The sequence below is a fragment of the Brevundimonas sp. UBA4553 genome (assembly GCF_002387245.1).
GTDB lineage: Bacteria > Pseudomonadota > Alphaproteobacteria > Caulobacterales > Caulobacteraceae > Brevundimonas.
The window spans coordinates 502-58,172 of record NZ_DGLD01000008.1; the positions used below are offsets into that span (position 1 = coordinate 502).

A 57,671-nucleotide genomic window follows, 5' to 3' on the forward strand; every position below is an offset into this window, starting at 1 on the left:
CTTGGCGATGGCGATTTCGCCCTCGCGGCTCAGCAGTTCGACCGAACCCATCTCGCGCAGATACATCCGCACGGGGTCGTCGGTGCGGTCATAGGCGGCCTTGGCCGGCGCCTCGGCCACCGAGGTCTCGGCGGCGGCGGCCACGTCGGTGCCGGTCGCTTCCACCGCGTCGTCTTCCGCCTCGACGACATTGACGCCCATTTCCGACAGCATGGCCAGGGTGTCTTCAATGGCGTCCGGGGTCACTTCCTCGGACGGAAGGACCTTGTTCAGTTCCTCCATCGTGACGTAGCCACGCGCCTTGGCCTGCTTGATGAACTTCTTGACGCCGGCGTCCGTCAGATCGAGCAGGGGCCCGTCGGTATTGGCTTCGGTGTCCTGCGTCTCGGTCTGCGCACTCATTCAGTCTGTCTCCACGACCGCAGGAGGGTGATCAGTCCCCTGCGGCGAAAATACAACGCCCGACAACTTCGTTGGTTACGAAGAAGCCGCGTCTTCCCAAATCGTTCCGGTCTTGATGGCCCGTCGCAATGCATCGCGCTCGGCCTTCACCAGCGTGAAAGCCGAGGTGTCGAACGCCTTGTGGGCCTCCGACTTCGCTGACGCCAGCGCCTGCTCCAACGCCGCTACGCGGGTCAGAGCTTCAAACGCCTGCGACCACCGGATCCTCGCCTCGCCGAGGGGCTTGTCTGCAGCCAGGAATGGCGCGCCGGACTTTGCCGCCGCCTTCTCGACCTCGTGCATCAAGGCATCATGACCCGAGTGGGCCAGATGGCGTCGGATCGCCGCAGAGTCAAGGCTCTGACCGGAAAACCTTAGCCGCACCAGTTCCTGGGCCAGGCCGTCGAGCGCCGGATCGCCGAACCCGTGTCGGGCGATGGCCTCCAGATGGTCGTCCATCCGCTCCGGATCATCGACCGCGCCGTGGGCCAGGGCCGCCGCCACCGGCTCGATGGAGCGGAACAGGGCCTGCATGGCCTGCGCCCCCTCGGCCGTCTGACCCAGCTTGGGCGGGGGACCACGCCAGCGCCCGCCGGATCCGCCCGGACCGGGCCGCCCGCCCTGCTGGAAAGCCTGCTGCGGCTGGCGGGGGAACAGGGCGTCGAACCGCTCGAACAGGTCGCGCCGATATTGCTCGGCCAGATCCTTGTCCTGGATCGCGGACGCCGCCTGACGCAGCCGCCCTTTCAGTCCGGCCTTGCGCTCGGGCGTGTCGAGCGGCTCGGCCTCGGCCTCCCGTCGGAACAGAACCTCGATAAAGGGGCGGGTCTCGCTGATCGCATGGCGCAGGGCCGGCGCCCCCTTGTCGCGCAGGATGTCGTCCGGGTCCTGCCCGGCCTCCAGCAGGGCGAAGCGGAACGACCGCCCCGACTTCAGCAGCGGCAGGGACCGCTCGATCGAGCGATAGGCCGCCCGCAGCCCCGCCGCGTCGCCGTCGAAGCACAGCACCGGCTCGGCCGACACCCGCCACAGCCGCTCCATCTGCTCTTCCGTCAGGGCCGTGCCCATGGGGGCGACCGCCGGCAGGCCCGCGCGCTGGCAGGCGATGACGTCCATATAGCCTTCGACGACGATGATCCCCTGCTCGCCCCGGCTTTCGGCCCCCAGGATGCGGCGCGCCTCGGGCAGGCCGTAGAGGGTGGCGCCCTTGTGAAACAGCGGGCTCTCCGGCCCGTTCAGATACTTGGCCCGGTCGTCGGGATTCATGGCCCGCCCGCCGAAGCTGACGATCCGCCCGCGCGCGTCCAGGATGGGGAACATCAGCCGGTCGCGGAACCGGTCATAGGGCTGGCCGCCGCTTTCGGGCGCGATCAGCATCCCCGCCTCGACCAGATCGCCGGGCTTGGCCCCCCGCTGGATCAGGGCGTTCTTCAGCCCTTCGCGGTCGTTGGGCGCATAGCCCAGCCCGAAACGCTCCCACTGGTCCTCGGGCAGGCCGCGCTTTTCCAGATATTCGCGCGCCGCCTTGCCGACCGAGCGGCGCAGATTGGCGGCGAACCATTTCTGGGCCAGGTCCATCCAGTCGGTCAGACCCTGCTTCTTGGCCTCACGCTCGGCAGACTGGGGGTCCTCGGCGGGCAGTTGCATCCCCGCCTCCCCCGCCAGCCGCTGCACCGCCTCGACGAAGCTGAGGCGTTCGGTCTCCTGCAGGAAGCTGATGACGTCGCCGTGCTTGCCGGACGAGAAGTCGTGGAAGAAGCCCTTGTCGTCGTTGACGAAGAAGCTGGGCGACCGCTCCTTCGAGAAGGGGCTGAGACCGACATACTCGCGGCCCTGCCGCTTGAGCTTCACCGTCCGCCCGATCACGTCGGACGGGCGAAGGCGGGCCTTCAGTTCTTCAAGGAAACGATCGTCGAAACGCACGTCTTCAGACACTCCGGCGCGGCGATCAGGGGAAGCACCGCCACGACCTCAAACATGATGATCCCCGGCGGTCTTTTCCACAGCCTGTGAAGATCGAGGAGAAGTGCGTCGTGGCCGAGCGCCAGCCTATTTCCACGCCTCGCCGGTCCGGCCCAGGGCCTCGCCCAGATCATAGACCGCCTGCATCGAGGCCTGGTTGAACTCCAGGCTGTTGGCGCCGTCATAGTCCTCGGGGATGGCGGCGACATGGAACTCCAGCCCGTTGCGGCTGGCGAAGGCGCGATTGGCGGCGATGGTGGCGCGCAACTGGCCGCCCAGCACCGCGTCCAGACTGCGGGTCAGGACAGGAATGCCGGCGTCGCGCGTCACGGCGAAACGCGGCGCGTCCTTGCCGTTGACCACGACATAAAGGCGGGCGCCCTGGAACACGCCGGCGACATCGTCCCAGTTCCACATGATTTGCGGCAGGGCCACGAAGGGGTTCATCACCCCGCCGTCGACGTGCATCTCCTCCAGCACCGTTCCCTGCCCCTGCGAACGGATCATCACCGGCGGAAAGGCGCCCGGAATGCTGGCCGAGGCGATCAGGACGTCGCGGAACAGGGCCAGGGCCTCTGGTCCGCCGCGCTCGGCGATGGCGCCCATGTTCCAGATGACGCCGCGCTGGGCGTCCAGGTCGGTGGTGGCGACCAGCAGCAGCCGCCCCTTGGCGTGCTCGGCGGCGACCTCGGCCAGCATGGCCTCGTCCACGTGGCTTTCGACCAGTTGACGCAGCGGCCCGCCGCTGAACACGCCCGATCCGAACAACGCCCGCACGCCCCGGCTCTTCAACAGGCCCGTCGCCTGCCCTCCGACATAGGCCTCCTTCAACCGCGCGTCCCAGCGCGGCCCCAGGAAGACGAAGGGCGCGGCCAGGGCGCCGGTCGACACCCCGGTCACGACCTCGAAGTCGGGTCTGCGACCGCTGGCGGTCCAGCCGTTGATCAGGCCGGCGGAGAAGGCGCCATTGGCCCCACCGCCGGACAGAGCGATCAGGTCGAAGTGGCCGTCCGGCCCCTTGGGCACGCCTTCGCCCAACTGCTGTTCGATCTTCTGCGCCGCCGCCTCGTCCTCGATGGAGAAGCGCACGTTGGGAAAGCCGACGGGCGACGCCGCCTCGCGCTCGCTCAGGCCGAAGTCGCTGCGCGCGCCGCTGGCGCAGGCCGACAACAGCAGGCCGGCGCTCAGGACCGCCGTGATGGTGCGCATCAGACCGAGACCCATACTCATCCTCCAGAGACGCCGCGCATATAGAACGAAGACAGGCTGATGCGAATGCTCTTGGCCGATGTCACGTTAAGTTCTTCTTAACCATAATGGCGGCTTTGCGTCATTAAATGCCTGATTAAAAACGATATTATTCCTGATACCGACGAAACTATCCACAGACTTGTGGATTGTTCAACGGTCGTTGCAGAAGCGACGAGGCCTACGACGCCGCCGCGGTCGCGATCCGACGTCGTGCAACCGATCAAGAGCCCCCATGTTCATCGCCATCGCCCGTCCGGCGGTGGAGCCCCAAGGCCCCGACGCCGTCGCCGTCCCCGGCTCCCCCGCCATTCCGTTCCTGACGCCCCGCGCTCTGCACGCGCGCCTGCTGGACAACGCCGCCGCCCGAAGACGACGTGGTCAGGAGCGACGGTCGGCCTGCCGCTCCGACGACGCCGCCTACTGGATTTCCGCCGCGCCCATGGCGGTGCGCAAGGCGTGCGAACTGCGCCGGCATTCGACCTTTGTCGAACTCCCCTGACCCTTTCGCAACCGCAGGAATTACAGAAAAATTCAGAGATTGGGCCCACAAGGATCAGACGATCTTCCCTGAGCTTTTCCATGCCTGACACCGACACTCTTCACGCCGCCTTCCTTCGTCCGCTCCTGGAGGTGATGGCCGAGAGGTTGGGCGGCGCCGTCATCCTGCACGCAGCCCCCAGCGGCGAGGTCCTGATGGTGACCGGCGGCGTTCCGGGTCTGGACATCGGCGACCCCATCGGCGCCCGCCCCGAAAACTACGCCGACCGTTTCCAGGTCTTCGCCCAGGATGGATCCCCTGCTCGGCTGCAGGACCTGCCGGTGGTGCGCGCGATGCAGTCGGGAAAGGCGATCACCGACGAGGTCTGGCTGCTGGGCGGCGTGGCCGGTCCGGTGCCCGTCTTCGTGGATTCCTATCCGCTGAAGAACGGCGAGGGCGCCGTCATCGGCGTAGTCGCCGCCGCCACCGATCCGAAGCGCTGGAGCACCCGCGCCGAACGGCTGAAACAGTCGATCTCGATCCGCGACGGCTTCACCCAGGTCTGATCGGAACCGCGCCCTAGCGCAGGTCGGGCAGGCGCCGGTCGATCGAGGCCGCGGTCTTGCGCCGCCAGCGGGTCCAGGCGCCCGCCCCGCTGGCCACGCGATCCGGAAGCGCCTGGCTCCACCGCGCGCGCATCGCCTCGACCAGTTCGGGGCGGCGGTCATACTGGTGCACGACAGGGCTGACGCTACCGTCAGGATTGACGATCAGGCCGTCCTTCAGGCTCACGCCCTCCGACGCCATGCCGATGGTGGCGACGCGGCGGTAGTTGTCCTGCACCTGCGCCGGGATCAGGCCGTATCCCACGGCCAGAGCCAGCGACGCCTGATCCACGCCGAAGCCGCCCCCGACCGCCGAGCGAGGAATGGCGCCCAGGGTCAGGATCAGACGGCAGAGACGCGCCGCCTCGTCGGCTGGTCCGACGATGGTGCCGGCGCAGATACAGGGCTGGTCGTCCAGCCGATCCGCCAGCGCTTCGCCGGCCAGCGCCCGGAGGTGCTTCACCTGAAAGGCGTGGTCCGCCAGCCGACCCGTTTCATACTCGACGAAGACCTCCAGCCCGGTCGGCGCCGGAACGAAGGGGTCGGCCTGGAACACCACGTCGCGCACGTCCGTCATCAGCACATGGCGCAAACCCGGGCGCGCTGCGATGTAGCGCTCATAGGCGGAAAAGCGCGCCACCACGGGCTGGGGCGTCCAGGCGTCCGCGGCCGGAACCACGACCGCCTCCACGTCATGGGCGGCCAGAAAGGCCAGCAGAGCCTTGTCGTCGTGCACGAAGAGGACGACCGCCCCGGCGTAGACCGCCCGCAACGAGCGGACGAAGGCCTCGACATGCTCGACGCCATAGCCCGTCGCATAGCCCAGGACGACGTCCTTGTCGGGGGCCGAGGATCGCTCGTCGCGCCTTGCCGGGCGCAAGACCGCGCCCAGCCAGGTCAGATAGCGCGAGCGGGCGATGTCAGGCGCCCTTCATCGATTCAGCGAAGCGGTTGAACAGATAGAGGCTGTCCGTCGGCCCCGGCGAGGCCTCCGGGTGGTGCTGGACGCTGAAGATCGGCTTGTCCTTGACCGCGATGCCGCAGTTGGTGCCGTCGAACAGGCTGACGTGGGTCTCGACCACGGCGTCGGGCAGGCTGTCGCGGTCCACGGTGAAGCCGTGGTTCATCGACACGATCTCGACCTTGCCGGTCGTCAGATCCTTGACCGGATGGTTGGCGCCGTGGTGGCCCTGCTCCATCTTGACCGTCTGGGCGCCGAGCGCGATGGCCAGCATCTGGTGACCCAGGCAGATGCCCATCAGCGGCTTGCCGCTGGCGACCAGCTTTTTGATCTCGGGCACCGCGTATTCGCCCGTCGCGGCCGGATCGCCCGGACCGTTCGACAGGACCACGCCGTCGGGATTGCGGGCCAGGATGTCCTCGGCCGAGGTCGTGGCCGGAACCACGGTGATCTTGGCGCCGGTCGAGGCCAGGGCGCGCAGGATGTTGCGCTTCACGCCATAGTCGACGACCACGACTGTCTTGTCGGTCGCCTCGACGCGCGGATAGCCGGCGGGCCATTCCCAGACGCCCTCGTTCCAGTCGAAGGCCTGCAGGGTCGAGGCGTCCTTGGCCAGGTCCAGGCCGACCAGTCCGGTCCAGGCCTTGGCCTGCGCCACCAGGGCCTCCAGGTCGAACTGGCCGTCCGGGTGGTGGGCGATGACGGCGTGGGGCGCGCCCTTGTCGCGAATGATCTTGGTCAGGGCGCGGGTGTCCACGCCCGACAGGCCGACCACGCCGCGACGCTTCATCCAGGCGTCGAGATCGCCACCCGCGCCTTCGGTCGCGCGCCAGTTGGCCGGATCGGTCGGAACGTCACGGAAGATGGCGCCGCGGGCGGAGGTGCCCGACCCGTCGCCGATCTGTTCCACGTCCTCGACGTTCACGCCGACATTGCCGACGTGCGGGAAGGTGAAGGCCAGGATCTGGCTCATGTAGGAGGGGTCGGTCAGGATTTCCTGATAGCCCGTCATGGCGGTGTTGAAGACCACCTCGCCGAGGGCCGTTCCGACGGCGCCGACGCCGACGCCTTGCAGGATGGTGCCGTCAGCGAGCGCGAGGACGCCGGTGGCGCCGGACAGAATCTGGGTCGTCATGGCGCAGGCTCCTAACAATGAATACGGGCGGACAAACGGCGGCGTGACTAAAGAGATGCAGGGGCCGGGTCAACACGCCCCGCCATTATACTTTCTGGCTTCGTCTCACCCAGACCCAGGCCAGACTGGTCAGGGCGAAGAATCCGACGCTGGGCAGGATATAGCCGCCCGCCGCCGCCGCCACGGCAAAGGCCGAAAACACCACCCCGACCACGGCCAGCGCGCGCCAGCCGGTCTTCCGGGTCAGCTTCCACAGCGTCATCGAACACAGGGCGTAGAGACAGAGCGTCAGCACCGAGGTCACGCCGATCAGGACGCCGAACTGCTGGCCCAGGGTCGGCTGGGCGCTGGCGATCACCATGGCGCTCATGACGACGCAGTTGAGGATGGGGTTGCTCAGCGGCGTCTTGCCCTTCTGCGCCCCGCCGAACCAGCGCGGCATCCAGCCGGCCTCGGCGGCGCCGCGCGAGGTTTCACCCGCCAGCATGGTCCAGCCGGCGATGGTGCCCAGCACCTTGATGACGGCGCAGGCCGCGACGAGCCCTGCCACGGACGAGCCCATGACCCGCGCCACCAGATCGGCATAGGGGCTGGTCGAATGCACCAGGACATCGGCCGGAATGACGCCGAAGACGGCGATGCTGGCCGCGACATAGACGATGAAGGCCAGCGCCACGCCGCCCAGCGAGGCGCGCCCCACGTCCACCGACGGGTTCTTCACCAGGCTGGACAGGGCTGCGGCGCTCTCGACGCCCAGGAAGGCCCAGAAGATGATGGCCAGCGACGCCGGCACCGTCTTCAGCAGGGGCTGGTCGCCCGGGCTCCATGAGGCCGCAAAGGTGTCGCCGCTGAAGGCCATGGCTCCGGCGATGATGGCCAGGACGATGGGGATTAGGCCGAGGCCCAGGGTGATGGCGCCGAACCGCGCCGCCGTCCGCGCGCCGCTGGCGTAGGCCGCCGAGGTCAGCCAGATCAGGGCCAGATTGCTGACCGCCGCCCACAGCGGCTCCTTCAGCGCCGGGATGAAGAAGGCCAGATAGCCGGTCCCCGCCACGGCGAGCGCCACATTCCCGGCCAGACAGGCGGCCCAGTAGGCGAGGCCCGTCTGATAGCCGATGAAACGACCCATGCCGCGCCGGGTGAAGTCCGACAGACCGTCGGCGTCCGGCTGCATCCGCCCCAGACCGCCGAACACGAGGGCCAGGGTCACGGCGCCCAGACCGCAGATCAGCCAGCCGATGATGCTGGAACTGCCCGTCGGCGCCAGGGTCGCGGGCAACAGGTAGACGCCCGAACCGATCATGTTGCCGGCCACCACCAGGGCGGCGAGCGCCCATCCGATACGGTGCGGCGGGTCAGGCAGGATTTCCGTCTGGGTCATCTTCGCCGCATAGACCGAAATGTCGCACCCGTCGCGTGATATCGCGCCGGGCCTGGGATAGAGAGCCGCCAGCACACTGGAGCCTCCCCATGACCATCACCACGGTCGGCCTCGATGCCGACGACACCCTCTGGCACAACGAGACCATCTTCCGCCTCAGCCAGAAGCGGTTCGTGGATCTGCTGGCCGATCACGCCGAAGAGCCTGTCATGATGGGCCGTCTGGCCGAGGTCGAGCGGCGCAACCTTCGCCTCTACGGCTACGGCGTGAAGGGCTTCACCCTGTCGATGCTGGAGACGGCGATGGAGCTGTGCGACGGCGCCGCCCCGCCGCACATCGTGCGCGAGATTCTGGCCGCCGGTCGCGAAATGCTGGCCCACCCGGTCGAGACCCTGCCCGGCGTCGACGAGGTTCTGGCCGAACTGTCCGAGAAATACCGTCTGGTGCTGATCACCAAGGGCGACCTGATGGACCAGGAGCGCAAGCTGGCCGCGTCAGGCCTTGGCGAGCTGTTCGCCGCCGTCGAGATCGTGTCGGAAAAGGAGCGCTCGACCTACGACCGCATCTTCGCCCGCCATGGCACCGGCGCGGCCGAAGCCGTGATGGCCGGCAATTCGATGAAGTCCGATGTCCTGCCCGCGCTCGAGGCCGGCGCCTTCGCCTGCCACATCCCTTACGAGATCACCTGGGCCCACGAACTGGCCGACGCCCCCGAAAAACACCCGCGCTACGTCTCGCTGAGCCGCATCGGCGAACTGCCGGACTGGATCGCCGCTATCGACCGAGAACAATAAATATCGACAGTCCTCGAACGAAAATCGGCGTTTCATGGCATACAGGTCAACGAACAACGGTACTTCACAATATGGCATGAAGATCGTCTGAAATGTGTCTTGATTGCACCACAAGCAAAACAAGACGTCACCTCGACCACACTTAGGCCAAACCTAGGCAAGTTTAGCCCCATTTCGGTCACATCTTGAGGAATGTGTGACCGCTTCCGGCTTTTTTGTGTCAGGTGTATTAAAGTAATGAGAGCAATCCTCCTCGGTTCCACGGTGCTGGCGAGCGCAATCGCGCTTACGGCGCCCGCCATGGCCCAGTCGGTCGATGCCGCGCAGCCCGCTTCCCAGAACGACGTGGCCACCGAAGTGGGCGAGATCGTGGTCACCGGTTCGCGTATTCGCCGCGACCCGACCAACGCCCCGACCCCGCTGATTCAGGTGACTCAGGAGCAGATCCTGTCCACCGGTCAAACCAGCGTCATCGACTATCTGGCCACCATCCCGGCCCTGCAAAACTCGACGGTGCCCTCGGATACTACGGGCTCCAGCCTGAACGCTGGCGGCTTGTCGCTGCCGAACCTGCGTTCGCTGGGCGCGGGTCGCACCCTGACGCTCGTCGACGGCCGCCGTCACGTCAGCTCCTCGGGCGGCGACCTGTCCGTCGACGTCGACACCATCCCGCGCCTGCTGATCCAGAACGTCGAAATCATCACCGGCGGCGCCTCGTCGGTCTACGGCGCCGACGCCGTTTCGGGTGTGCTGAACTTCATCCTCAAGAAGGACTTCGAAGGTCTGGAGATCGACGCCAACTACGGCCAGATCAACGACAACGGCGAAGCCACCCGCCGCGTTTCCGCCCTGATCGGCAAGAACTTCTTCGACGACCGTCTGAACGTCTATGCTCACGCCGAGTATGAGAAGATCGACAACGTCGACTCGATGGACATCGACTGGATCCGTCGCGGCCCGATCCGCGTGGCTATCGACGCTGACCCCACCACCGCGCCTTATGACGGCCAGCTCGACGCCGGCGTCTTCTACGGCGTGAACCGCCTCGACATCCTGCCCTGGGGTCAAACCACCCTGGCCAACCTGCTGCAGCCCAGCGCCCTGTCCAACCCGAACATTCCGTATCAGAACTGCCTGCCCGGCGGCAGCTTCTCCTATGCCGCCAACTGCTTCGGCATCAACCCGGGCAAGACCTTCGTCTATGACGGCGCCACGGGTCGTCCGGCCAACTTCGGCCAGCGCGTCGGCAACGTCGGCCACAACCGCCCCTACAACATCGGCGGCGACGGCATGCCGCTGGGTGAAGTCGCGGGCTTCAGCCGCGTCCCGGCTTCGGAATCGCAGCGTTATCAGGTCGGCGGCAACTTCCAGATCACCGATGCGATCTCGTTCAACGCTTCGGCCAAGTACATCACCGAAGAAACCTTCATGCGCGGCCAACCGACGTTCTTCGACGTCGATCTGGACAACGACTCGTACGGCGCCAACTCGACCGCTTCGATCTGGGGTACCTCGGCCTTCGATCTGCGCTGGGCGGACAACGCCTTCCTGCCGCAGAACGTGAAGGATGCGATCGCCGCCAACCGCATCGACATCTATGCGCCGCCGACCGCCGCCAACGCCGGTCAGCTGACGGGAACCCAGGCTCTGCCAATCGCCCGTCACTCCTTCTTCGGCCCTCAACGTTCGCAGGCCAACACTCGCGACGTCCAGCGCTACACCGCCGGCTTCCAAGGCGATCACGGTCCCGTCAGCTTCATGAAGTCGCTGTCGTGGGATCTGGGTTATGTCTACGGCAAGGCCGAGATCGAAAACATCGAACGCGGCGTCGACACCCAGCGCATGTCGCTGGCGGCTGACGCTGTGGTCGATACGGCTGGCATTCTGGGTTCGGCCGGCGCTATCGTTTGCCGCGCCAGCCTGCTGAATGCTCAAGGCCTGCCGGTCGCAGACAAGCACCGCGGCGGCGACCTGCGCGACACGCAATATGGTCGCGACTCGATCGCCCAGTGCACCCCGCTGAACATCTTCGGCGCGGGCAACCAGTCGGCAGAAGCTCTGGAATACGTCGACGCCTCGGTCCGCGTCGAGGAAATGAACGAACAGCACCAGGCCATCGCCTCGGTCTCGACCGAGCTGTGGGACTTCTGGGGCGCAGGCAACCTGGGCTTCGCCTTCGGCGGCGAATGGCGCAAGGAAACCACCTCGGCCATCGGCCGCAGCACGACCGCTGGCGACCGCCTGCTGTTCCTCAACACCGGCGCCGACTTCCCGGAAATCAGCTACGAGTCCAAGGAACTGTTCACGGAAGTCTCCGTGCCGCTGTTCCGCGATAGCTTCCTGGGCGAGTATGCAGAACTCAGCGGTTCGTACCGTTGGGCGGACTACTCGACCGTTGGAAACGTCGACGTCTATGGCGTGAACCTGGTCTATCGTCCGATTGCGGACATCACCTTCAAGACCAGCTTCAACACCTCGGTCCGCGTGCCGAACCTGGGTGAAAACTATTCGCCGCTCGGCCAGACGTACGCCAATAACTTCGTTGATCCCTGCGCCACGTCGAGCATCGCCGGCGTCGACGATCAGGAAAAGAAGAATAACCGCATCAAGAACTGCACCACCCTGGCCGCTCAACAGGGTCTGACGTTCGACTTCGCGGGGGCTACGGCCACCAACACCGATGACTTCGTGCCCAACTACACCTCGGGCATCGCGGGTTCCTCGGGCGGCAACCCCAACCTGGAACCGGAAGAGTCGGAATCCTTCACCTTCTCGACCGTCCTGAAGCCGCGCTTCGTGCCCGGCCTGACCATGACGCTGGACTACTTCGACATTCGTATCGATCGCGTCATCGCCTCGGTTTCGGCTGCCGGCATCGCCGCGAACTGCGTCGACGGTGCAGAGCTGAACATGGACGCCTGCAACTCGATCTTCCGCACCAATCCGAGCATCCCGTTCGGCGTTGGCGCTCCGGCTAGCAGCTCCGTCGGCGCATTTATCGAGCGTTCGTTCAACTACGCCGCACTGGAAACGCGCGGCCTCGACTTCGGCGCTCGCTACTCGTGGGATACCGCTGACTGGGGTCGCAACTGGGGTTCGTTCGACTGGAACCTGAACGGTTCCTGGCTGATCGAACAGAAGCAGTACCTGAACGAAGCCGATCCGAGCGACTATGACGAACTGTCGGCCGGCATCAGCGGCACCAACATCTACCCGCGCGTTCGCCTGGCTTCCTCGGTGACTTGGCGTCCGAACGACATCTGGAGCCTGAACTGGACCGCCGACTGGCAGTCGAGCGTCAACATCACCCGCGCGCGTGACTACGTTAACAACGCAGACGCCCGTCTGCCGGACCAACTGAAAACCGGCGACTTCACCCGTCACGACCTCACGGCACGCTACAACGTCCGTGACGACCTGACCGTGCGTGCTGGTGTTGTGAACCTGTTCGACGCCGAGCAGCGCGACATCCTCGGCACGACGATCTACTCGAACTACGACCCCTATGGTCGTCGCTTCTTCGTCGGCCTGAACTACCGCCCCTGGTAAGTTCAGTCTGAAAAGAGGTTGAAGGGCGGCCCGCCAGGGCCGCCCTTTTTCTTTGCGTCCTGCAAGGCTTTCCGGGTCTTGCCAGCGGGGGTCCGCCTCTCTAAACGGGCCGCTTAACCGACAACCTGAACGGATCGGTCGCGGGCCTCCCCCTGCGTCCGGTTTCTTCGCGCGCGTGGAGCCCGGCGCTGACCAGTCATGAGGAAAAGGATGCTATGGTGCGCGCTGCTCTGGCCGAGCAGGGCGACAGCGGGATCACCCCGCGCCATACGCTGTTCTATTTCTATGGCGAGGGCGATCACGGCGACCTCAACGAGGTGGCCCGCCGCGCAGGGTTCCTGACACGGGGCCAGGACGACATGACCGTCCTGGAGACGACCATAGCGGTCGACGAGGCGTCGTTTTCGCCTGTGTCGGCCATGATGCAATCCTGGGCCGCGGCCTTCCAGCTCGACTACGACGGCTGGGAGTGTGCGGTCGTGACGAACTGAGTAGATGCAGATGGCTCGCCAGTTACCCCCCATCCCCAATAAACGCCGACTAGAAATAGCAATCACGTTCGAGCTATACGCGACACTTGCCAATCAGTACGAACAATTCGTCGAACCTGGTCAGCTAGCCTCAGCTTTAGAAGGTTTCCAACCGGGGTTACTATCACGCCTCGCTACCGCATCATCTGTACATGGATATTATTCCATCGATGAGAATGATGATTTCTGGATTACGACGTCTGGCATTGAACTCATCACTTCATATGCCGAGTCAGAAAACAAAGATATCCAAGCCTATATGCAAGAAGGCATCACATGGGTGATGAAGCCGGACCCGTCCGACACGGGGGCAAATGTGACCACCACCGAAGAAGATGCCGGTTGGGAGCCCCTACCCATTGACCGTGGCCATGATGATTACGTCGCTATGATATCTGCCGCAGAAGCGGCGCTCAAACAGATCGAAGGCAGCAACGGATACGCAGCCTCTGATCCTGAAGAGCGAAATGGTGTCGTGGGCTCAATTAAGAGCGCCCTTCAAACGATCTCCGACGGGCAACCCAGTCGCACTTACATTAGAGCAGCACTGGTCGCTCCACTTCAGTTTGTAGCCAAGAAATTCGCAGAAGCCATCGTCGGGCAATTTGCAAAAAGTGCGGCTATCGCAGTTCTAAAATGGTTGGCCAATTTCCATGCCTAAACGTACAGACATCCAGTCCATCCTGATCATCGGCGCCGGCCCGATCGTCATCGGCCAGGCGTGTGAGTTCGACTATTCCGGAGTTCAGGCCTGCAAGGCGCTGAAGGCCGAGGGCTACCGGGTCATCCTGGTCAACTCGAACCCCGCCACCATCATGACCGACCCGGAGGTGGCCGACGCCACCTATATCGAGCCGATCACTCCGGACATCGTCGAGAAGATCATCGCCAAGGAGCGTCCCGACGCCCTCCTGCCGACCATGGGCGGCCAGACCGCCCTGAACACGGCCCTGGCCCTGAACGCCTCGGGCGCCCTGGCCAAGTACGGCGTCGAGATGATCGGCGCCAAGGCCGAGGTCATCGACAAGGCCGAGGACCGTCAGAAGTTCCGCGACGCCATGGACAAGCTGGGTCTGGAAAGCCCCCGCTCGCGCGCCATCCATCATATTGAAGAAGCCGACGACGCCCTGGCCTTCGTCGGCCTGCCCGCCATCATCCGTCCCAGCTTCACCCTGGCCGGCACCGGCGGCGGCATCGCCTACAATATCGAGGAGTTCCACGAGATCGTGGAGCGCGGCCTCGACCTTTCGCCGACCACCGAAGTCCTGATCGAAGAGTCCGTGCTGGGCTGGAAGGAATACGAGATGGAGGTCGTCCGCGACACGGCGGACAACTGCATCATCATCTGCTCGATCGAGAACGTGGACCCCATGGGCGTCCACACCGGCGACAGCATCACCGTCGCCCCGGCCCTGACGCTGACGGATAAAGAATACCAGCTGATGCGCACCGGCTCGATCAACGTCCTGCGCGAGATCGGCGTCGAGACCGGCGGCTCCAACGTCCAGTGGGCGATCAACCCGGCTGACGGCCGCATGGTCGTCATCGAGATGAACCCGCGCGTGTCGCGCTCGTCGGCCCTGGCGTCCAAGGCCACCGGCTTCCCCATCGCCAAGGTCGCGGCCCGTCTGGCTGTCGGCTACACCCTGGACGAGCTTCAGAACGACATCACCCAGGTCACGCCCGCCTCGTTCGAGCCGAGCATCGACTACGTCGTCACCAAGATCCCGCGCTTCGCCTTCGAGAAGTATCCGGGGTCGGAGCCCCACCTGACCACGGCCATGAAGTCCGTCGGCGAGGTCATGGCCATCGGCCGTACCTTCCAGGAATCCATGCAGAAGGCCCTGCGCGGTCTGGAAACCGGCCTGAACGGCTTTGACGAGATCGAGATCGAGGGCGTCGCCGACGCTGCGGACGACGCCAGCGCCCGCGCCGCCGTCATCCGGGCCCTGGGCCAACCGACGCCGGACCGCATCCGCGTCATCGCCCAGGCCTTCCGCCACGGCCTGACGGTCGAGGACGTCCACGCCGCCTGCTCCTACGAGCCCTGGTTCCTGCGCCAGATCGCCGACCTGATCCGCACCGAGGGCCACGTCCGCGTCCAGGGCCTGCCCACCAGCGACATCGACTTCCGCAAGCTCAAGGCCAAGGGCTTCTCCGACGCCCGCCTGGCGGCCCTGACCGGCAAACGCGAGGCCGACGTCCGCGCCGCGCGTCGCCACCTGAACGTCCGCCCGGTGTTCAAGCGCATCGACACCTGCGCCGCCGAGTTCGCCTCGGCCACCGCCTATATGTATTCGACCTACGAGACCGGCGCCCTGGGCCAGATCCCCGAGTGCGAGGCCGAGCCGTCGGACCGGAAGAAGGCCATCATCCTCGGCGGCGGCCCCAACCGCATCGGTCAGGGCATCGAGTTCGACTACTGCTGCTGCCACGCAGCCTTCGCCTTCGCCGACATCGGCGTCGAGTCGATCATGGTCAACTGCAACCCCGAAACCGTCTCGACCGACTACGACACCTCGGACCGCCTCTATTTCGAGCCCCTGACGGGCGAGGACGTGCTGGAGCTGATCGACGTCGAGCGCTCCAGGGGCGACCTGATCGGCGTCGTCGTCCAGTTCGGCGGCCAGACCCCGCTGAAGCTGGCCCACGCCCTGCAAGAGGACGGCGTGCCGATCCTGGGCACCAGCGTCGACAGCATCGACCTGGCCGAGGACCGCGAGCGCTTCCAGCAGATGCTGCAGGCCATCGGCCTGCAACAGCCGCCCAACGGTCTGGCCCGCAGCGCCGAGGAAGCCGCGCAGAAGGCTGAGGAGGTCGGCTATCCCGTCGTCCTGCGCCCCTCCTACGTTCTGGGCGGCCGCGGCATGATGATCGTCCACGACCGCGAGCAGCTGGACCGCTACGTCCATGAGGCCATGCGCGTCTCGGGCGACGATCCGGTCCTGATCGACCACTATCTGAACCGCGCCACGGAAGTGGACGTGGACGCCCTGTGCGACGACGAAGACGTCTTCGTCGCCGGCGTGCTGGAACACATCGAGGAAGCCGGCGTCCACTCGGGCGACAGCGCCTGCTCCATGCCGCCCTTCTCGCTGCGTCCTGAGATCGTGGCCGAGCTGAAGCGTCAGACCACCGCCATGGCCAAGGCCCTGAAGGTGCGGGGCCTGATGAACGTGCAGTTCGCCATCGAGGAACCGCACAGCGAAAACCCGCGCATCTTCGTGCTGGAAGTGAACCCGCGCGCTTCGCGGACCGCCCCCTTCGTGGCCAAGACCATCGGCCAGCCGATCGCCGCCATCGCCGCCAAGGTCATGGCCGGCGAGAAGCTCGCCTCCTTCGGTCTGGTCGACAAGGAATTGGAGCATATCGCGGTCAAGGAAGCCGTCTTCCCGTTCGCGCGCTTCGCGGGCGTCGACACCATCCTGGGCCCGGAAATGCGTTCGACCGGCGAGGTCATGGGCCTGGACTGGAAGCGTGACGGCGAGGCCGACCTGGCCCCCGCCTTCGCCCGCGCCTTCGCCAAGTCGCAGATCGGCGGCGGCACCGTCCTGCCGACCGAGGGCTGCGCCTTCGTCTCGGTCAAGGACGCCGACAAGCCCTTCATCCTGGAGGCGGTGAAGTCGCTGCTGACGCAGGGCTTCGCGGTCGTCGCCACCTCGGGCACCCACGACTACCTGAAGTCGGAGGGCGTCGAGGTCGGTCTGGTCAAGAAGGTGCTGGAGGGTCGCCCCAACATCGTCGACGCCATGAAGAACGGCGAGATCCAGTTGGTCTTCAACACCACGGACGGCAAGCAGGCCCTGGCCGACAGCTTCTCCATCCGCCGCACGGCCCTGATGATGAAGATGCCCTACTACACCACCGCCGCCGGTTCTCTGGCCGCGGCGCAAGGGATCGCCGCCATCCGCGCCGGCGAACTGGATGTCCGCCCGGTGCAGTCCTACAACTGAGCCTCGATCCAGTCCTGAGATCAGCCCCCGGCGTTCCGACGCCGGGGGTTTTTTCGTGGACGCCCGGCAACGCTTTGTCAGGTCTTGTGGCCGCACGATGCCCGATCAACGTCGAGCGCCACCATGCCCCAGTCGACCATCGACCTGACCCTGCTGCTCCTCCTGGCCGGAAACCTGATCGCCTTCGGCCTGTTCTGGGCCGACAAGAAGGCGGCGGAGAACGGCGACTGGCGCATCTCAGAGAGCACGCTGCTGTTGGCCGTCCTCTTTGGCGGTCTGGGGGCCTGGATGGGTCAGCACATCCTCCGCCACAAGACGCGCAAGGAGCCGTTCCGTTCTCGCCTGGGCTTTCGCCTGTGCCTCTATGTCATGCCCCTGCTGGCCGCCGCGGCCTATGTCATCTGGAAGGCGCTGCTGGCCTGATCCCCTTGTCGGTTCGAGGGAAAGGCATAAGCTCCCCACAGGGATCAGGGGGACATCATGAAACGAGCGACGATCACGGCTGCGCTGGCGTTGGTTCTGGCGGCGGGCGCCGCGCCGGGCTTCGCGCAGGACGCGGCGCTGAAGGCGGCGGTCAAGGCGGACTATGACGCCAATCTCGGCGCCCTGTTCGACCATTTCCACCGCAACCCGGAACTGTCGGGCATGGAGGTCCAGACCGCCGCCCGCATGGCGCAGGAACTGCGCGCCCTCGGCTATGAGGTCACGACCGGCGTCGGCGGCACGGGCGTGGTGGCGGTGCTCAGGAACGGGGCCGGACCCACCGTCATGATCCGCGCAGACATGGACGGCCTGCCCCTGCTGGAGGCCTCGGGCCTGGCCAACGCCTCGACCGCACGTCAGATCGACAGCGACGGAACTGAAAAGCCGGTCATGCACGCCTGTGGCCACGACGTGCACATCACCGCCCTGGTCGGCACGGCGCGCCAGATGGCGGCGCGCAAGGCCAACTGGTCCGGGACCCTGGTCCTGATCGCCCAGCCGGCCGAGGAGCGCATCTTCGGCGCCCGCGCCATGATCGACGACGGCCTCTACTCCCGCTTCCCGAAGCCTGACTACGCCGTGGCCTTCCACGTCTCGGCCGACACCCCGACGGGCAAGATCGAGGCGCCGCTGGGCATCGTCTATTCCAGCTCCGACAGCGTGGACATCACCGTGCACGGCGTCGGCACGCACGGCGCCTCGCCGCACAAGGGGGTGGACCCGGTGCTGGTGGCTTCGCAGATCGTGGTGTCCCTGCAGTCCCTGCGCAGCCGCGAGATCGACCCCTTGCAGGGCGCCGTCGTCACCGTCGGCGCCATCCATGGCGGCATCAAGCACAACATCATCTCTGACCGCGTCGATATGCAGCTGACGGTGCGTTCCGACGACCTCGAGGTCCGGACCCGGCTGCTGGACGGCATCGACCGCATCGCCCGCCACACCGCCCTGGCTCTGGGCGTGCCCGAAGACAAGCTGCCGACCGTGACCCGTTCGACGGTCGAGAGCACGCCGCCGACCATCAACGACGCCGCCACCGCCGCCCGGGTCCGCGCCGCCCTGACCGCCGGCCTCGGCGAAGGCGTCCTGATCGACAAGGCGCGCTCGGGCATGGGCGCCGAGGACTTCGCCCATTTCGTCACCCCCGAGCACGGGGTGAAGGGCGTCTACTTCAGCGTCGGCGGCACCCCCGCCGATCAGGTGGACGCCGCCCCCGGCCACCACTCGCCCCTGTTCCGCATCACGCCGGAACCCGCCGTGACATTGGGCGTCGAGGGTTCGGTCCTGGCCGCCGAAGCGCTGATGCCCCGCACCTGACCCGGCTGAACCCTCGGGCGGCTGGTCCGTTCAGCCTCCAGTCGCCCCTGGTTTCCCGGAGTCACCCCATGCGCCTGCCCCGCCTCGCCACTCTTCTCGGCGGCCTGCTCCTGTCGCGGCGCGGACGGGGCTTCGCTGGCCGCCATGCGGGCAAGCTGGCGTTGGCGACCCTGGCCTTTGAACTGTGGCAGAAGCATCAGGCCAGCCGCCCCGGCGCGACCCAGCATTCCAGGGTGCGCGCCAAATCCGGCCCCGGCCGTCGCTGGAGCGGGCGCTCGCGCCGCTGATCGACGCGTCGCCCTCTGGACGTCCCCTAGGTCAAGCGCCCAAGCTGGACTGATCCCTGATGGAGCGCGCCCATGATCGTCGTCCACCACCTGAACAATTCCCGCTCGCAGCGCGTGCTCTGGCTGCTTGAGGAACTGGGCCTGCCCTATGAGGTCCGGCGCTACGAGCGCGACCCCGCCTCCATGCTCGCCCCGCCCGAACTCAGGGCCGTCCACCCTCTGGGCAAGTCGCCGGTTCTCGACGACGGCGACATCCGCGTGGCCGAGACGGGCGCGATCATCGAGTATCTGCTCGACGCCTACGATCCCGAGGGTCGGCTGCGCCCGGCCCGGAGCACGGCCGATGGACGCCGGTTCACCTACTGGCTGCACTACGCCGAGGGGTCGGCCATGCCGCCCCTGTTGCTGAAGCTGGTCTTCGCCCGGATGCCCGGACGCGCGCCGGGCCTGCTGCGGCCGATCGTCAACGGCGTCGCGACCAAGGCGCAGCGGACCTTCATCGATCCCCAGCTCAAGGCCAACGCGGACTGGCAGGAGGCGGAGCTGGCCGCGACCGGCTGGTTCGCCGGGCCCCGGTTCAGCGCCGCCGACATCATGATGAGCTTCCCGCTTGAGGCCGCCGCCAGCCGCGCCATCGACCTGTCGGCCTACCCCCGCATCCGCGGTTTCCTGGAGACGATCCACGCGCGTCCGGCCTGGAAGCGCGCCCTGGAACGCGGCGGCGCCTACGCCTACGCCTGACGCGGCGATCGCCATCACGGGTTCGCGACAAGGAAACCCGGACGGGACGACGACGTTATGGACCCCATGCGTATGTCCGTCATTCAAGTCATCGCGGCCCTCGGCGCCGCCGTCTGCATCGCCATCGCGTTCATCGCCGCAGGGGTTGGAGTCATCTCCAGCATCTTCATGCTGCTGGCGGTGGCCGCCTTGGGCTTCATCGCCTGGACCGCCATCCGGCGCGCGATGGGCCAGCCCAAACCCTGACGGGTCTCACCGACGGATCCTCTTGAGTTTACCGAAAGGGCGCCCTACCCTCTTGGCCCCGATCACGTGCGCCCCGTGATCGTGTCTGTGCCGATTAACGTCTCTCATTAGTCTCCGGGCGAAACAAGAAAATCACGACACAATGGAAAAAGTGCCGATGACGGCCGAGGGCTACCGTGTCCTCGACGAACAGTTGAAGCAATTGAAGCAGGTCGAACGGCCGAGCGTCATCGCGGCCATCTCCGAGGCCCGCGAGCACGGCGACCTGTCTGAAAACGCCGAGTATCACGCCGCCAAGGAACGTCAGGGCTGGATCGAAGGCTCGATCGCCGACATCGAGGACAAGCTGTCGCGCGCCCAGGTGATCGACGTCTCCAAGCTGTCCGGCAGCCAGGTCAAGTTCGGCGCCACCGTCACCTATGTGGACGAGGACACCGAGGAAGAGGGCGTCTATCAGATCGTCGGCGAGCATGAAGCCGACGTGAAGGCGGGCAAGATCTCCATCGCCTCGCCGATCGCCCGCGCCCTGATCTCGAAGGAGATCGGCGACGTGGTCGAGGTCAACACGCCTGGGGGCGTGAAGGCCTACGAGATCCTCAAGGTCGAGTGGAAATAGGCTCATGACCGAACCGGCCGGGACGCGTTCGCCTCTGGTGTCGCACGTCTCGGTCGGCGTGACGGACATGACGCGCGCCGGGCGGTTCTATGACGCGGTGATGGGCGCCCTGGGCGCGCGCCGGGTGATGGAGCACGCCGTCGGCATCGGCTACGGTCGCGCCTTCCCCGAGTTCTGGGCCGCCCGTCCGCACGACGGCAGGGACGCCGCCGCCGGCAATGGCGTCCACGTCTGCTTCACCGCCGACACCCCGGAAACCGTGGCGCGCTTCCACGCCGCCGGCCTGGCGGCGGGCGGTTTCGACGAAGGGGCGCCGGGACGTCGTCCCCACTACGCCCCCGGCTACTACGCCGCATTCCTGCGCGATCCCGACGGCAACAAGATCGAGGCCGTCTGCTGGATCGCCGCCGATACGGTCGTGGCCTCGCCCGCCGGGCCGCGAACGGGCTCGTGAGCGCCTCTCCCCTGTCGATCTGGGTCGTGTCCGACGGCCGCGCCGGCATCCAGAACCAGGCCCTCGGTCTGGCCGAGGCGGTCGCCCGCCTGACCCCCGCGACGATCGAGATCAAGCCGGTGCGCTGGCGGCCCCCTTTCGACCGCTGGCCTTCCGCGCTGAAGACGCCCGCGATGCTGGCGCCTGAGGCCTTCGATCCCCGCGCCGTCGACGAATGGCCCGATCTGTGGATCGCCACCGGCCGCGCCACCCTGCCGCTGTCCGCCAGGGTTCGCGACTGGAGCGGCGGCCGAACCTTCACGGTGCAGACCCAGGACCCGCGCTGGCGCAATCCGGCCTACGACCTGATCGTCGCTCCCGCCCATGACGGCCTGTCGGGCGACAACGTCTTCGAGATCATCGGATCGCCTCACCGGATCACGCCGACGGCGCTGGCCGCGGCCGCGCCCGCCTTCGCCGAGCGCATCGCCGCCCTGCCCCATCCGCGCGTCGCCGTCATGATCGGCGGCCGGTCAAAGGCCTTCGACCTGCCCCAGAGCCACGCGGCGCTTCTGGCGGATCAGATCAGGGCGGCGGTCGAGGCGGCGGGCGGGTCGATGCTGCTGACCTTCTCGCGCCGCACGCCCGAGGCGGCGAAGGCCGTCATGACCGAGCGGCTGTCGTCCCTGCCCGGATGGATATGGGATGGAACGGGAGACAATCCCCTGTTCGCCATGCTGCACGCCGCCGACCACGTTCTGGTCACCGAGGACAGCGCCAACATGGCGACCGAGGCGGCCTCCACCGGCAAGCCCGTCCACATTCTGCCAATGGTCGCGCTGAAACCCGCCGGCAAGTTCGGGCGCCTGCACGCCGATCTGGCGGCCCATGGCGCCGCCCGCCCCTTCGACGGCGCGCTGGACGCCTGGTCCTACGAGCCTCTCAACGAAACCGAGCGCGCGGCACGCGCCGTGCTGGAGGGGATGCGGGCGCGCTAGTCTCCGCCGCCGCAGCCGCCGCCGTCCGAGGAGCAGCTGGCGTCGCCCCCGCCTGACGCGCCCCCGTCGGAGACGACCCCGCCTTCGCCGTCGCTCTTTTTCTTTGCGGCGGCGCCGCTCAGACCCATCATCGCCACGCCCAGACCCGAGCCGATGGCGATGCCGAGCGACAGCCACAGGGCCAGGTTGTCGGTCGCCGTGCCCACCGCCACGCCGATCGCCATGCCGGCGCCTACGCCGATCGGCAAAAAGGCCGCCTTGTTATTTGCGCTCATGAATCCCTCCCACTCAGCCTGAAACGCATCCTAGCATCGCGATTCGGGGAATCAGCGCCTAAATAGGCCCCATGACCCAAGCCACCGCCCAAGTTCGCACCGTCCGCGTCGCCATCATCGGTTCCGGCCCCGCCGGCTGGACCGCCGCCATCTACGCCGCCCGCGCCTCGCTGAACCCCGTCGTCATCGCCGGCCTGCAGCCCGGCGGCCAGCTGACCATCACCACGGATGTCGAGAACTATCCTGGCTTCGCCGAGACCATCCAGGGTCCCTGGCTGATGGAGCAGATGAAGGCCCAGGCTGTGCACGTCGGGACCGAGATCATCCACGACATCGTCGTCAAGGCCGACCTGTCGCAGCGTCCCTTCCGCCTGACGCTGGACTCCGGCGCGGAAATGCTGGCCGAAACCGTCATCATCTCCACCGGCGCCCAGGCCAAGTGGCTGGGTCTGGACAGCGAGGCCGAATATCAGGGCTTCGGCGTCTCGGCCTGCGCCACCTGCGACGGCTTCTTCTATCGCGGCAAGCAGGTCGCGGTGGTCGGCGGCGGCAATACCGCGGTCGAGGAGGCCCTGTTCCTGACCAACTTCGCCGAAAAGGTCACGGTCATCCACCGCAAGGACGAGTTCCGCGCCGAGAAGATCCTGCAGGATCGCCTGTTCGCCCACCCCAAGATCGAGGTGATCTGGGACGTGGCCGTGGATGAGATCCTCGGCGTCGTCGACGGCGTGGCCCGCAACGTCACCGGCGTTCGTCTGAAGAACGTCAAGACCGGCGCCCTGTCGGAAATCCCCGCCGACGGCGTCTTCATCGCCATCGGCCACGCCCCGTCGTCGGAGCTGTTCGCCGGCCAGCTGGAGATCAACTCCGGCGGCTATCTGCGGGTCAAGCCGGGCACGGCCGCGACCGCCATCGAAGGCGTCTACGCCGCCGGCGACGTGACCGACGACGTCTATCGCCAGGCCGTCACCGCCGCCGGCATGGGCTGCATGGCCGCCCTGGAAGCCTCCCGCTTCCTGGCCGAAGAGGACCACAAGGCCGCTCACAATCCGATCAGCCACAAGGAAGCCGAGAAGATCGGGGCGTGGTGATCGCCTAACCTCTCCCTTCTTCGGGAGACAGACAGGACCACAGGACATGGGCTTGACGACGCGCGCGACGATGACGGCGGCCCTGGTCTTCTGTCTGTCTGCGTGCGCGAGCGCGCCGGCTGCGCCCGCCAGGGATGCGGATGTCGGCGCTTTCGTCTTCCTGCGCAAGGACAGTGGATGGGCTCTGTCTTCGACGCAGCCCGCCTATCCCTATAACGCCGAACCCCGGATTCAGGCCCTGTCGGGCGCGTCGGGCGCCACGCCGTTCGGATGCGGCCTGATGTCGGTTCGCAGCGGCTATTTCTCCGGCGCGCGCGGCGAACTGGCCTGCGTCACCCGCGCCGCCGACGGCCGCCTGCGGTTCCTGGGCCTGGGCCAGGGGGCCGACTTCACCCGTGTCTATGACGCCGCGCCAGCCCAGGACGGCTACGTCCTGATCGCCCGCCCGACCGGTCGCCGTCCCGCACATCTGATCAGCCTCAACGCCCAGGGCCAGGTGCAGGCGGTTGAGATCCTGCCCGGAGACGCCCCCGCCGAAGCGATCCTCCTCAGCACCGGGCGCATCGCCCTGCTTCGCCGTGAAGACGGCGCCTGCCAATGGACCCTGTTGGCGCCCGGGCCGAGCGGCTTCAGCTCCGCCGCCGTGGTCGTCGCGGACCTCCACCTCTGCCATCTCTCCAGTTCCGGCGGGGCGGTTCTGCGCGACCAGGTCAGCGGGCAGGCCTATCTGCGCGACCGCCAGACAGCGCCCAACGCTCTCTACCGCCTCGACGACAATGGCGCGGCGAGCCCCGCCACCCTGGCGGTTCGCGATTTCACCGAGGCTCTGGCGCCCGGCGTCGAGGCCGAGTCTGACTTCGTGACCCTGCACGGCGGCGCGGTTTACTTCGTGGCGCCGACCGAGGCCGGCCCCGTCATCGGTCGGCATGATCTGGCCGCCGGGACGACTATCCGCACGGACCTCAGGGCTTCCAGCGGCCGCTGGCAGGATGCGGAACGCATCTACGGCTTCATGACAGCCCCCGGCCTCGGCCCGTCGCCGCAGGCGGCCGTCATGAACAGCGCCGGACAGACGCGCGTCATCGCTCTCCAGCCCTGACCGCATCAAGCCGCCGGCTCAGGCCCCCGGCTTGCCGACTTCCTCGACCGCCATGGCGGTGACGCCGGGCGGCGGTGGCGCGACCGTGACGGTCGGCGCGGGCGCGGCCTCATACGCCTTCAGCCTTTCGTTGATGGCGGCGATCTCGTCCTTGCTGGCCTGACGACGGCCGCCCAGGCTGGCGACGCCCACGACACGGGTCTGGCCGTCGATCTCGACCGTGCGCAACTGGTTCGGCGCAGCCCCGGCCAGGGCTTCCTCGACGCTGTCTGCGGCGGTCGCCAGCAGGATGCGCGGGCGGGCGAAGCGAGCCTCGTCGATGACCGGCTCGCGGCCGCCCGACCTCTGGACGAAGGCGGCGCTTTCACCCGGCCCGCCCTTCCAGCGATAGAAGATGTGCGCCCCGACCTGGGTGATCTTGGCCAGGGTCGGCGACCACCAGGGATGGACATAGTCGGCGTGATAATGGGTCGCCGTGCCCACGCGCGTCGCCACATGGCCGGCCAGGGCGCGCTCGGCCACGCGGGCGGCGCGGGTCCAGGCCCAGGCGATCGGCGCGCGGCTCAAGGCCCCATCGCAGGTAAAGCTGAACTGGCAGCCCGTGGTCCGCTCGGCGCCCTGATAGACGACGCCGCAGACCGTGTTCGGATAGTTGGGATCGCGCACGCGGTTCAGCACGACCTGGGCCACCCCCTCCTGCCCTTCGGTCGGCTCCAGAGCCGCCTCATAATAGACCGCCTGGGTCAGGCAGCGCAGGGCGCGCTTGCGGTCGGCCTCCGTGGCCGGGCGCAGATCGAAGGGCTTGGCCGGCTGCAGGGCGCCGAAGGCGTTGGGCATGGCCGCGTTCAGCTGCTGGGCGGCGATGCCAGACACGCCCTGATCCAGCGACGGCTTGCCGCCCAGGGTCAGGCTCTCCCACCCGGGCGTCAGGTCATAAAGCTCCGGCAGGTTCAGCGCAGCATCCCCGCGACGCGCCACCGCCAGTTGACCCGGGTCCAGCCGCGCCATGATCAGTTGCAGGCCGCGCGGGCTCAGTTCGCCGCCCGTGGCGCGCGCCACCGCCTCGGCGGTGCGGTCCAGATCGGGCCGCGCGCTCGAGCTGGCCGACATGGCCACGCCCAGAACGGCCAGACTGACAGCCATGGCCATGGGCGCCGCGGCCAGGACCCGGCGTCCGGTGGTTTTCAGCTGTGGCAGTCGGCCTTTCAGCATCCAGCGTCCATCATGCGGCGCTGGCGAGCGCCGGAGGGTGATCTGAGTGACCGCCCAATCCGGCGCTTTTCAGGCCCGAAGATTACTGTTCCGTGAGGACCTAGCGGTCGCCCAGGCTGGAACGCAGCATCCAGGCGGCCTTTTCGTGCGCCGCCAGACGCTGGGTCATCAGGTCGACGCTGGCCTCGTCGCCCACCTCGTCGGCGGCGTCGAGCGCGGCGCGGGCCGTGGCGATCAGCACGCCATGGTCCTTGATCAGTTCCTTGAGCATGGCGCTGGCGTCTTTCTCGGGATCGCCGTCCTTGATCGAGGTCAGGTTGGCGAAGGCCGAGGCGCTCTGCGGCGCCAGTTCGCCCAGGGCCCGGATACGCTCGGCGATATCGTCCAGCGCGGCCCAGATTTCATTGTACTGCTGCTCCAGCAGCTTGTGCAGGCTGAAGAACTCCGGCCCGCGGACGTTCCAGTGATAACCGTGCGTCTTCTGATAGACGGCGAAGCTGTCAGCCAGAACCTTGGACAGTTCCTGGGCGACGTCGCTGCGCTCCTTGGGTTTCAGGCCGGTGTCGATGGAAGCGGTCATGTCTGCTCCTGATGCGTAACGAACGAAGATCCAGCTCTGCAGTTAGGTCGTTTTCCGCGTCAGCCAAGGGCGACGTCGACCTGCGCGCATGAATCATCGGGGCTGTAACGCTGAAGACGCGCAGGCGTTGCAGGACAAGGCCTCGCCCGTCGCCGGAGCAAACGGCGGAACCCGGCCAGCGCCCGGTCCCGCCCGTCATCAGGTCAAATCAGCGCTGACGCGCCTTGCGCGCCGCATAGCGGGCGTCGCGGGCCGCTTTCTGCTCTTCCTTGGTCAGCTGCTTGCGCTCCTTGCGGGCGGCGCGCTTGGCGGCGTCGACCTCGTCCTGGGCGGCCATTTCGGCGGCCAGGCGAGCAGCTTCCTTCTCGGCCTTCTCACGGCGCTGTTCAGCCTTCTCCAGCTCGAACTGCTGACGCTGGGCCTCCTTCTCGGCGGCGCGCTTCTCGGCCAGCTTCTCGAACTCGGGATCCTGAACCGTCGGCTTGGGCTTGAACTTGGCCAGCAGGGCCTTCTTGGCGTCCTGTTGAGCGGAGATGCGGTCGTTGAAGCCGGTTTGTTTGAGGTCTCGCATGCGTAGAGGCGGTCTTCCCTGGAAATCTGATGAGGTGGTCGCCGATCGGTGGCGGCCCGGCGGGCGTGCAGATGCGCGAACGGCCCGGCGCGCTGCCAAAGCCGAATCCCGCGCAAAAATCAAGCGCTGCCGCCGATTCTAGGCTGGATGGACGTAAATTAGACGTCGATCGCGTCCCGACGGGCGCCCGGACGATAAGAACGCGCGCGGCCGCCAACGGGCAGATCCGCGCGCGCACCCACTATCGGTTGGGCTTGTCGACATGACCGACGGCGGCGCCCGCCGCGCCGCCGACCGCCGCCCCGACCGGTCCGGCCACCACCGCGCCCGCAATGGCGCCGGTCGCGGCCTTCTGCTCGATCGTGTGACCGCAGGCGGCCAGGCCGAACGTCGAGACAGCCAGAACGAGAACGGCGGCGGCGCGGGTGGAGAGACGGGTCATATGGGCGAGAACTCCTTGAAATGGTTGAGCTTGCAACGCAGGTCGAGGCTATCAGTTCCCCTCTATGGCTGGAACTTGTCGAACAAGTATAGATCTATCATCAAATAGGGTTTTCGATCACGGACGAGATCGCTCGAAATCATGTGCTCGTAATCGAATACAGCAACGGAGAGATGTTCTGGCGACAAGACACGCCACAATTGCGATTTCATTCTGCTGCGTCTCAGACCGGCTCAAGGAATGCTGCACCGCAATAGCAATTGCCGAATCAACCACATTGAGGCCATAAACGAATGGCTTAAGGCCCGCCTTCCGGAGGTCGGCCGTTCGTCGATCTCTGGTCCGGAGCCGGTTCGCGACGCGTCTTGTCGCCTGGTTTCGTCGAGTACAGGGGCGGCATCCTCGCCCTGCTGAACAGGACTACGCCTTTGAGTTTCTCTTCGCAGACGCGTGCGCTGATGCACGCCGCCCAATCGATTCGCCTGCGCCCCAAGACGGCGGCTGCGGCGTTCGGCGGCGTTGTCAGCCTCGCCGTCGGTGGAGCCTATCTGGGCGGCGTCGCCGCCCAGGCTTCAACCGTTCGCGTCCAGGCGGAGCGCCTGCAAGGCGCCGGCTCCGAGGGCTACACCCAGGAAGCCATGACTGCTGCAGCCGGCGGTCTGGACGCCAGCGCCCTGACCATCGCCGATCGGCATGATCCCTATTCCGTCGCCGGGGCCGCCCAGCGCGACCGCCAGGCCGAGTTGCTGACCGCCCGCCTGGAAGAGTCCCAGAACGGCCTGCGTCGCGCCAGCCTGACCAATCCCGCCGCCCAGCCCTTCCGCCTCGGCAGCGCCCTGGATCAGTCCCGCGATCTCGATTGCCTGACCAAGGCCGCCTATTATGAAGCCCGTGGCGAAGGCGTCGACGGCATGCGCGCCGTGGCCCAGGTCGTCCTGAACCGCGCCCGCCATCCGGCCTTCCCCAAGACCGTGTGCGCCGTGGTCTACCAGGGCTCGAACCGCAGCACCGGCTGCCAGTTCAGCTTCACCTGCAACGGCTCCATGCGGGGCTCGGTCAACCGCGCCGCCTGGAACCGCGCTCGCGACGTCGCCTCCCAGGCTCTGTCGGGTCGGGTCTATGCAGCGGTCGGCAACGCGACCCACTTCCACACCACCGGCGTCACGCCGCGCTGGCGCAACAGTCTGGTACGGGTCGGCCAGGTGGGCGATCACCTCTTCTATCGCTTCGGCGGCCGGTCGGGCTCCAGCGACTCCTTCCGCTACTCGCCGCGTCCCTCCACCAGCGAAGCGCCGCGCCTGATCCAGGCCAGCCTCGACTCGGCGGAGCCCGCGCGTTCGCCCAGCGGTCCCGTCGCCTACTCCGCCATGCTGGCCCGCGAAGGCGCAACCGCGCCAGCGACCACCGCCTCGACCGAGGCCGCGATCACCGAGTAACCGCCTTCAACCGCCTCAGCGGTCCTGCGTTTTCCACTGGGGCGTCATGTTCTGCTTCAGGTTGCCGAAGCGGCCCTGCTGTCCGGTATTGACGTCCGCGTCGCCGGGCTGACCCGATTGGGCGCCGGTGGCCAGGTCACGCCGGTCCGCCATGTCGCTGATCGCGCTCGCGCCGTGGTTGGCGAAACTGCGTTGTTCCTTGGGAACCGAGGGGGTCTTGCTCATGGGGCTGTCCTTTCGTCAAAATGAAACGATCTCCGACGGAGAGACGTTCCCGGCGCGTTCTGACTGAAGCGGATGACGAAGCGCCTCTCCCCGGGCGCGGGAGACGGCCCTTGACGACAGCGACCCCCGCCCTGCCTCCGTCCCCCGCGCTTGTTCGCGGCGGGGCGCTCGACGCCTTGCGCTTCCTCGCCTCCATGTTCGTCGTCCTCTTCCATTTCGGCGACGAGGCTCCGATCCCGCTCCACGCCCTGCACAGCGTCTGGGAGCGCGGCTATCTCGCGACCGACTTCTTCTTGATGCTGTCCGGCTTCGTGCTGGCCCGCGCCTATGGCGCCGGGGTGGCTTCAGGGCGGATCACCCCGGCTCGTTTCTGGCTCAAGCGGTTCGCCCGCAGCTATCCGACCCACCTGATCACCCTGCTCATCCTGGTCCTTCTGGTGCTCGAGGCGTCCGCCATCGGCCGCACCCCAGCCCATGCCGAGCGCTTCGAGTGGTCCGGCCTGCCCGCGCAGATCCTGCTGCTGCACGCCTTTGGCCTGGGCGGCGGACAGTGGAACATCCCTGCCTGGACGCTATCGGCGCTGCTGATCTGCTACGCCTTCTTCCCCTGGCTGTGGCGCGGCATGTTGCGGCTGTCCGGCGCGCTGCCGGCCCTGGCTCTGGGCCTGGGCGTCCTGGTCGGCGGACAGGCGCTCAGCCTGCTGCTGCTGCACCATTCCCTGTTCGACCTGCCGTTCCAGTGGGCCATGGTCCGCGCCGCGCCGCTCTTCCTCGTCGGACTGACGCTGGCGCGCGCCGTGGAGACCGGCGGCTGGTCGCCGCGCACCGCACGTCTGATCGGTCTGGGCGGCGGCGCGGTCCTGCTGGCCAATGTCGCGGTCGCCGGCCCGGACATGATCAGCGTCCTGGCCATCTGCGTCGTGGTGCTGGGCTGCGGCGCCCTGCCGACCACCCGGCCGATCCCTGGCGCGGCCTGGGGCGCCCGCGTCAGCTTCTGCCTGTTCATGACCCATACGATCACGGGCGCCGTCTGGTTCGGCGTCATCCAGCCGCTCATCGAGCAGCTGCACCCGGCCGCCGCAACCGTCGCCTGGCAGGCCTGGAGCCTGTGGGGACTGGGCCTGTTGGCCGCCGTCGTCGCCGCCGATCTCTACAACCGATGGATCGACGCCCCCCTGCAGCGCGCCATCCGGCGTCGCTGGTTCGCCCCCGCCGACGTCAGCGCGCGTCCAGACCCACGTCCAGCTGCGGAACCGAGTGTGTAAGGGCGCCGACCGAGATCACGTCCACCCCGGTCGCCGCGATGGCCGCCACCTTCGCCAGGGTGACCCCGCCCGAGGCCTCCAGCACCACAGGGCCGAAGGCGCTCTCCTTCACACGGCGCACCGCCGCCTCCAGATCGGCCAGGCTGAAGTTGTCCAGCATGACGACATCAGGCCGTTCCGGCAGGACCTCGTCGAGCTGATCCAGGCCGTCGACCTCAACCTCGACCTTCATCAGGTGCGGGGCGAAGGCCTTGGCGCGGCGCACCGCCTCGCCCGCCCCGCCACAGACGGCGACGTGGTTGTCCTTGATCAGGATGGCGTCATCCAGACCGAAGCGGTGGTTCAGCCCGCCGCCGCAGGCCACCGCGTGCTTCTCCAGCGCGCGCAGGCCGGGCGTGGTCTTGCGGGTGTCGGCGATGCGCGCCTTCGTCCCGGCGACCGCCTGCACATAGGTTCGCGTCAGGGTGGCGATGCCGCACATCCGGCCCAGCAGGTTCAGCGCCGTCCGCTCGGCCGCCAGCAGGGCGCGGGCCTTGGCCTCGACCGCGACCAGCACGGTTCCGGCCTCGAACGCCTCGCCGTCGGCGACCCGGACCGTCACCGTCGCCGTTGGATCCATGGCCTCAACCGCGATCCGAACCACGGCCCCGCCCGCCATCACGCCCGCCTGACGCGCGGCGAAGACCGCGCTGAACCGCGCGTCCTCGGGGATGCAGGCCTGGGCCGTCACGTCGCCGGTGCGGCCCAGGTCCTCGGCCAAAGCCATCCGCACGATGGGCTCGATCAGCAGGTCCGGCAGGGTTCGGGTCACGCAGGCGTCCTTCGTAATCAGATGATGGCGGCGAGTGCGGCGATAATCGCCGCCTCTTCGTCGGCGCCGACAGGCGTCAGCCGCATCCGCGTATGCTCGGCCGTCGGCAGGCTGTCGGGATAGTCGGCGCGATAGTGCCCGCCCCGGCTCTCGCGGCGGTTCAGCGCGCCCTCGGCGATCAGACGCGCTGCGGTCAGGACCACGGCGTCGGGATGCGCCTTCATCAGCCGGTCGACCACGGCCATCAGGGCGCTCAGCCCCTCCTCGTCGCGCACCACCCCCGCAAACCGGGTCATCGCGACGCGCAGTTCGGCCATGGCTTCGGGCGGCAGGTCTCTGGACGCCCGCGCCGGTCTCAGCGCGGCCTTGGCCGGCTGGACGTCCTGCGCCGCCGCCCGCCCCGCGCGACGCCCGAAGGCGCCCGCCTCCAGCAGGGAGTTGGAGGCCAGACGATTGGCGCCGTGCACCCCGGTCGCGGCGCATTCGCCGATGGCGTAGAGGCCCGGCACGCCGGTCCGCCCCTCGTCGTCAGCGACGACGCCGCCCATGTGGTAATGAGCCGCCGCCGCCACCGGAATGGGGCTGACGCGCGGGTCCAGCCCGGCGCGCATACAGGCGGCGAAGACCGCCGGAAACTCGTGGGGGAAGGCCTCGCCCACGGCCCTGGTCGCATCCAGAAACGCCCCGCGCCCGTCGGCCCGCGCGGCGTGCACCACCCGCGCCACGATGTCGCGCGGGGCCAGATCGGCGTCGGGGTGATCGCCCAGCAGATAGGCGCCGCTCCCGTCGACCAGCCGCGCCCCCTCGCCGCGCAGGGCCTCGGTCGCCAGCGGCGCCGGGTCCAGCCCCACGTCGATCGCCGTGGGATGAAACTGCACGAACTCCGGGTCGAGAATCTCGGTCCCCGCCCCATAGGCCAAGGCCAGACCCTCGCCGCGCAGGGCCGAGGGGTTGGTCGTCACTTCATACAGCCCGCCGACCCCGCCGGTGGCCAGAACCACGGCAGGCGCGAAGACCTCGTCCACCCGTCCTCCGGCCCGCTCTATCAGGGCGCCGCGCACCCGGCCGTTCACGTCCTGGATCAGGCCGCGCAGCCGCCCGTCTTCCCAGATCTCGATATGCTTCGACGCCCGCGCCGCCGCCACCACCGCCGACAGGATGGCCCGTCCGGCGCCGTCGCCGCCGACCCGCGCCACGCGCGGCAGGCTGTGGGCCGCCTCCAGCGAGACGGAGAAGCCGCCCGTCTCGTCGCGGTCGAAGGGCGCGCCCAGGGCGGCCAGCCATTCCACCGTCTCGCGCCCGCGCTCGGTCAGGGCGCGCGCGGCCTGCGGCTCGACCAGACCGGCGCCCGCGCCCTCGGTGTCCTGGGCGTGCAGCAAGGCGCTGTCCTTCGGCGACAGGGCCGCCGCCAGTCCGCCCTGGGCCCAGGCCGAGGAGCAGGCGTTCAGCAGCGGTTCCGGCGTGACCACCAGAGTCTTCGCCGGCGCGGCCTCCAGCGCGGCCGACAGCCCCGCCAGCCCGCCGCCGATGACCAGCGGCCCGTCATGCCGGATGCGCGCCATGCGTCTAGCGGCCTCCCACGCCGATGAATCTCAGGCCCATGTCGAAGGCCGGCTCCACCGCCCCGCCGGTCAGCGGCAGCAGGGCGCCGATGGCCGCCGCCGCACAGACCGCCGCCGTGGCCAGATAGAGGGCCAGGCTGCGACCCGCCTCGGGCCAGCTGAGCTGCCCCCACCCTGCGCGCCACACCCCGCGTTTCAGATGGCTGAAGACGGCGATGCCGAGGAAGACCGCCAGGATCAGCCGCCCCGTCGAAAGTCCCCACCAGACGGCCAGACCGCCGACGGCCAGCAGGGCGACCTGCTCCAGCCGCGGATGGACCCGCGTCAGCACCGGCCCCAGCGCCTTGGCCCCGTCCAGCGGCGGGGCGGGCAGCAGGTTCACCAGATTGATCATGGCGATGAAGAAGGCGCCCATCAGCCACTCGGGCGAGCGCAGCCACAGGCCCGCGGCCACGAAGGGGATCATGGCGATCAGGCCGAAAGCCGGCCCCGCCAGCGAGACCAGCACCCCGTGCCACTCCGTCTTCGGCTCGCGCTGCGCCTTGGCCAGTCCGCCGAGGAAGGGAATGATGTAGATGCGCGCCGGCCCCATGCCGAGCTTGTTCATCGCCAGCACGTGTCCGTATTCGTGGACGAACAGGCCGAACAGGACGGCGCCCGCCACGACCACGCTGCCGGTGATCCACCACAGGAAGCCCGCCATCAGCAGGGTCGAGGCGATGGCCCAGCCCGGATGCTGGCCCTTGTCCTCCAGCGGCGCGGATGGGCGCGCGCGCGCAGGCTCGGGCGGCGGGGCGGCCGCTTCAGGCGGCAGATCCCAGGGACCAGGACGGCGGCCGGAATGGGGCGTGGTGTTGTCGATGTCGCTCATGTCGTCGAACTGGGCGTGCGGCGCGCGACCCGCAACGGGCCGCATCGCCGCAGGACCTCAGATCAGCTCCACATCGACGTGGTGCCGGGCCTTGATCAGGTCATAGCGCGCCGGGATGGCGGGCGGAGGCAGGTCGATCATCCGCTGCACGGCCAGACGACCGCGCTCGGCCATGTCCGGCTCCACCGTCGCCTCGAACTTCATGTCGCGCAGGCAGTCGCGGATGTTCTCCAGGGTGATCCGCTTCATGTGCGGGCACAGGTTGCACGGGCCGATGAAGTCGACGCCGGGCACGTCGCCCTTGACGTTCGAGGCCATCGAGCACTCGGTGATCATCACCACCTGCTTCGGCTTCCTCGCCTCGACATAGTCGATCATCGCCGCCGTCGATCCGGCGAAATCCGACGCCGCCAGGACGTCCTCGGGGCATTCCGGGTGGGCCAGGATTTCCGCGCCGGGATAGGCGGCGCGCATGTCGGCGATGTCGTCGGCGGTGAAGCGCTCATGCACCTCGCAGCGGCCCTTCCAGGCGATGATGCCGACGTTCGTCTGCGCCGCGACGTTGCGCGCCAGAAACTCGTCAGGGATCAGGATGACCTTGTCGACGCCCCATTCCTTCGCCGCCCACTCCACCACCTGAACGGCGTTGGCGCTGGTGCAGCAGATGTCGGTCTCGGCCTTCACATCGGCGGTGGTGTTCACATAGGTGACGACCGGCAAACCGGGGTAGCGCTGCTTGATCAGGCGCACGTCCGCCCCCGTGATCGACGAGGCCAGAGAACAGCCCGCGCGCAGGTCGGGGATCAGCACGGTCTTGTCCGGCGACAGGATCTTCGACGTCTCGGCCATGAAGTGCACGCCCGCCTGGACGATGACCTTGGCGTCCGAACGCGCCGCCTCCTTGGCCAGGCCCAGGCTGTCGCCGACGTAGTCGCCGACCCCGTGGAAGATCTCGGGCGTCATATAGTTGTGGGCCAGGATGACGGCGTCGCGCGCCTTCTTGAGCGCATTGATCTCGCTGATCAGTTTCGCCTGTTCCGGCCACTCCAGCGGAGTCACCAGACCCTTGACCTTCTCCCAGACGGGAGCGGTCTCTTCCGCCAGTTCCCGCGACAGACCGAAAGCGCCGTCCGCCATCACCTCAACTCCCTTGCGACTGTCTGCGCGGCCCCGACTTATGCTCAAAGTTAGCATAAGCAGGCGCAATGTAGGCCGTTCCGCACACGGCGCAAGCGGAAAGGGCGCAAAGGCGTCTCTCGCCCGCGAAAGACAGAGCGACATCACGCAATTTCCATTCTCATTGTCGCCCCACGCCCCTAAACCGGAACACGCATCCGCTGCACCGCGCCTATTGATCGAGAATTTCGTGCAAGACACCGTCCGTCGCATCCTGACCGCCCGCGTCTATGACGTGGCCGAGGAAACCCCTCTGGACCCGCTGAAGCGGCTTTCGGCGCGGATCGACCGCCCCGCCCTGCTGAAGCGCGAAGATCTGCAGCCCGTCTTCTCGTTCAAGATCCGCGGCGCCTACAACCGCATCGCCAACCTGAGCGAAGCCGAGCTGGGGCGCGGCGTCATCTGCGCCTCGGCGGGCAATCACGCCCAGGGCGTGGCCTTGGCGGCGGCGAAACGCGGCGCGACCTCGACCATCGTCATGCCGACCACCACGCCGGGCATCAAGGTGGCGGCGGTCAAGGCTCTTGGTGGTCAGGTGGTCCTGCACGGCGAGAGCTTCGACGACGCCTACGCCCACGCGCGGAAGCTGGAACAGGAGACCGGCGCCGCCTTCGTCCACCCCTTCGACGACCCTGACGTCATCGCCGGGCAGGGCACCGTCGGCCTCGAAATCCTGCGTCAGCACCCAGACTCCATCGACGCCGTCTTCGTCCCCATCGGCGGCGGCGGTCTGGCGGCGGGGGTCGCGGCGATCGTCCGCTTCCTGCGCCCCGAGACCAGGATCATCGGCGTCGAGCCCGCCGACGCCCCGACGATGAAGAGCGCGCTGGACGCCGGTCAGGTCGTGACCCTGGATCAGGTCGGCCTGTTCGCTGACGGCGTGGCGGTGCGCCGCGCCGGCGATGAAACCTTCCGCCTGTGCCGCGATCTGCTGGACGAGATCGTCCTGGTCGACACCGACGCCATCTGCGCGGCGGTGAAGGACATCTTCGACGACGTCCGCGCCGTGGCCGAGCCCTCAGGCGCCGTGGCCCTGGCCGGGCTGAAGGTCTGGGCCGCACGTCATCCGGGCCGCGGCGCCCTGGTCGCGATCAACTCGGGCGCCAACGTCAACTTCGACCGGTTGCGTCACGTCGCAGAACGGGCCGAGATCGGCGAGGGCGCCGAGGCCCTGCTGGCCGTGGCGATGCCCGACCGTCGCGACGACTACCACCGCTTCCTGCAAAGCCTCGACGGCCGCTCGGTGACCGAGTTCAACTACCGCTGGTCCGGCGACGGCACGGCCCAGATCTTCGTCGGCGTCTCGCTCAGCGGCGGCGCCCTCAAGCAGCCGAACGCCGCGCGCGAGGCGATAGGGCAGGAAAAGGAAGACCTGATCGAGCGCCTGCGCGCCGATGGCTACGCTGTCGAGGACATGAGCGACAACGAGACGGCCAAGCTGCACGTCCGCTACATGGTCGGCGGACGCACCATCGGCCTGCCGCACGAACGGCTGCTGCGCTTCGAGTTTCCCGAGCGCCCCGGCGCCTTCCTGCGCTTCCTCAACAGTCTGCAGCCCGCCTGGACCCTGACCCTGTTCCACTATCGCAACCACGGCGACGACGTCGGCCGGGTGCTGGCCGGCATCAACGTGGCGCCGGATCAGGCTCCCGCCCTCTGGACCGCGCTGGACGCCCTCGGCTACCCCTATGTGGACGAGACCGACAATCCGGCCTGCCGCCTCTTTCTTGACGGCGCCGCCTGAGGGGAAGCTGCATGACCTTGAACCGCCGCGCCGTTCTGGCCGCCCCGCTGGCGCTCGCGCCTCTGACCTTTGCGCCCCTGTCCGCCTGCGCCTCCTTCGAGGTCGCCACCCAGCCGGACCAGATTGTCTGGACCTTCGACCGCCTGACGGACATCGGCGGCGAGACCACCCATGTCGAGGGCGCGCCGCAGATCATCGACACTCTGATGGGCGCCGCCGTCCGCTTCGACGGCGTGGACGACGCCCTGTTCATCGACCGCCATCCGCTGGCGGGGGCCGAGACCTTCACCTTCGAGGCCGTCTTCCGCCCCGACGGCGGCCCCTTCGAGCAGCGCTGGTTCCACCTGCAGTCGGACGAGGCGCCGGGCGGCCCCGGCACGCGCATCATGTTCGAAATCCGCGTGGTCGAGGGCGGCTGGTATCTGGACGCCTTCACCAAGGGCGAGGGCTACAACAAGCCCCTGATCGAGACGAGCAAGCTGCATCCGCTCGGCCAATGGGCCCACGTCGCCCAGACCTTCGACGGGACCACCTATCGCTCCTTCGTCAACGGCGAACTGCAAACCGAGGCCGAGATCGCCTTCAAGCCGCAAGGCCCCGGCCGATCCTCGGTCGGCACGCGCATCAACCGCGTCAACTATTTCAACGGCGCCGTGCGCGAGGCCCGCTTCACCCCCCGCGCCCTGGCTCCCGCCCAGTTCACCTCGCCGTTCAGATAAGGCGCGGCGCGGCGCTCTCGTGCGCCAGCAGCCAGCGCTTGCGTTCCAGTCCGCCAGCATAGCCGGTCAGCGTCCCGTTGGCCCCGACCACGCGGTGGCAGGGCACGATGACCCCGACGGGATTGGCTCCGTTGGCCAGACCCACGGCGCGCACGGCGGCGGGCTTGCCGATGGCCGAGGCCAACCGGCCATAGCTCCAGGTCTCGCCCGCCGGAATGGTGCGCAGCGCCGCCCAGACCGCGCGCTGGAAGTCGGTGCCGCCGGTCTTCACCGCGATCCCGTCCAGCGCCGTGGCGTCGCCGCCGAAATAGGCGGCGATGGCCGCCCGAACCGCCTCGGGCGCTCGACCTTCGCGCAACTTCACCTCGCCATAGTGACGCGTCAGCAACTTCAGCATCCGCGGCTCGTAGTCCGAAAAGTCGAAGGCCCGCACCGCCCCCTCGTCGTCGGTGACCAGCAGGACCTCGCCCACCGGCGAGGCGATGCGGTCGAGGGTGAAGGCTTCAGGCTGCGTCTTTTTCATCGCCGTTCTCCATCAGATGCGCGTCGTCGATCCCCGCTTCGCGCAGGTGCAGCGCCCCATAGGCCCGCCACGGCCGCCATTGTTCGGCTCTGCCCGCGAGCCGGGCGTCCTCGAGCCGGTCGCTGGCCATATCAACGCCCGCGTCCAGCCAGTCGCCGGGCAGACGCAGGCCGGGCCGCGCCCGCACCAGAGGGGCGAGCAGGGCGTCCGCCGCCAGGTCATGCTGGATCGCCTCCGGGTCCGCCGACAGGTCGAACACTCGCCGCACCCGCGCCAGAACGCCAGGCAGGGCCTTCAGGTCTGCGATCGCGACCGTGACCGCCAGCCGGTTCCCATCCTCGAAGCGGGCCGAAACCTCGCCGGTCGCGCCGTCGGCCTCGGCCGTGAGAGCACGCCGCCAGACGCCGCCTTCCACCACCTCGCCGCGCGCCGCCAGCGCCGCCAGCATGGCCTTGATCTCATAGGGGGCGCGGTATGGCAGGCTCAGCCTAATCCCGCCGTCGCCGGCCTTCTCCGCCCGTCGTCGCAGGGCCGAGGGCGGCCGCCCGTAGAGCCGCTGAAACGTCTCGTTGAAGCGCCGGACGCTGCCGAACCCGGACGCCAGAGCCACCTCGGCCATGCCCAGATCGGTCTGATGGATCAGGGCCTTGGCCAGCAACACCCGCCGGGTCTGGGCCACGCTGACCGGCGCCGCGCCCAGGTGCTGGCGGAACAGGCGGCGCAGATGCCGTTCGCCCACCCCCAGCCGCGCGGCCAGAGCATCGACGTCGCCTCCAGACTCGGAGTGGCTATCCAGAGCGCCCGCGTCGATCAGACCCAAGGCCCGGCTCACCGTATTCGAGGTGCCGCGCCACGCCCCCATGTCGGGCGCCGTCTCGGGCCGACAGCGCAGGCAGGCGCGAAACCCCGCCTCCTCCGCCGCCGCCGCCGAGGCGACGAAGCTCATGTTCTCGCGCCGGGGCGTCCGCGCCGGACAGACCGGCCGGCAATAGATTCCCGTGGTCTTCACACAGGTGAAGAACCGTCCGTCAAAACGCGGGTCACGCGTCAGGACGGCCCGATAGCAGGCCTCCTGATCCAGACTGTCGCGGGCGTTTTCCATGCCCGCACCCTGCGCCTTCGCCGCCGCCCTGTCTCGCGGTTTTCGGACATGACGGCGCCGACCGGCTCAGCGGTCGCGGGCCGTCGCGATGCGCCACAGGTTCTGCACGATGCTGAAACCGTAACCGATCATGGCGATCACCAGCACCCAGCTCAGGACGGCCCCCAGGGTCACGGCGGTCTCTTCCAGTCCGCGCCCCTCCAGACGCAAGGCCCGCAGCAACTCCGTGCCGATCCGGTCGGCCGGACCGCCCACGACCGGCGCGACCTGTTCGCCCTGGCTCAGCGTGAACCACCAGCCCGCATCGAACAGCCGCCAGGCGATCCAGACGGCCGCGCCCGCCAGCGGAATCCTCAGCGCCCAAGTGATCCGATCCGCTCCGCCGCGCGCCAGGGCGATGGCGTCCACCGCCATCACGGCCACCACCCAGGCCAGGATCACGCCATACAGGCTGGCCCAGATCGGCGCTGCGGCCACCGCCACCTCGCCGCTCCGCAGCGTGAACTGACCCAGGCCCTCGAAACGGATCACGCCCATCCACCACAGCAGGAAAATCCCGCTGAAGACGATGGACCACAGGACCTCGGCTATGCGCGGCGCCTCGGCGCGCACGCCCCAGACCTTCGCCCCCTTGGGCAGCCATTCCGCCTTCGCCTTGTCGCTTCCCGCCATGGACGCGCCCCACTTGGCCGGATCAGCCAGACCAAAGGCCGACAGGTCGCGCACCCGCCATTTCGTCAGCCAGGCGGGCTTGATGCCGTAATGCTCCATGATCGCCCCGGCCAGCGTCAACGCTCCCAGCAGGGTCAGCGCGCCGGAGAAGAAGCCGTGGAAGGCCTGGCTGATCGCCCGTCCGAAATCGGCTGGCGCGCCCAACACATGGACCAGCAACCCCAGCGCCTGCACCGCCGCAATGACGATCAACCCCGCCTTGGCTCCGAACAGCCAATAGGGGAACAGCTCGGGTCCGATCAGGCTGTCCGGCCCCTTGCGATAGCGGGCGGCGACGACCAGGGGATGGCCGATCTCGTGCAGGATCGCCTCCTTCTCGTCGTCGGTCAGGGCCCGGCCCAGTTCTTCCTCGCGCGCCTCGACGCGGCTCAGGATCAGGTCGCGCAGTTCGGCGACGATGTCCTCGCGGTCCTCGGTCGGCAGCTGGGCCGCCACGGCCTCCAGATAGCGTTCGATCACGTCCATGTCGGTCTTCCTCCCCCGAGCGTTCACAGCATTCGATCCAGCGAGGCGTTGATGCCGCGCCATTCCTCGGTCAGGGCGGCCAGCAGGGTCTCGCCCTGCGGCGACAGGACGTAGAAGCGCTTTTTCCGCTTCTCCTCCTCGCGCCATTCACTGGTCAGCAGCCCCTGCCCCTCCAGACGCCGCAGCAGCGGATAGAGGGTGGATTCCTCCATCTCCAGGCCGTCCGCCGCCAGGGCCTGACGCAGGGTGTAGCCGTAGCGCTCGGTCCGCAGGCAGGCGAGCACCGCCAGCACCAGCGACCCTCGCCGCAGCTCCAGCCGCATCGCCTCGAACACCGCCTTGTCCACGCCGCCTCGCCTCACCTGTCGCCACATAGTGTGTGACGCACAGTGTATGGAACACACTGTACGAGACTGTCAATTCTATTCGTCCTGACACACTGTCAGGACCACTTAGCGCCCGCTCAAAACCACTCAGGAACAAGCGCAAGCTGAGACCGACCCTCAGCAGCTTGCCCCTGAGGCCATCGGGAACGGCTGCGTTGAGCCAGTGGTGAACATTGGCTGGCAGCCCCGTTTCGGACCCTCGACATGCCGACCGCGCCAGTGGGGCTCGGATTCGTCCGATCAAGGTTTTTGACACCGGTATCAGGTCGTGATCTGAACAGGCGGGACCCAGGTCGCAAACACATGATCCAGCGCGGCAGACGCAGGACGTGGGAGGACATCATGAGACTGAGCACCCTGTTGATGGCGAGCGCGGCCCTGTGCGCGCCTCTCTTCTCCGGCGCGGCGCGGGCGGACGACGGACTGCTGTTCCACCTCTCCGCCGACCGGAGCCTGAAGGCGGACGTCGCCGGCGGACAGGCCGAGCCGACCTTTGTCGACAAGGTCGCCATAGTGTCCGAGGGCGGGCGCTCGGGCGGCTATCTTCAGGCGCAGGACGATCAGGTGCTGGCCTGGTCCGCGCCCGGCAATATCCAGGCCCAGCGCGGCGCCCTCTCCTTCTTCTGGCGTTCCCGTTATCCGGTGGGACAGAACCAGTTCCCGCTGTTCCGCGTCAGCTACGCCAACCATTCCAGCTGGGACATGACCTTCCTGCGCATCGACTGGAATGGTCACGGCTTCGACGCCTTCGTCACCGACGCCAACTTGGCGCGAGTGCGCGTCTCGTGGGAAATGCCCCAGACGCCCGCGTCCGACCAATGGACCCACATCGCCTTCACCTGGGACGAGACCACCGGCGTCAAACTCTATGTCGACGGCCGGCTGGTCGCACGGAAGGATCAGCCCGCCCTGCTGGATGCGGGACTGGACCAGTTCGGACCGCACAGCCGCATCATCAGCCCCATCCAGGTGCAGAGCCGCTACAACTTCCTGCGTGGCGGCGATCTGGACGAGATCCGCATCTACGATCATGCGCTGGACGACGCGGCTGCAGCCGCCCTGGCCGAAAACCGGGAGCCGACGCCCGCGACGGCCGCGATCGACTGGCGGCCGACCTGGAACCGCCGCCATGGCTTCGACGGCGCGCCGCCGCCCTATCTGGCGGACGCGAGCACGCGCATCCGCCGTGTCGAATTCACCGACCAGCGCGATGTCGCCCAACGCATGTGGAAGGGCAACGACGGCATCCGCGAGACCACCTGGCCCGGCGTTTACAACCGCTCGCGTCTCGAGGGGCGGCATGACTATTTCACCCTGCCTGACTGGAACGTCTATTCGATGGGCGGCAAGGCGGGGACATGGTTCCTGCCCGACGAGCCCTGGAACCAGATCGAGATCCAGGGCGCGGCCTATGGCCGACTGTCGGTCCTGACGGACGGAACGGTTCCCGCGGGATCGGCCCAGGTGACGGATGAGGGCGAGTTGCTGGCCCGGCGACGTCAGGGGGCGGAGCGGACCACCACCCGCCTCTCGGTCGAACGCACAGGCGGCGCCGTCCGCTTCGTCAACGAGGCCCAGGAAACCCCGATCGAAGAGATCGGCGCCTATCGCGTCTCGCCCGGCGCCGCGCCCGCCGGGATCGGCCGTTTCGACTTCACCATCCGCGCCGACGTCGATCCGAACTACACGACGGTCAAAGACGCGACCGATTTCATCGCCGGCCGCTATCCGGCTGAGGAGCAGACCATCGTCGCCGCCCTGCCCGGCGGGGCTCCGACCTTGCCGCGCACGCGCCGATCTGGCGATGCGCGGCCCATCGTTCATGTCGTCATCCCTCAGGACTTCCGCACCCAGGCGCCGGGTTTGCCGCTCAGCCGGGGCGGACCCGTGTTCGGCTACGAGAATTTCGGCGGACTGGACGGAATCGAACTGACCTTGCCGGCGTTGGACATCGCCCCCACGCGCGACGGCCTGATCCCGCTGAACATCCGCATCAAGGATCCGCTGACGCCGACCCGCGACCTGATGGACGTCAATGTCTCGGTCAAGCCGGGCGAGGCGCGCACCCTCTGGCTGGACACGCGCGACCGGATCCTGCCGTCAGGCAAGGGGATCTATTTCACCGTCGTCTCGGCGGACCCGGCCTTCGGCGCGGACAGTCTGGACGGCGCAAAGGTCGCCCTGGTGTTCAAGAGCCGCGAGGAGGCGCGGATCGAGCACGAGCAGGACCGGTTCGAACAGGTGCGCGACAACTACGGCTTCCTGGTCGAGGAACGCCAGAACACCCGCGAACTGGGATTGTTCAACCGCTTCTATGAAGATCTGACGGACCTGTTGCGGGTCAATCCCGGACATCCGGGCGGCGTGCGCTACTGGGCGGAATGGAACCCGCAGCAGCCCCTGCCGCCTGTCGCGCTGGAGCCGGCGCCCGAGGGCGTTCCGGCCTGGGCCTGGGGCCAGACCCAGGCGCTGAAACAGGCGGCCGACTTCGTGAACTGGTGGATCGACAACCGTCAGGTCGAGGGCGAGTTCGGCGGCGGTCTTTCCGACGACACAGACCTGACGAACCAGTGGCCCGGCCTGGCCCTGATGGGGGTCGAACCCGACAAGCTGAACGCCTCTCTCAGCGCCATGATCGACGCCATCTACCGCAACGGCATGTTCACCAGGGGTCTCGGGACCATCGTGACTGACGAGCTCCATGTCTATGAGGAGGGCGTCAACGCCATCAGCCAGTCAGCCTATATGAATCCCGGCGACCCCCTGACGCTGGAACGGCTGATGGAGACGGCGATCCGCTATCAGGATCTGACGGCCGTCAATCCGCAGGGTAACCGACTGCTGGTCAGCAACTATTTCAGCGGCGATCACGTGGTCACCGAGACGCCGTGGCAATGGTCCAAGCCCTATTCCTACATGATCTTCCATCCCGGCATCCTGCTGGTGGACTGGAACGGGTCGCCGGAGTTGAAACGGCTTCTGCTGGAACTGGCCGATGGCTATCTGGCTCACGGCAAGCAGGACGCCCAGGGCCTGTGGACCTATCCGACCGAGATCAACTGGCCCGACGGCGCGACGCGCGGCGGCGCCAGCCCGCAACAGACGAATCTGCTGATGTGGGCGGCCTGGCGCTGGACGGGGGATGACCGCTATCTGCGCCCCATCGAACAGGTTCTGCGCAGCGGCGGCGCCGGATCCCTGGCCGGGATCATCACTTCGGACATTCCGACCGCGCTGAACCGCCCCGAACTGGCCGAGGCCTGGATCGCCGCCGCCCGCTCGCCGAACGCCGCGCCGCTTGCGCTGCACGGCGCCTGGGCCGCGACCGGCGACAAGACCTATCTGGAGCGGCTCTACGACGGCCTGCGCAGGGACGCCGGGTTCCGAATGCCTATGATGACCGAGGATCACTGGTGGGTGGACCGGGTCGAAATCCCTACCGTGGAGCTGCAGCGTCAACGGCTGGGCGGCGTCGCCCTGTGGCGCAACGCCATCGTGCCCGGCCATCTGATCGGCTGGCGGTTCGATCAGGAAGCGGACGCCGGGAAGCTGGCCGTGCTGGTGCGCGAGCCCAGCCCGACCGGTTTCCGCATCCTCGCCCACAATCTGTCGGACGCGCCCATCCACGCCGTCCTGACCGGAGCGGGCGTTTCGACAGGATCCTGGACGATGCGTCAGGGCGTTGATGCGGACGGAGACGACCACGCCGATGCCTCCTCGTCGCCGCGCGCCTTTGATTTCGGTCGCGACCAGACGCTGGACCTGACCTTCGCGCCCGGCGTCACGACCGTCGTTGATCTCAAACTGGACGGTCCCGAGGTCGATATCCTTGCGCGCCCCGACCTGGCGATAGGATCACATGAGATGAGGTGGCGCGGCGATATTCTGGAAGTCGCTGTCCATTCGCTTGGCTCGATCGGCGCGCCCGAAGCGCAACTGCAACTGGTGGGGGCCGACAATGAAATCCTGGCTCAAACTGTGATAGCGCCCCTCGAAGCGCCGAACGACCTGCGCCCGCGAACGACGACAGCCCTCCTTCGTGTGGCGCCCGGAGCCGATACGGCCGGTGCGAGAGTCCGGGTCCTTTCGACGGTGAAGGAGATATCGAGCGCCAACAACGAAGTGATTGCGCCGGGACGCAGGCGATAGGGGACCGCGTCCAGACCCCTGCTGCGCATCACCGGCGAAGTTCCAGAAAAGCCCTGCCCCGCCGAGACGCAAACGGTCCAGCGGCCGGCGCGAGGGCGATCATCAGCTCATCATTTAAATCAGGCGCTGAGCCCGCGGTCAGTTGGGGCGCCCCGGCACGACCGCCAAAGCATAGGCTGGCTCGGCGGCCCCGATCGGCGCGGGGACGTCCGGAGGAACCAGCCGGGCACTGCCCTCAAGGCCACGTCCGCTCACGTTATCGCTGGCGAGGCGCGGCCCGCTGTAAACGCTGACGTCGATGTTCGAGAGCTCAACGTTTTTCATGTTCGCCAGTGTGATGCCGCGACCCGCCGTGCCGCTGACATCACGCAGGACAAAGCCGTCCAGCGGCTTGTCGGGGTGGATTTGCACCGCTTCGACAAGCACGGGGACATCGACGACCTTGATCCGTTCAAACAGGAAGTTACGGATCGTGGGAATGCCTTCCAGCCCAGGAACAGGAAACTGATCCTGTTTGCCGCCTTCCAGGATATTGATGCGCAGGAAGCCGTAGCCCGTATTCCTCACCTCGAGGTCGCGCATGGCTATGTCTTCGATGAAGGCGCCGCGGCCCGGACGGCTCTTGATATAGATGGCGAAGGTATGGGCCGCTTCGCACAGGCATCGCTCGACCAGCACGCGCCTGACGCCGGCGGAGGTTTCTGATCCGATGCCGATGCAGGCCCAGCGACGGTCGATGAAGACACAGTCGGTGATGGTGACATCTTCGGTTGGCCGATCGATCACAAAGCCTTCCATGCCGCGTCCCGATTTCAGCGAAATGCAATCGTCCACGGTGTCAAAGCGGCATTGATCTATAATGACGCGTCGGCAGGAATCGACGTCGATCCCGTCAGCCCGACCATTCACCATCAGGCCTCGAAAGATCACATCGTCACAATAGACCGGATGGATCGACCACTGGTCGTTCTGTTGCGTGAACAGGTCAGAGACGGTCAGGCCCTTCACGTCCACAAACTCCAGAAGGCAAGGGTGACGCAGGCCTGTTGAAGCCTCGATCCGGCGCTCGATCGCGTCGGACGCCAGGATGCGCCCCTTGCCCGTCAGGATGATGTTGGTTTCACCCTGGGCCGAAATCAGTCCGATGTAGCCTGGCGTCCACTTGCCTTCCCAACGGACCTGAGTGACCGGATAATCAGTGATGTCGGGCGATCCCTGAAGCGTGGCGCCGTCCTCGATCCGCAAGACAGTGTTCGAGCCGAGGCGAATCGCGCCGATGAGATAGACGCCGGGGCTGATGATCACCTCGCCGCCCCCAAGGACGGCGACCCGATCCAGCGCCGCCTGCAGGGCCGCCGTGTCCTTGACCACTCCGTTTCCGACAGCGCCGAAAGCGCGTGGGTCCAGCTTCAGCCCGTTGCTGGGTTGCGGTGTTGCAGCGGGCAAGGTCGGGACCGCTGGGCCCCCCGCCACGCTTGGGACAGGGATGATTGACGGCGGCGGACGATGCGCGGCGGCGGTCGTCGTCGAGGCGGCGACCAGCCCCGCGACGCCGGAGCCCGCCAGAAAGCGGCGTCGGCTGGAGGAGAGCGTCATCGAATACTCCATAGCGAGAGTGCAGGCTGGGTGTTGTCGGCCTCAGGGCCGATAGGCGGCCGCTTGGCTGCGGTCGAACAGGGACGGTGAAAGCACGACGCTTGGCCGTCCGAACAGCGCCTGCCGACGGGCGGCGCCTAGCGCTTGACCGCGACTGTCGACCGGCGACGAGACGACGACCGAGCCAGGCGGCATGGCCGCGACCAGGTCCGGCAGATCGTAGTGCTTGAGAACGCCTGGCAGATTGACCTCGGGGGTATCGAGGCTGACAGGCGCGTCCACGATGTCCCGGTAGCTGGCCAAGGCTTCGTCCAGAAATATCCGCTGCACCCTGGGGTCAAGGACCCCGGCCTGGAGAGCGACCGGCCCCATGATCCCGGATCCGTGCAGAGCAATGCGGCTGGCGTCGACCGACGGCTGGGCGACCAGCCAGTTGATCGCCTGAACAGCATCGTCCATCCGCATGCCGGGCACCGTCTTGCCTACCAGAAGGGCGCGCAATGACAGCAGGCCCCAGTCGCCGACAAGGGCGGACTTCACCTCTTCAGTTCCGCCCCATCCACGAGGACGCAGGGCGAAGACGTTCCATCCGCGCTCGGCGTACTGGTCTATCAGGCCTCCAGCCTGACGCAGCGCCTCGGGCGACTCGTCGGTCAGGAGGACCAAGGCGGGCCGCGAGGCCCCTTCATGACGGGCGTAGAAGCCGTCCAGGATGACACCGGGCTCGCTGCTTATGCGCAGGGCGTCGATCCGGTAGCCTTGGCGCTGGTCACGCTGGAAGAAGGCAACGCTCGGCGCAGGGGCGCCGGGGGCGGCGGTCACACGCGCGACGTCGCGAATCCGTCTGGCCAGTTCGGCGCGCGCCTCCGGGCCGGTTCCGCCGGCAGGAAGCGCAGGGGGGCGCAGACGATCCGCGCGCTGGCGGCTGAGCGTCTGCACCGTCTGAGCCTCGAAAGCGGTCGAGACTTGACCGGTACTGGTGACGAGCAGGTCTTCCGGCGCGGGAATCCGGACCTCATCCATCACGACCGGCGCTTCGTCTCCGTTGAGGGTCTTCAGGAAAAAGCCGATGATCTGGGGGGCGACAGGAGCAAGCGCTCCGTGGCCGCCGGGACCGACGATCCACTGGACCTGGTCCTCCGCGCCGAACAGGCGGTAGAAACGGCGCGCATCTTCGTAGGCGGCTTCGGCTCCCCCAAGGGGGAAGCTGTCGTCATGCGTAGAGACAATGGCGAAGGGGCGTGGAGCCGCGGCCAGCACCCAGTCAGTGACGTTGTAGCCCCTCGCAATAAAGTCTGGCAGCGATTGCTCGGCTTCCTGCGGCCCATAGGTCGGAATCATGTGTTCGAAGTCGCTGATGTAGCAGCCGGCGGCGGCAGCCTTCACCCGCGGATCCAGGGCGGCCAGATAGGCGCTGACCATGCCGCCGCCCGAGCAGCCCAAAGTTCCAAGGCGCGTGGCGTCGACATCCGGTCGAGATGAAAGATAATCGAGGCCCCGCATGGCGTCCCAGACGAAGTAGCGGGCGGGATTGTCGCCGATCGGCAGGGTTTGCTGGAACGCCAAGGTGTGTTCGCCAGTCGCCCCTCCGGCTCGCGCTACGCCGCGATCGGGGTCGAAGGTCTGGAGCCGTTCGCCGTGCCCGAGCACGTCGTAGAACATGACCACCACGCCGCGCCTGGCCAGTTGGGCCGCGATCTGCGCTTGGACGCCGCCTCGCACCTTGCCGTCGGCGCTGTGACCAGGCGTCAGGAGCACGGCGGGATGAGCGCCGGGCGTTGCAGGCACATAGACGTTGGCGGTCAGATAGAAGCCGGGCTGGCTTTCCAAGATCACGCGTTCGAGGCTGAAGCCGTCGAGCGAGATGGCGCCAACCGTTCGCGCCCGCAGCGGGGTGCGCGCCTCCGGCAGTCCGCCCATCAGGCGAACGGCGTCGAGCCGGAAGCTCGCCTGGTAGGCCTCGGCCTGCCGCTGGTCGGAGATGGCGTCAACGCGCGCGCGTCTGTGATCAAGGTGCGCCATGGCGATGGCGTCGAGGTAGTCAGTCAGGGCCTCGCGGTTATCCGCGCGAGGCGTCCAATTCCGCTGAGAAGGTCGCTGACCGCCCTCGCTTCGGGTTGGGTGCGAAGCCGTCATCGGAACCTGCGCCATGGCCTGTACGGCCGTGGCCAGCACGAACCAGGATGCAACGCCCGCCAAGGCGCAACGGCGTGAAGACATCACCCACCCTCCCTGAGACACGGGACCGCTAATGTCGCGGAGGCCCGGATTCCTTCCCTCGGATCGGCGGCGCCGGTCTGTGCCGGCTACGCCTCCCTGTGGAACAGGGTTCGTCAGGTAACACTGGGGGCCAAGACCTTTCTGCGTATGGATCCATGCCCTTTCGGCATGATCCTCTGACGATGCGCCGCGCGCAAAAGAACGCCGCCCCTCGTCAAAGGGACGGCGTCAAGCGCGGGTTTCAGGAGGAGGCCCGCTTAGAAGATGTACCGCAGACCGACGAAGAACTGCCGACCGGTGTGGCTGTAGACATTCAAACGATTGCTGGCGTCGACATACTGATCATTGAACTCGTCAGTGAGGTTAATTCCCTCAATGCTGACCTTCAGCTTGTCGCTGATGGCGTATGAGGCCTGCATGTCGAAGTTCATGGTCTCATTAGTGCCGTGAACGCTGTTGCCATCGTTGCCCGGAACCGCCGTCAGGTAGCCCTCGCGGTAGGCGGCCGAGCCCCGGATGCTGAACTTGTCGGTCTCGTAGTAGATCGTGGCGTTCCAGGCGTTCTTGGACAGACCCGTCAGCGTCTGGGTAATGGTCGGGGCGCCCGGCGTCGTCGAGGTCAGATACTCGATGTCGGAATCGACAAAGGTGTAGTTGGCCTGAACGCCGAAGTTTTCCATCCATCCTGGCAGGAAGCTCAGACGTTTCTGAAGATTGACTTCGAAGCCCTTCAGCTCCCCGCCCGGCGAGTTCACGGGCTGGCTTACAGCGAACAGATCGGTCGGCAGGGCCGAGGTGCCGTCCAGCAGCGAGTTGGGCAAACCAAGCTGGTTGAACGGGATATCCTGCCGCAGGTTTTGAACGAACGAATTGATCTTCTTGTAGAACAATCCCACGGCGAACAGGCTGTCGGCGTCCGGATACCATTCCAGCGACAGGTCCAGATTGTCGGACTTGGTCGGGTCGATATTGGGATTGCCTGAGGAGAAGCTGCGGTTGGCGCCCTGGATGCCGACGTCGCCACCCGGCGTCAGCACGCTGATCGAAGGCCGGGCGATGGTTTGTGCAGCCGAGATGCGCGCCACGACCGTGTCGGTCAGGTCCACAGCGAGGTTCGCCGCCGGAAGGAACATGTCGTACTCGCGACGGGCGCGAACCAACTGGATGGTCGACCCCACGGCGGCGTAGCCGTCCGAATACTGCTCGGTCAGGACGTAGCGTGCGCCAACGTCGCCTCGCCAGTTCAAGCCGAAGGCGTCGAAGCGGAAGTCCGCCTGCAGATACGCCCCCATATCCTTCTCATCGACGGTGATATACTGCCCACGGGCCGAAGAGTTGTTGAGGCCGGTCAGCGCGTAGATGCCGTTACCGGAATAGATGTCATAGGTTGCGATGAACTTATTGAGGTCGGGGGCCAGCCAGCTGGTCGGAGCCCCCGACGGCAGGCCGAGATCGCGTCCGAAGCCCGAGAAGACCTTCGACACATCGGCCAGTTGCTGGGGGGTCAGCGTCTGCACGACCGTTTCCGACGTCCGATACAGGCCTTCGGAATCAAAGTGGAAGCGACGGAAATCAATCCCGGCCTTCAGGGTGATGTTCTCGTTGGCGTCGAACTCGCCGTAGGCCTTGGCGGTCGAGAAGCTGTTGGTCACTTCGGTCGGGCGGATACGCACCTCGGACGTGCCGTTGATCATCGACCAGTTGGCGGGGTTGGTCAGATCGAAGCCGAAGTCGAACTTGGGCATCCGTGACGTGAAGTCGTACGAGAAGCCGTTGGTGTTCGCCCGGTCGAAAGTGACGATAGTCGACACGGGGTTGGTGAATTCCGAACGCGAATAGCCGCCGATGAAGCCGGAGCGGAACCGATCGGTCCAGTTGCGGGTCGCGGTGAAGGTGTACTGCTGGAATTCGGTTTCCAGTTCGTCGTGAGCCGACTGGGAGCGCACATCAACAGCGTCAAATACGCCCTGAACGATATTACGTCCGTCGACTGTGCCTGAACGGATGATCGTTTGCGGCTTGCCTGTTCCGCCGCGGCTAAAGCCGATGGCCTGAAGCTGGGCCTCGTCACGCGTGCTCTTCACGTCCGAATACAGGACATCCAGCGTCAGGAGCGTCTGATCGTCTGGTTTGAGCTGGAACGAACCGGTCAGACCCAGACGTTCGGTGTTGTGATCATACTGAACATAGGAGGGAATCCGCGGGTGATAGAGCGCCGTGGACGTGTTGGTGTTGTTGATCTGGCCGATCGCGTAGCCGTTCAGAGTCGACGAAGGATGGAAACCACCATTCGCGCCGCCAAAGGTCCAGCGCGTGATATTGGCGCCTTCCTCAAGGATATGACGCTCTTCATAGGCCGCCGAGAACAAGGCGCCGAACTTGCCGTCCATCCAGGTGTTCGAGGCCAGCAGGGTGAAGCGCGGCTTCACATCCCGCGCCAGGTCGTTGTAGCTGGCTTGCACCCCCATCACGAGGGTCGGCTCGCGATAGTCGAACGGGCGGGCGGTCTGCAGGTCCACCGTGGCGCCCAGCGATCCCTCCTCCACGTCGGCCGAGGCCGACTTGCGCACCGTCAGGCTGTTGAACAGCTCGGACGCGAACATGTTGAAGTCGAACCCGCGCGAGCGGTTGGTGCCGCCTGAGTTCACCGTGCCGCCGGTGGTGGCGATGGCCTCCATGCCGTTGACCCGGACGCGGGTGTATTCCGAACCCAGGCCACGCACCGAGATCTGGCGACCTTCGCCATTGGCGCGGCTGATGGTGACGCCCGGCACGCGCTGCAGCGATTCGGCCAGGTTCAGATCGGGAAAGTCGGCGATGTCCTCGGCCTTGATGACATCGACGATGCCACTCTCTCGGCGCTTGGCGCTCACGGCGCTTTGAAGACTGGCGCGGAAGCCGGTGACGACGATCTCGTCGACCTGGGTTGCGGGCTCGTCCTGAGCCGGCGCATCGGCCGATTGGGCATACGCCCCTCCGGCGCTGGCCATCAGGACCGCCAGGACCGAAGCCCCGGTCTTCAGCGCAAATTGGAATCCATGCGTGGAACGCATCGCCTCTTCCCTCCCTGTTCGCCAGCGTTTCGCCGGTCTTTCTATGGGCCGCGAGATCCGGGGAACTCGCGCTGCCGTCGGTCACCCGATCTCGCAGAATGACGATAGGTTCACCTGATCGATGCACGCCAATCCGAAGAAGGCATGAACCGATGCAGGATATGAACTGATACCGGTTTCCTACTGATACCAATTCTGGATCGATCAATAAGGATTTTAGCTTAGACGGCTGCAGGACTTCCTGACTATCGTCGATTCCAGAGCGCCCGAAGAGGCGCAGCACAGGGAAGAGACGGCCAGCGGCGATCGGCGTCCCGGTCTGGTCTCGCAGATCGAGGAAACGCCCAGATGATCGACGGGACAGTTGCGTCCGCGCCCGCTGCGACCCAGCGCCGCACCCGCGTGCGATATGGCATCCTTCTGCTGATCTTTCTGCTGACGACGATCAACTATGCCGACCGGGCGACCTTCTCGATCGCGGGCGACGCGGCTTCGAAAGACCTGGGGCTCGATCCGATCCAGATGGGCTACATCATGTCGGCCTTCGCCTGGGCCTATGTGATCGGCCAGATCCCCGGCGGCGCCCTGCTGGACCGCTTCGGCACCAAGCTGATCTATACGATCGCCATCGCCGCCTGGTCCTTCTTCACCCTGGTGCAGGGCTTCTCGGGCTTCCTCGCCGGCGGCGCCATCTTCGCCGGCCTGTTCGCCATGCGGTTCATGGTGGGTCTGGCTGAGAGCCCCTCCTTCCCCGGCAACGCCCGTCTGGTCGCCGCCTGGTTCCCGGGCTCCGAGCGCGGCACGGCCTCGGCCATCTTCAACTCGGCGCAATACTTCTCCCTGGTCGTCTTCGCCCCCTTCATGGGCTGGCTGGTCCATACCTTCGACTGGCATTCGGTCTTCTTCGTCATGGGCGGCCTGGGCCTGATCGCCGCCTTCGTTTTCTGGAAGATGGTGCGCAGTCCCGTCGACCATCCCCGCGTCAACAAGGCGGAGCTGGACTATATCGAAGCGGGCGGCGGCCTGGTCCGCATGGAGGACCGCACCGTCACCAAGTCCGCCGCCTTCAGCTGGGCAAACGTCAAGCAGGTGCTGGGCAGCCGTATGCTGATGGGGGTCTTCATCGGCCAGTACGGCATCAACGTCCTGACCTACTTCTTCGTGACCTGGTTCCCGATCTATCTCGTCAAGGAGCGCGGCCTGAACATTCTGGAAGCTGGTTTCGCCGCCGCCGCCCCGGCCCTCTGCGGCTTCGCCGGCGGGGTGCTGGGCGGGATCATCTCCGACGCTCTGCTGAAGAGGACCGGCTCGCTGACGATCGCCCGCAAGACGCCGCTGCTGATCGGCATGCTGCTGTCCGCCCTGATCATCGCCTGCGCCTATATCGACAACTCCGCTATGATCGTGGTCGTCATGGCCGTGGCCTTCTTCGGCAAGGGGATCGCCTCGCTGGGGTGGGCCGTGGTGTCCGACACCTCGCCGCGTGAGTTCGTCGGCGTCACTGGCGGCATCTTCAACACCTTCGGCAACTCGGCTGGCATCGTGACCCCCATCGTCATCGGCTATATCGTGGCCGCGACGGGCTCGTTCGACGGCGCCCTGTGGTTCGTCGGCATCCACTGCCTGCTGGTCATCGCCGCCTACTTCCTGATCACGGGCAAGATCGAGCGCCTGACCCTGACGTCGACCGAGGCCAAGGCCTGATGCGGCTGGATCGTCGACAGATCCTGGCGGGCGCCTCGGTCACGGCGCTGGGCACGGCGCTCAGGCCCGCCGCCGCCCACGCCGCCCCGCTCCAGGTCGTCGCCCCCATGGCCGCGCCGACCTGGGCCTTGCTGCAACGCGAGCTGATCCGCGCCAACACCGAGGCGTGCGAAGCCTTCTACGCCCGCTATTTCGACGAGCGCGGCTACTTCCTCTGCTTTGAGCGCTGGGGCGCCAACGACGGGCCTGACGACGCCATCGAGAACGTCAACGGCTGGCCCTTGCTCCACGCCATCGGCGCGCCCGACCGGGTCAAGGCCATGTACACCCAGGCTTGGGAAGGCCACCTGCGCCAGTTCACCGAGGCGAAGACGACCGAGGTCGAAGTCGCCCGCGAGGGCATGTTCTTCAAGGAGTTCAACGTCCAGCTGGACTGGCAGCATCACGCCGAGGAGATGACGCTGTTCAACGTCCAGGGCCTGTCGGACCCGGACAATCCCCGCTTCCGCGATCGCGCCCGCCGCTTCGCCGGCCTCTACATGGGCGAGGATCCGACTGCGCCGAACTACGACCCTCAGCACAGGATCATCCGCAGTCTGATGAACGGCTCCAAGGGACCGATGCTGCGCAAGGCGACGGCGTTGGACTGGGCCGGCGATCCCTTCGACCCGACGCACTTCTTCATGGAGCACGGCGAAGAGACCTACGAACAAACGCTTCAGCATTATGAGGAATACACCGACGTCGTCGGCGACCACCCGCTGAACATGTTCTCGACCTGCCTGGCGCTGAACGCCTTCATGCTGGAGCATGAACCGAAATACCGGGAGTGGCTGCTGGGCTACATCGACGCCTGGGCGGAACGAGCCAGGGCCAATGACGACATCCTGCCCTCGAACGTCGGACTTGATGGAGTGATCGGATCGGCCGCCGACGGCAAGTGGTGGGGCGGCGCCTACGGCTGGGGCTTCAGCCCGGTCAATCCGGTGACAGGCAAGCGCGAGGACCGCAATCGCGTGCCGCGCACGGCCATGGGTTTCTTCAACGCCTACCTTCTGACCGGAGATGACAAGTATCTGCAGACCTGGCGCGCCCAGGCTGACCGCATCAACGCCCAGAAACGCACCGTCGACGGCAAGGTCCAGACTCCGACCATGTACGGCGCCGACGGATGGTATGGATGGCGCGACGGCCTGCATCTGAACAACGCGCTGGATATATGGTGGCTGTCTATGAAAGACAGCGACCGCCGCCGCGCGCCGGATCATCCCTGGGTCGCCTATCTGGAAGGCCGCAACCCCGAGTGGGTCGAAAGCGCCCTGCGCGCCGATCTGGGCAAGGTGGCCGAACGCGCCAAGGCCCAGCGTGAGGACACGACCACGCCGGACACGCGGCTGGCCGACGGGGTTCTGGACGTCAATCCGTGCAGCGTCACCGCCCTGATGCACCAGACCATGGGCGCCCTGCACATCGCCCGCCCGTCGTGGGCGCCGAGCAGCGCCAACGCCGGCGGCTCCCCCCTGTTCGCCCGCCTGCGCTACTTCGACGCCGACGCCCGCCGCGCCGGTCTGCCGCCGGACACCGCCGCCCTGATCGACCGGATGACGGCGACCGAAACCGGCGTCACCCTGGTCAACCTCAGCCAGACCCAGGCCCGCACGGTCATCATCCAGGGCGGCGGCTATGGCGAGCATCGCATCCGCGACGTCCATATCGGCGAAAGCCGCCGAACAGTGAACGCCGCCGACGTCAGCCTGACCCTGGCGCCGGGCGCGGGGGCGCGTCTGGTCCTGACCATGGATCGATACGTCAACACACCGACCCTGAAGTTCCCTTGGCGACGCTAGGACGGCGTGCGCTAGCCGGTGCGCTGGGCCTGTCGCTGATAGCGGCCGGCTCGGGCGCCGCTGCGCAAGACCGTTGGGTGGCCGCCTACGCCTTTGCGCCGTCGTCCACCGCGGGACCGTCAGGACCGGCCTCGGCGCCCAATCCCCATGACGTGCGCGGCCCGCTGGGTCCAGACGTCGTCGAGGGTGTGACCCTGACCCATGCCGTAATGGTGACGGCGTCCGGCAGCCGCCTCCGCCTGCGACTGTCGAACGCCTATGGCGCCGAGCCGATCACTCTGGGCGCAGTGACCGTTCGCGTTGGGGACACGACGCGCGAGGTGCGCTTCAACGGCGAGCCTTCATCGGTCATGCCGGCCGGCGCGCCGCTGGTGTCGGATCCGGTCGATCTGCCCGTCGCGGCTCTGGAGCAGGTCAAGGTCAGCATCGCCCTGCCCCACGCCACCCGACTGCCCACGCATCGCTGGCGTCAGACGTTGCGAGGCGCTGAAGGCGGGGAGAGCGCACCTATGCGCCTGGGCGCCCTGCTGGCGGGGATCGAGGTCGAAAGCAGTACGCCGCCCGGCGTCATCGTGGCCTTCGGCGATTCCATCACCGAGGGCACAGGCGCCTTGCCGGACGGCCCCGGCGGCTGGCCTGAACGGCTGGCCGCGCGTCTGGTGGAAGCCGGCCGTCCGTGGGCGGTCATCAACGCCGGCATCGGTGGAAACCGCCTGTTGAACCAGGGATCGGGTCCGTCAGGTCTGGAGCGTCTGGACGGCGACGCCCTGGCGCCCGCGGGCGCGCGTTGCCTGATCCTGCTGGAAGGCGTCAACGACATCGGCCGCCCTTCGCGGCCGCAGTACGCCCACCAGGCCGTAAGCGCCTCAGACCTGATCGCCGGCTATCGTCAGGTCATCCGCCGCGCCCATGCGGCGGGGCTCAAGGCCGTGCTGGCGACAGTGCCGCCGTTCGAAGGCGCCAACTACTTCACCCCTGAAGGCGAGGCGATCCGACAAACGGTCAACGCCTGGCTGCGCACCCAGACCGAAGCCGACGGGGTGGTCGACTTCGACGCCGCGCTTCGCGATCCCGTCGCGCCTTCTCGCCTGCAGGCCGCCTTCCACAGCGGCGACTGGCTGCATCCGTCCGACGCCGGCTATCAGGCCATGGCCGAAGCCATTCCGCTGGACGTCTGCGACTAGGTGCCCTGTTTCAGGAAGGGCGCAGTCTGGAACAGGCGGCGCTCGTCGGCGCGCGGGTCGTTCTCGCTGCGGCTGTCCACGTCGAAGATCATCGTCGTCCGCTGCGGCAGCGTGTAGCGATCCCAGCGGGGAATGGCGGCGTTGTTGGGGTCCCCGGTGCGTGCGAAGGCGATGAAGGTCTCGCTCATCGCCTCGGCCGCCCGCTTCGCATCCGGCCCTGCCCCCGCCTTGGCTTCGGTCTTGTCGCAGTTGTCGAACGCCAGGCCGATGTCGAAGCCATGATAGGCGCCGCGCCATGGCTCGACCGGAGAGGCGAAGTCCAGCTGATACATCCAGGTCGGGCCGTTCAGTTTGGCGCGCTCCTCCGCCTGGATCAGGTGCCCTGGCCGTGAACGGCCGCACGTCGCGGCGGCGACGAACACCTCTCGGGGCGTCATCTTTGGGAACCGGGCGCGATACCAGTCGACGACGTACTGGGCGTTGAGATCCAGGACAAACTCCGGCGCGAGGCGTGGCGCGATGTTGTCCCAGGTGATCTCCGGCGCACCAGGACCGCCCGCCGCGCCGCCGCCGAACTCGTCGTGGGTATTGCCGATGATCATGGGGATGTGCCCGCTCTCGCGCGGCGCGTCCGGCACGAACGGGTGTCTTGGCAAGGTGTGATGATCCATCACCGAGTGGAAATAGATCCCGCCCTTCTCCAGCGGGTCCGCCATCTGAAGCGCCTCGACCAGCCGCCCGCTCGGCAGGGTCGCCAGCTCCGCCGCGCGATCCGCCGTCAGCCCCAGATGATCCAGGAAACGACGCATCCGCAGCTCCGCATGCTGCGGCCCCATGGCGGTGACGTGCTGGCCGCTCATGGTGATGACGCGATGATAGAGACCGGCCGCGCGCGGCATGGCCATCAGGGTCACCAGCTTGCCCCCGCCGCCTGACTGACCGAAGACCGTGACATTGGCCGGATCGCCGCCGAAGTTCGCGATATTGTCGCGCACCCATTCCAGCGCCAGGATCAGATCCAGATTACCGATGCTGCCCGAGGCCGCGAACTCGCCGCCCAACAGCTGTCCCAGACCGCTGTAGCCAAAGACGTTGAGGCGGTGATTGAGCGTCAACACCACCACGTCGCCGCGTCGGCACAGGGCCGCGCCGTCATACAGGGGACTGGAGCCCGAGCCGTTGGCGTGCGCTCCGCCGTGAACATAGACCATGACCGGCCGCCCCCCGCGGTCCGCCAGGGCGGGCGTCCAGACGTTCAGGAACAGGCAATCCTCGCTCTGGTCCGGTTCGGCGCTCTTCTGGGGCGAGGCGTGGCCGTAGGCCGTGGCGTCCGTGATCCCGCTCCAGGGCGCGGGCGTCTGTGGCGGACGAAAGCGGCGAGTGCTGGTGTCCGCCCCATAGCGAACGCCCTTGAACACCTTGATGTCGCGATCGACATAGCCTCGCACTCGGCCGTACCGCGTGTCGGCGACC

Annotated in this window: 49 protein-coding genes (1 of these 49 running past the window's edge); 25 read left to right on the forward strand and 24 right to left on the reverse strand. The window is 67.2% G+C overall.

All coding sequences use genetic code 11. The features are described from left to right. From B4A39_RS05645 to B4A39_RS05655, 3 genes are all read right to left on the reverse strand, one after another. A partial coding sequence (locus tag B4A39_RS05645; RefSeq protein ID WP_292034229.1) for an RNA polymerase sigma factor region1.1 domain-containing protein occupies nt 1-402 on the reverse strand: 402 nt, incomplete at its 3' end. A gap of 75 nt (nt 403-477) precedes the next feature. After that, nucleotides 478-2,364 carry a DNA primase gene (gene dnaG / locus B4A39_RS05650; RefSeq protein WP_292034231.1) on the reverse strand — a complete coding sequence of 629 codons (1,887 nt, stop codon included), beginning with the start codon at nt 2,362-2,364 and terminating at the stop codon, nt 478-480. Between the two features lie 126 nt (nt 2,365-2,490). Beyond that, nucleotides 2,491-3,627: a patatin-like phospholipase family protein gene (locus tag B4A39_RS05655; protein WP_292034233.1), complete on the reverse strand. Its 1,137-nt coding sequence runs from the start codon at nt 3,625-3,627 to the stop codon at nt 2,491-2,493. A gap of 259 nt (nt 3,628-3,886) precedes the next feature. On the opposite strand from B4A39_RS05655, the gene B4A39_RS05660 reads away from it, so the two are divergent. Both B4A39_RS05660 and B4A39_RS05665 read left to right on the forward strand, forming a co-directional pair. Next, a complete protein-coding gene (locus B4A39_RS05660) occupies nt 3,887-4,153 on the forward strand; it encodes a hypothetical protein (protein WP_292034235.1) in 267 nt (88 codons plus the stop codon). A gap of 80 nt (nt 4,154-4,233) precedes the next feature. Then, on the forward strand, nt 4,234-4,698 hold the full coding sequence (locus B4A39_RS05665; protein ID WP_292034237.1) for a hypothetical protein: 465 nt from the start codon (nt 4,234-4,236) through the stop codon (nt 4,696-4,698). A gap of 13 nt (nt 4,699-4,711) precedes the next feature. Here the strand turns inward: B4A39_RS05665 and B4A39_RS05670 are convergent, their stop codons facing one another. The 3 genes from B4A39_RS05670 to B4A39_RS05680 all read right to left on the reverse strand — a co-directional run bounded on the left by B4A39_RS05670 (nt 4,712) and on the right by B4A39_RS05680 (nt 8,214). Further along, complete coding sequence (locus B4A39_RS05670; protein WP_292034239.1) at nt 4,712-5,617, reverse strand: hypothetical protein; 906 nt, start codon at nt 5,615-5,617, stop codon at nt 4,712-4,714. Nucleotides 5,618-5,657: 40 nt separating this feature from the next. Further along, complete coding sequence (gene carA / locus B4A39_RS05675) at nt 5,658-6,833, reverse strand: glutamine-hydrolyzing carbamoyl-phosphate synthase small subunit (RefSeq protein ID WP_292034241.1); 1,176 nt, start codon at nt 6,831-6,833, stop codon at nt 5,658-5,660. A gap of 85 nt (nt 6,834-6,918) precedes the next feature. Next, entirely contained in the window at nt 6,919-8,214 is a 1,296-nt protein-coding gene (locus B4A39_RS05680) for an amino acid permease (protein WP_292034243.1), read from the reverse strand. Nucleotides 8,215-8,303: 89 nt separating this feature from the next. Here B4A39_RS05680 and B4A39_RS05685 point away from each other — a divergent pair, with 89 nt between their 5' ends. From B4A39_RS05685 to B4A39_RS05745, 13 genes are all read left to right on the forward strand, one after another. Next, nucleotides 8,304-9,008, forward strand: a complete 705-nt coding sequence (locus tag B4A39_RS05685; protein WP_292034245.1) for an HAD family hydrolase — start codon at nt 8,304-8,306, stop codon at nt 9,006-9,008. Nucleotides 9,009-9,245: 237 nt separating this feature from the next. Beyond that, nucleotides 9,246-12,557 carry a TonB-dependent receptor domain-containing protein gene (locus B4A39_RS05690; protein ID WP_292034248.1) on the forward strand — a complete coding sequence of 1,104 codons (3,312 nt, stop codon included), beginning with the start codon at nt 9,246-9,248 and terminating at the stop codon, nt 12,555-12,557. A gap of 215 nt (nt 12,558-12,772) precedes the next feature. Next, on the forward strand, nt 12,773-13,048 hold the full coding sequence (locus B4A39_RS05695) for a hypothetical protein (RefSeq protein ID WP_292034250.1): 276 nt from the start codon (nt 12,773-12,775) through the stop codon (nt 13,046-13,048). A gap of 4 nt (nt 13,049-13,052) precedes the next feature. After that, nucleotides 13,053-13,748, forward strand: coding sequence for a hypothetical protein (locus B4A39_RS05700; RefSeq protein ID WP_292034252.1), 696 nt, complete (start codon nt 13,053-13,055; stop codon nt 13,746-13,748). Beyond that, nucleotides 13,741-17,040, forward strand: coding sequence for a carbamoyl-phosphate synthase large subunit (gene carB / locus B4A39_RS05705; RefSeq protein ID WP_292034254.1), 3,300 nt, complete (start codon nt 13,741-13,743; stop codon nt 17,038-17,040). The genes B4A39_RS05700 and carB overlap by 8 nt, the downstream gene beginning before the upstream one ends. 123 nt (nt 17,041-17,163) lie before the next feature. Beyond that, a complete protein-coding gene (locus B4A39_RS05710; RefSeq protein ID WP_292034256.1) occupies nt 17,164-17,463 on the forward strand; it encodes a DUF1294 domain-containing protein in 300 nt (99 codons plus the stop codon). Nucleotides 17,464-17,520: 57 nt separating this feature from the next. Next, on the forward strand, nt 17,521-18,837 hold the full coding sequence (locus B4A39_RS05715) for an amidohydrolase (protein WP_292034258.1): 1,317 nt from the start codon (nt 17,521-17,523) through the stop codon (nt 18,835-18,837). Nucleotides 18,838-18,905: 68 nt separating this feature from the next. Next, nucleotides 18,906-19,124 (forward strand): cysteine protease, encoded by a 219-nt coding sequence (locus B4A39_RS05720; RefSeq protein ID WP_292034260.1) that lies wholly within the window; start codon nt 18,906-18,908, stop codon nt 19,122-19,124. A 72-nt stretch (nt 19,125-19,196) separates the two neighbouring features. Continuing rightward, the gene (locus B4A39_RS05725; protein WP_292034262.1) at nt 19,197-19,865 is read left to right on the forward strand and encodes a glutathione S-transferase; all 669 of its coding nucleotides are present in this window, start codon (nt 19,197-19,199) and stop codon (nt 19,863-19,865) included. Between the two features lie 66 nt (nt 19,866-19,931). Continuing rightward, on the forward strand, nt 19,932-20,111 hold the full coding sequence (locus tag B4A39_RS05730; RefSeq protein ID WP_292034264.1) for a hypothetical protein: 180 nt from the start codon (nt 19,932-19,934) through the stop codon (nt 20,109-20,111). A 142-nt stretch (nt 20,112-20,253) separates the two neighbouring features. Beyond that, nucleotides 20,254-20,727 (forward strand): transcription elongation factor GreA, encoded by a 474-nt coding sequence (greA, locus tag B4A39_RS05735; RefSeq protein ID WP_292034267.1) that lies wholly within the window; start codon nt 20,254-20,256, stop codon nt 20,725-20,727. 4 nt (nt 20,728-20,731) lie between these two features. Then, entirely contained in the window at nt 20,732-21,181 is a 450-nt protein-coding gene (locus B4A39_RS05740; protein WP_292034270.1) for a VOC family protein, read from the forward strand. Next, complete coding sequence (locus B4A39_RS05745; protein ID WP_292034271.1) at nt 21,178-22,158, forward strand: mitochondrial fission ELM1 family protein; 981 nt, start codon at nt 21,178-21,180, stop codon at nt 22,156-22,158. The genes B4A39_RS05740 and B4A39_RS05745 overlap by 4 nt, the downstream gene beginning before the upstream one ends. Here B4A39_RS05745 and B4A39_RS05750 read toward each other — a convergent pair. Continuing rightward, on the reverse strand, nt 22,155-22,433 hold the full coding sequence (locus B4A39_RS05750; protein ID WP_292034273.1) for a hypothetical protein: 279 nt from the start codon (nt 22,431-22,433) through the stop codon (nt 22,155-22,157). The two genes, B4A39_RS05745 and B4A39_RS05750, sit on opposite strands and share 4 nt — an antisense overlap. A gap of 71 nt (nt 22,434-22,504) precedes the next feature. Between B4A39_RS05750 and trxB the strand changes: the two genes are divergently transcribed. After that, the gene (gene trxB / locus B4A39_RS05755) at nt 22,505-23,524 is read left to right on the forward strand and encodes a thioredoxin-disulfide reductase (protein ID WP_292034275.1); all 1,020 of its coding nucleotides are present in this window, start codon (nt 22,505-22,507) and stop codon (nt 23,522-23,524) included. A gap of 52 nt (nt 23,525-23,576) precedes the next feature. Next, nucleotides 23,577-24,623: a hypothetical protein gene (locus tag B4A39_RS05760; RefSeq protein ID WP_292034277.1), complete on the forward strand. Its 1,047-nt coding sequence runs from the start codon at nt 23,577-23,579 to the stop codon at nt 24,621-24,623. Nucleotides 24,624-24,641: 18 nt separating this feature from the next. On the opposite strand, the gene B4A39_RS05765 is transcribed toward B4A39_RS05760, so the two are convergent. From B4A39_RS05765 to B4A39_RS05780, 4 genes are all read right to left on the reverse strand, one after another. Then, nucleotides 24,642-25,835, reverse strand: a complete 1,194-nt coding sequence (locus tag B4A39_RS05765) for a cell wall hydrolase (protein ID WP_292034279.1) — start codon at nt 25,833-25,835, stop codon at nt 24,642-24,644. Between the two features lie 100 nt (nt 25,836-25,935). After that, nucleotides 25,936-26,415 (reverse strand): Dps family protein, encoded by a 480-nt coding sequence (locus B4A39_RS05770; RefSeq protein ID WP_292034282.1) that lies wholly within the window; start codon nt 26,413-26,415, stop codon nt 25,936-25,938. A gap of 208 nt (nt 26,416-26,623) precedes the next feature. Beyond that, nucleotides 26,624-26,986, reverse strand: coding sequence for a DUF6481 family protein (locus B4A39_RS05775; RefSeq protein WP_105564738.1), 363 nt, complete (start codon nt 26,984-26,986; stop codon nt 26,624-26,626). Between the two features lie 241 nt (nt 26,987-27,227). After that, a complete protein-coding gene (locus tag B4A39_RS05780) occupies nt 27,228-27,428 on the reverse strand; it encodes a hypothetical protein (protein WP_292034286.1) in 201 nt (66 codons plus the stop codon). A 428-nt stretch (nt 27,429-27,856) separates the two neighbouring features. Here B4A39_RS05780 and B4A39_RS05785 point away from each other — a divergent pair, with 428 nt between their 5' ends. Continuing rightward, complete coding sequence (locus B4A39_RS05785) at nt 27,857-28,864, forward strand: cell wall hydrolase (protein WP_292034288.1); 1,008 nt, start codon at nt 27,857-27,859, stop codon at nt 28,862-28,864. A 15-nt stretch (nt 28,865-28,879) separates the two neighbouring features. Here B4A39_RS05785 and B4A39_RS05790 read toward each other — a convergent pair whose 3' ends face one another. Then, nucleotides 28,880-29,089, reverse strand: a complete 210-nt coding sequence (locus B4A39_RS05790) for a hypothetical protein (RefSeq protein ID WP_292034289.1) — start codon at nt 29,087-29,089, stop codon at nt 28,880-28,882. 110 nt (nt 29,090-29,199) lie between these two features. On the opposite strand from B4A39_RS05790, the gene B4A39_RS05795 reads away from it, so the two are divergent. Continuing rightward, a complete protein-coding gene (locus tag B4A39_RS05795; RefSeq protein ID WP_292034290.1) occupies nt 29,200-30,354 on the forward strand; it encodes an acyltransferase family protein in 1,155 nt (384 codons plus the stop codon). On the opposite strand, the gene nadC is transcribed toward B4A39_RS05795, so the two are convergent. From nadC to nadA, 4 genes are all read right to left on the reverse strand, one after another. After that, entirely contained in the window at nt 30,308-31,120 is an 813-nt protein-coding gene (gene nadC / locus B4A39_RS05800; protein WP_292034315.1) for a carboxylating nicotinate-nucleotide diphosphorylase, read from the reverse strand. The genes B4A39_RS05795 and nadC overlap by 47 nt on opposite strands. 62 nt (nt 31,121-31,182) lie before the next feature. Then, nucleotides 31,183-32,727, reverse strand: a complete 1,545-nt coding sequence (locus tag B4A39_RS05805; protein WP_292034292.1) for an L-aspartate oxidase — start codon at nt 32,725-32,727, stop codon at nt 31,183-31,185. 4 nt (nt 32,728-32,731) lie between these two features. Beyond that, nucleotides 32,732-33,643 carry a metalloprotease gene (locus B4A39_RS05810; protein ID WP_292034293.1) on the reverse strand — a complete coding sequence of 304 codons (912 nt, stop codon included), beginning with the start codon at nt 33,641-33,643 and terminating at the stop codon, nt 32,732-32,734. 12 nt (nt 33,644-33,655) lie between these two features. Continuing rightward, complete coding sequence (gene nadA / locus B4A39_RS05815) at nt 33,656-34,735, reverse strand: quinolinate synthase NadA (RefSeq protein ID WP_292034295.1); 1,080 nt, start codon at nt 34,733-34,735, stop codon at nt 33,656-33,658. A 229-nt stretch (nt 34,736-34,964) separates the two neighbouring features. Between nadA and ilvA the strand changes: the two genes are divergently transcribed. Together ilvA and B4A39_RS05825 are read left to right on the forward strand one after the other, a co-directional pair. Then, the gene (ilvA, locus tag B4A39_RS05820; RefSeq protein ID WP_292034296.1) at nt 34,965-36,518 is read left to right on the forward strand and encodes a threonine ammonia-lyase, biosynthetic; all 1,554 of its coding nucleotides are present in this window, start codon (nt 34,965-34,967) and stop codon (nt 36,516-36,518) included. A gap of 11 nt (nt 36,519-36,529) precedes the next feature. Beyond that, nucleotides 36,530-37,237 (forward strand): LamG domain-containing protein, encoded by a 708-nt coding sequence (locus B4A39_RS05825; protein WP_292034297.1) that lies wholly within the window; start codon nt 36,530-36,532, stop codon nt 37,235-37,237. On the opposite strand, the gene B4A39_RS05830 is transcribed toward B4A39_RS05825, so the two are convergent. From B4A39_RS05830 to B4A39_RS05845, 4 genes are all read right to left on the reverse strand, one after another. Next, on the reverse strand, nt 37,230-37,760 hold the full coding sequence (locus B4A39_RS05830; protein WP_292034298.1) for a methylated-DNA--[protein]-cysteine S-methyltransferase: 531 nt from the start codon (nt 37,758-37,760) through the stop codon (nt 37,230-37,232). The genes B4A39_RS05825 and B4A39_RS05830 overlap by 8 nt on opposite strands. Further along, on the reverse strand, nt 37,741-38,862 hold the full coding sequence (locus tag B4A39_RS05835) for a bifunctional transcriptional activator/DNA repair enzyme AdaA (RefSeq protein ID WP_292034300.1): 1,122 nt from the start codon (nt 38,860-38,862) through the stop codon (nt 37,741-37,743). Before B4A39_RS05835 ends, B4A39_RS05830 begins: the two co-directional genes overlap by 20 nt. A 66-nt stretch (nt 38,863-38,928) precedes the next feature. Then, entirely contained in the window at nt 38,929-40,059 is a 1,131-nt protein-coding gene (locus B4A39_RS05840; protein WP_292034301.1) for a hypothetical protein, read from the reverse strand. 23 nt (nt 40,060-40,082) lie between these two features. Continuing rightward, entirely contained in the window at nt 40,083-40,382 is a 300-nt protein-coding gene (locus B4A39_RS05845; RefSeq protein ID WP_292034316.1) for a PadR family transcriptional regulator, read from the reverse strand. 405 nt (nt 40,383-40,787) lie between these two features. On the opposite strand from B4A39_RS05845, the gene B4A39_RS05850 reads away from it, so the two are divergent. After that, nucleotides 40,788-44,594 carry a LamG-like jellyroll fold domain-containing protein gene (locus B4A39_RS05850; protein ID WP_292034302.1) on the forward strand — a complete coding sequence of 1,269 codons (3,807 nt, stop codon included), beginning with the start codon at nt 40,788-40,790 and terminating at the stop codon, nt 44,592-44,594. 138 nt (nt 44,595-44,732) lie between these two features. On the opposite strand, the gene B4A39_RS05855 is transcribed toward B4A39_RS05850, so the two are convergent. The 3 genes from B4A39_RS05855 to B4A39_RS05865 all read right to left on the reverse strand — a co-directional run bounded on the left by B4A39_RS05855 (nt 44,733) and on the right by B4A39_RS05865 (nt 51,463). After that, nucleotides 44,733-46,190 carry a glycoside hydrolase family 28 protein gene (locus B4A39_RS05855; protein ID WP_292034303.1) on the reverse strand — a complete coding sequence of 486 codons (1,458 nt, stop codon included), beginning with the start codon at nt 46,188-46,190 and terminating at the stop codon, nt 44,733-44,735. Between the two features lie 42 nt (nt 46,191-46,232). Beyond that, nucleotides 46,233-48,410: an alpha/beta hydrolase family protein gene (locus B4A39_RS05860; RefSeq protein ID WP_292034304.1), complete on the reverse strand. Its 2,178-nt coding sequence runs from the start codon at nt 48,408-48,410 to the stop codon at nt 46,233-46,235. Nucleotides 48,411-48,667: 257 nt separating this feature from the next. After that, nucleotides 48,668-51,463, reverse strand: a complete 2,796-nt coding sequence (locus tag B4A39_RS05865; protein ID WP_292034305.1) for a TonB-dependent receptor — start codon at nt 51,461-51,463, stop codon at nt 48,668-48,670. Nucleotides 51,464-51,811: 348 nt separating this feature from the next. Between B4A39_RS05865 and B4A39_RS05870 the strand changes: the two genes are divergently transcribed. From B4A39_RS05870 to B4A39_RS05880, 3 genes are all read left to right on the forward strand, one after another. Continuing rightward, nucleotides 51,812-53,167: an MFS transporter gene (locus tag B4A39_RS05870; RefSeq protein WP_292034307.1), complete on the forward strand. Its 1,356-nt coding sequence runs from the start codon at nt 51,812-51,814 to the stop codon at nt 53,165-53,167. After that, nucleotides 53,167-55,014 (forward strand): hypothetical protein, encoded by a 1,848-nt coding sequence (locus B4A39_RS05875; protein ID WP_292034308.1) that lies wholly within the window; start codon nt 53,167-53,169, stop codon nt 55,012-55,014. The genes B4A39_RS05870 and B4A39_RS05875 overlap by 1 nt, the downstream gene beginning before the upstream one ends. Nucleotides 55,015-55,091: 77 nt before the next feature. Beyond that, nucleotides 55,092-56,198: an SGNH/GDSL hydrolase family protein gene (locus B4A39_RS05880; RefSeq protein ID WP_292034309.1), complete on the forward strand. Its 1,107-nt coding sequence runs from the start codon at nt 55,092-55,094 to the stop codon at nt 56,196-56,198. On the opposite strand, the gene B4A39_RS05885 is transcribed toward B4A39_RS05880, so the two are convergent. Then, a protein-coding gene (locus B4A39_RS05885; protein WP_292034310.1) for a carboxylesterase/lipase family protein crosses the window boundary here: on the reverse strand, nt 56,195-57,671 show its 3' portion. It continues 98 nt past the right edge of the window; only the last 1,477 of its 1,575 coding nucleotides appear in the window; the start codon falls outside the window, past its right edge; its stop codon occupies nt 56,195-56,197. The genes B4A39_RS05880 and B4A39_RS05885 overlap by 4 nt on opposite strands.

Excerpts from the sequence above, each read along its gene's own strand:
- B4A39_RS05830 (WP_292034298.1), bottom strand. The coding sequence starts at position 37,760 with ATGAAAAAGACGCAGCCTGAAGCCTTCACCCTCGACCGCATCGCCTCG.
- carB (WP_292034254.1), top strand. The coding sequence starts at position 13,741 with ATGCCTAAACGTACAGACATCCAGTCCATCCTGATCATCGGCGCCGGC.
- nadC (WP_292034315.1), bottom strand. The coding sequence starts at position 31,120 with ATGGCTTTGGCCGAGGACCTGGGCCGCACCGGCGACGTGACGGCCCAG.
- B4A39_RS05750 (WP_292034273.1), bottom strand. The coding sequence starts at position 22,433 with ATGAGCGCAAATAACAAGGCGGCCTTTTTGCCGATCGGCGTAGGCGCC.
- B4A39_RS05730 (WP_292034264.1), top strand. The coding sequence starts at position 19,932 with ATGCGTATGTCCGTCATTCAAGTCATCGCGGCCCTCGGCGCCGCCGTC.
- B4A39_RS05685 (WP_292034245.1), top strand. The coding sequence starts at position 8,304 with ATGACCATCACCACGGTCGGCCTCGATGCCGACGACACCCTCTGGCAC.
- B4A39_RS05655 (WP_292034233.1), bottom strand. The coding sequence starts at position 3,627 with ATGGGTCTCGGTCTGATGCGCACCATCACGGCGGTCCTGAGCGCCGGC.
- B4A39_RS05690 (WP_292034248.1), top strand. The coding sequence starts at position 9,246 with ATGAGAGCAATCCTCCTCGGTTCCACGGTGCTGGCGAGCGCAATCGCG.
- B4A39_RS05765 (WP_292034279.1), bottom strand. The coding sequence starts at position 25,835 with ATGCTGAAAGGCCGACTGCCACAGCTGAAAACCACCGGACGCCGGGTC.
- B4A39_RS05780 (WP_292034286.1), bottom strand. The coding sequence starts at position 27,428 with ATGACCCGTCTCTCCACCCGCGCCGCCGCCGTTCTCGTTCTGGCTGTC.
- B4A39_RS05740 (WP_292034270.1), top strand. The coding sequence starts at position 20,732 with ATGACCGAACCGGCCGGGACGCGTTCGCCTCTGGTGTCGCACGTCTCG.
- trxB (WP_292034275.1), top strand. The coding sequence starts at position 22,505 with ATGACCCAAGCCACCGCCCAAGTTCGCACCGTCCGCGTCGCCATCATC.
- B4A39_RS05660 (WP_292034235.1), top strand. The coding sequence starts at position 3,887 with ATGTTCATCGCCATCGCCCGTCCGGCGGTGGAGCCCCAAGGCCCCGAC.
- B4A39_RS05840 (WP_292034301.1), bottom strand. The coding sequence starts at position 40,059 with ATGGACGTGATCGAACGCTATCTGGAGGCCGTGGCGGCCCAGCTGCCG.
- B4A39_RS05725 (WP_292034262.1), top strand. The coding sequence starts at position 19,197 with ATGATCGTCGTCCACCACCTGAACAATTCCCGCTCGCAGCGCGTGCTC.
- B4A39_RS05850 (WP_292034302.1), top strand. The coding sequence starts at position 40,788 with ATGAGACTGAGCACCCTGTTGATGGCGAGCGCGGCCCTGTGCGCGCCT.
- B4A39_RS05665 (WP_292034237.1), top strand. The coding sequence starts at position 4,234 with ATGCCTGACACCGACACTCTTCACGCCGCCTTCCTTCGTCCGCTCCTG.
- B4A39_RS05825 (WP_292034297.1), top strand. The coding sequence starts at position 36,530 with ATGACCTTGAACCGCCGCGCCGTTCTGGCCGCCCCGCTGGCGCTCGCG.
- nadA (WP_292034295.1), bottom strand. The coding sequence starts at position 34,735 with ATGGCGGACGGCGCTTTCGGTCTGTCGCGGGAACTGGCGGAAGAGACC.
- B4A39_RS05870 (WP_292034307.1), top strand. The coding sequence starts at position 51,812 with ATGATCGACGGGACAGTTGCGTCCGCGCCCGCTGCGACCCAGCGCCGC.
- B4A39_RS05875 (WP_292034308.1), top strand. The coding sequence starts at position 53,167 with ATGCGGCTGGATCGTCGACAGATCCTGGCGGGCGCCTCGGTCACGGCG.
- B4A39_RS05805 (WP_292034292.1), bottom strand. The coding sequence starts at position 32,727 with ATGGCGCGCATCCGGCATGACGGGCCGCTGGTCATCGGCGGCGGGCTG.
- B4A39_RS05865 (WP_292034305.1), bottom strand. The coding sequence starts at position 51,463 with ATGCGTTCCACGCATGGATTCCAATTTGCGCTGAAGACCGGGGCTTCG.
- greA (WP_292034267.1), top strand. The coding sequence starts at position 20,254 with ATGGAAAAAGTGCCGATGACGGCCGAGGGCTACCGTGTCCTCGACGAA.
- B4A39_RS05695 (WP_292034250.1), top strand. The coding sequence starts at position 12,773 with ATGGTGCGCGCTGCTCTGGCCGAGCAGGGCGACAGCGGGATCACCCCG.
- B4A39_RS05715 (WP_292034258.1), top strand. The coding sequence starts at position 17,521 with ATGAAACGAGCGACGATCACGGCTGCGCTGGCGTTGGTTCTGGCGGCG.
- B4A39_RS05790 (WP_292034289.1), bottom strand. The coding sequence starts at position 29,089 with ATGAGCAAGACCCCCTCGGTTCCCAAGGAACAACGCAGTTTCGCCAAC.
- B4A39_RS05855 (WP_292034303.1), bottom strand. The coding sequence starts at position 46,190 with ATGACGCTCTCCTCCAGCCGACGCCGCTTTCTGGCGGGCTCCGGCGTC.
- B4A39_RS05860 (WP_292034304.1), bottom strand. The coding sequence starts at position 48,410 with ATGTCTTCACGCCGTTGCGCCTTGGCGGGCGTTGCATCCTGGTTCGTG.
- B4A39_RS05810 (WP_292034293.1), bottom strand. The coding sequence starts at position 33,643 with ATGCGGCCCGTTGCGGGTCGCGCGCCGCACGCCCAGTTCGACGACATG.
- B4A39_RS05775 (WP_105564738.1), bottom strand. The coding sequence starts at position 26,986 with ATGCGAGACCTCAAACAAACCGGCTTCAACGACCGCATCTCCGCTCAA.
- B4A39_RS05680 (WP_292034243.1), bottom strand. The coding sequence starts at position 8,214 with ATGACCCAGACGGAAATCCTGCCTGACCCGCCGCACCGTATCGGATGG.
- carA (WP_292034241.1), bottom strand. The coding sequence starts at position 6,833 with ATGACGACCCAGATTCTGTCCGGCGCCACCGGCGTCCTCGCGCTCGCT.
- B4A39_RS05710 (WP_292034256.1), top strand. The coding sequence starts at position 17,164 with ATGCCCCAGTCGACCATCGACCTGACCCTGCTGCTCCTCCTGGCCGGA.
- B4A39_RS05720 (WP_292034260.1), top strand. The coding sequence starts at position 18,906 with ATGCGCCTGCCCCGCCTCGCCACTCTTCTCGGCGGCCTGCTCCTGTCG.
- B4A39_RS05845 (WP_292034316.1), bottom strand. The coding sequence starts at position 40,382 with ATGCGGCTGGAGCTGCGGCGAGGGTCGCTGGTGCTGGCGGTGCTCGCC.
- B4A39_RS05700 (WP_292034252.1), top strand. The coding sequence starts at position 13,053 with ATGCAGATGGCTCGCCAGTTACCCCCCATCCCCAATAAACGCCGACTA.
- B4A39_RS05835 (WP_292034300.1), bottom strand. The coding sequence starts at position 38,862 with ATGGAAAACGCCCGCGACAGTCTGGATCAGGAGGCCTGCTATCGGGCC.
- B4A39_RS05770 (WP_292034282.1), bottom strand. The coding sequence starts at position 26,415 with ATGACCGCTTCCATCGACACCGGCCTGAAACCCAAGGAGCGCAGCGAC.